Below are 56409 nucleotides of genomic sequence, written 5' to 3'. Positions count from 1 at the left end.
GCGGGATGATCAGCACGACGGCCGCGGCCGCCTACGGCCACTACGAATGGGTCGCCACCACCAGCCTGGTGGCCGTGCTCGGGACGATCGCCGGCGCGTTGTGGTTCGTCGTGGAGCATCGCCGCGTGGGCCGCATCGACGAGCAATGGCACTTCGTCCCCCGGACGGAGGGCGCCAGGGACTCGCGCGTCTAGTCGGCGCGGATCATAGGGCCAGCACCGGCCCGGCGATCGGGGATACGCCCAGGCCGAGGGCCACCACCATCAGCGTCAGCAGGAACCAGCCCGCGCCGTGCCATCCCCACCAGGTGCCGTGGGCCTTCCATACCCGGTAGGTGCGCAGGAACGCCCAGAGCGCCCCGGCCAGCAGAATCAGCGGACCGCCCAGCGCCAGCATCGTGCGCTGGGGCGTGCCACACGCCGCCGTGTCGACGCCCGTTCCGGGGCAGGTGCTGACCCACAACGCGGCAAGAACCAAGAAGCCCATGCCCGCGACCGCGGCCAGGGCGGCAAACCGGATGGCCGCGTGCACCTCGCGGTCCTCCTGCCCCAAGCGGTCACCCGGCGACCGCTGATCCGCCGTTTGCATAGTCGTCCCCCGTGTGCCGGTCCTGATTTCTTGGTTAATCGTTCGCTGCGCCGCATTAGTTACGCGCCACGATGATGCAGATCCGGATACCCTGCGACCTACCACGGTAAACCGCGCTCAGCCCCACGTCACGGCCGTCAAAGCGCCGCTCAGGGCGCAAACCAGCGCATCGATCTCCCCCCGGGTGACCGTCAGCGCGGGCCGGAACCGGACGCCGTCCTCCCCGCAGCGCAGCGCGATCACGCGGCGTTGCCACAGCTCGCCGATCACCGCCTCACGGGCGCCGGTGCTCGGCAGGCTGAACGCGCACATCAGGCCGCGGCCGCGGGGGTCGAAAACCAGGGCCGGGAAGTCGTGGGCCAGCTCGACCAGCCGGCCCAGCAGGTAGCGCCCCAGGTCGGCGGCGCGGTCGAACAACCCGTCGGCCTCGATCACCTCCAGGATGCGGCGGGCCCGCACCATGTCGGCCAGGCTGCCGCCCCAGGTCGAGCTGAGCCGGGAGGCGACCGCGAACACGTTGTCGGGAACCTCGTCGACCCGGCGGCCGGCCATCACCCCACACACCTGCGTCTTCTTTCCGAACGCCACCACATCGGGTTGCACGCCCAGTTGCTGATACGCCCACGGGGTCCCGGTCAGCCCGCAGCCGGTCTGGACCTCGTCGAAGATCAACAGGGCGTCGTGTTCGTCGCACAGCCGGCGCATCGCGGCGAAGAAGGCGGGACGGAAGTGGCGGTCGCCGCCCTCCCCCTGGATGGGCTCGGCCACGAAGCACGCGACGTCGTGCGGGTGCGCGTCGAACGCCGCCCGGGCCTGCCGCAGCGACTCGGCCTCGAGGGCGTCCATGTCGGTCGCCGGCCGGATATAGGGCGCGTCGATGCGCGGCCAGTCGAACTTCGGGAAGCGGGCCACGGTGACCGGCTTGGTGTTGGTCAGCGACATCGTGTAGCCGCTGCGACCGTGGAACGCGCCGCGCAAATGCAGGACCCGCGTGCCCAGCTCCGGGTCGATCCCGCGCGCCTCGTTGTGGCGGCTCTTCCAGTCGAACGCGACCTTGAGCGCGTTCTCCACCGCCAGCGCGCCGCCCTCGATGAAGAACAGGTGCGGCAGCGCGGGGTCGCCCAGCACCCGGACGAAGGTCTCGACGAAGCCGGCCATCGCCGCCGTGGCCACGTCGGGGTTGCTCGGCTTGTTCAGCGCGGCCGCCACGAGCTCGGCGCGGAACTCCTCGTCCTCGGCCAGCGCCGGGTGGTTCATGCCCAGCGCCGACGACGCGACGAACGTGAACATGTCGAGGTAGCGGCGGCCGTCCCGGGCGTCGACCAGGTAGGAGCCGGCCGACCGTGTCAGATCAAGCACCAGGTCGAAACCGTCGACCAGCATGCTGCGCGACAAAGTTTCGGGGGCCCGGTCGGTAACGGCGGCGGTCATGCCGCCCATCCTAGCGTGGTTCTTACGGTGTTATGGCATATTTACAGGAAATATTATGGTATGTATTGCCGATCACTGTAAAAAGTATTGAGGATGATGGTGCTTCGCGTCTGGACGTCGGCCGCCGTGCGGATCCGCTGCAGCAGGTCCTCGAGCGCCCGGGCGGACTCGACGCGGACCAGCAGGACATAGCTCTCCTCGCCGGCCACCGAGTGACACGACTCGATCTCCGCGATGTGTTCCAGGCGGGCGGGCGCATCATCGGGTTGAGAGGGATCCAAGGGAGTGATGGCCACGAACGCCGAGAGCAGGTGCCCGACCGCCTCCGGGTTGATCCGCGCGGAATACCCCGACACCACGCCGCGCGACTCCAGCCGGCGCACCCGGGACTGCACCGCTGAGACCGACAGGCCCGCCTTCGCGGCCAGCTCCGCCAGGGTCGCGCGACCGTTGGCGACCAGCTCGCGCACCAGGGTCCGGTCAATCTCGTCGAGCGCGTCACCCATGGGCGGAGATTATCGCAGCAAAGCCGAAATCGGCGGCGCGCCATGAGCCCCCGGCAGGGCGCGCTGGCGGCGTGGCAGCTGCGCGCTCGGTTCGCGGCCGGGCTGTCCGCCATGTACGCCGGGGAGGTTCCCGCCTACCGCACGCTGTTCGAGGTGAGCGGCCAGGTCAACGCCGACCACGTGGGGCGACATCCCGATGCCGAACGGCTTGGGTCGCTGGAGCGGGTCACCGCGGAGCGGCACGGCGCGATCCGGGTCGGCAGCCCGGCCGAACTGGCCGCCGTCGCCGACCTGTTCGCCGCCTTCGGCATGCACCCGGTGGGCTACTACGACCTGCGCCGCGCCGCCTCGCCGATTCCGGTGGTGTCCACGGCCTTTCGTCCCCTCGACGCGAATGAGTTGGCGCGCAACCCGTTTCGGGTGTTCACCTCGATGCTCGCCACGCGGGACGCGCGTTACTTTTCCCCCGAGCTGCGGGCCCGGGTGGAGACGTTCGTCGCGCGACGGCGGCTGTTCGACCCCGCATTGGTCGAGCGGGCGCGAACGATTGCGGCCGATGGCGGCTGCGCCGCCGACGAGGCGGGCGCGTTCGTCTCGGCGGCGGTGGCGGCGTTCGCGCTGTCACGCGAGCCGATCGACAAGGCCTGGTACGACGAGTTGTCGCGGGTGTCGGCGGTGGCCGCCGACATCGCCGGGGTGGGCTCCACCCACATCAACCACCTGACGCCGCGGGTGCTCGACATCGACGAGCTGTATCGGCGGATGACCGCGCGCGGCATCACCATGATCGACGCCATCCAGGGGCCGCCCCGCACCGACGGCCCCGCGGTCCTGTTGCGCCAGACCTCTTTTCGCGCGCTCGCCGAGCCCTGCCTGTTTCGCGGCCGGGACGGCCGCGTCACCGCGGGCAGCCTGCGGGTGCGCTTCGGCGAGGTCGAGGCTCGCGGTGTCGCGCTGACGCGCAAGGGCCGGGAACGCTACGACGCCGCGATGGGCGCGCCCGACCCCGCGTCGGTGTGGCGCCGGCACTTCCCGCCGACCGACGCGGACATGGCCGCCGAGGGGCTGGCCTACTATCGCGGCGGCGACCCGTCGGCGCCGGTCGTCTACGAAGACTTCCTGCCGGCGTCGGCGGCGGGCATCTTCCGCTCCAACCTGGACCGCGAAACCCGGGCGCGGGCGGCGGCCGACGACTCGGGCTATGACGCGCAGTGGCTGGCCGGGGCCATCGGCCGCGAGATCCGCGACCCGTACGCACTTTACGAGGAGGCAGCCCGATGAAGACCGAGCGTACCGAGGAGTTGCGGTCGCGGGTGCGCGCGGCCTATCAAGCGATGGGCGTCGGCGTCACGCTCGGCGACCCGGCGGGGCACGGGCTGCCGGCCAGCACGCCCATCACCGGCGAGGTGCTGTTCACCGTCGGCCACACCACGCCCGAGCAGGCTCGGGCGATCATCGCCGACGCCGCCGACGCGTTCTCGGCGTGGCGCGCCACGCCGGCCCCGGTGCGCGGCGCGCTGGTGGCCCGCCTCGGCGAGTTGCTCACCCGCCACAAGGACGACCTGGCGACGTTGGTGACCATCGAGGTGGGCAAGATCGGCTCCGAGGCGCTCGGCGAGGTGCAGGAGATGATCGACGTCTGCCAGTTCGCGGTGGGCCTGTCGCGCCAACTGTACGGCCGCACCATCGCCTCCGAGCGCCCCGGGCACCGCCTGCTGGAGACCTGGCACCCGCTCGGCGTGGTCGGGGTGATCACCGCGTTCAACTTCCCGGTCGCCGTGTGGGCGTGGAACGCCGCCGTGGCCCTGGTGTGCGGCGACACCGTCGTTTGGAAGCCGTCGGAGCTGACGCCGCTGACGGCGCTGGCCTGCCAGGCGCTGATCGGCCGCGCGGCCGCGGACGTCGGCGCCCCCGCGGCGGTCAGCGGCCTGGTCCTGGGCGAGCGCGACCTCGGCGAGCTGCTGGTGGACGACGAGCGGATCGCGTTGGTGTCCGCCACCGGTTCGGTGCGCATGGGCCAAGCCGTCGGCCCCCGGGTCGCCGCGCGCTTCGGGCGGGCCCTGCTCGAGCTGGGCGGCAACAACGCGGCCGTCGTGACGCCGTCGGCCGACCTGGACCTGGCCGTGCGGGCCATCGTGTTCGCCGCCGCCGGCACCGCCGGGCAGCGCTGCACCAGCCTGCGCCGGCTGATCGTGCACCGCAGCGTGGCCGACGAGGTGGTCGCCCGGGTCGTGGACGCGTGCGGGCGGCTGGCGATCGGCGACCCGTCGGCGCCGGGCACGCTCGTCGGCCCGCTCATCCACGAGACCGCCTACCGCGACATGGTCGGGGCCGTCGAGCAGGCGCGCGCCGACGGCGGCGAGGTCTTCGGCGGCGAGCGCTTCCATCTCGCCAGCCCTGACGGGCAAGAGGCCCACCCGAGCGCCTACTACGTCGCGCCGGCCGTCGTCCGCATGCCGGCACAGACCGACATCGTGGCCACCGAGACGTTCGCGCCGATCCTCTACGTGCTGACCTATGACGACCTGGGCGAGGCGATCGCGCTCAACAACGCCGTGCCGCAAGGACTTTCGTCGGCGATCTTCACCACCGACCTGCGCGAGGCCGAGCGCTTCCTGGACGAATCCGATTGCGGCATCGCCAATGTCAACATCGGCACGTCCGGCGCCGAGATCGGCGGCGCGTTCGGCGGCGAGAAGCAAACCGGCGGCGGGCGGGAGTCCGGCTCGGACGCGTGGAAGGGCTACATGCGCCGAAGTACCAATACCGTCAATTATTCCGACGCGTTACCGCTGGCCCAGGGCGTGACCTTTGGTTGAGCCAATGTGGCGGGCGTCTCATACCGAGTGAGTACTATCTGACACATGCCGACAGCCAGAAGGCGGTTATCCCCCGAGGATCGCCGCGCAGAGCTGCTCGCTTTGGGGGCAGAAGTCTTTGGGAAGCGACCCTATGACGAGGTCCGCATCGACGAGATAGCCGAACGAGCGGGCGTGTCCCGCGCGCTGATGTATCACTACTTCCCGGACAAGCGGGCGTTCTTCGCCGCGGTGGTCAAGGACGAGGCGGATCGGCTGTACGACGCCACCAACAACCCGCCCGAGCCCGGCATGACGATGTTCGAGGAGATCCGGACCGGCGTGCTGGCCTACATGGCCTATCACCAGTCGAACCCGGAGGCCGCCTGGGCGGCGTACGTCGGGCTGGGCCGGTCGGACCCGGTCCTGCTCGGCATCGACGACGAGGCCAAGAACCGCCAGATGGAACACATCATGTCGCGCATCGGCGAGGTCGTGAGCGGGATGCCGGACACCAGCGCGCTTGAACCGAACGTCGAGCGGGACCTGCGGGTGATCATCCAGGGCTGGCTCGCGTTCACCTTCGAGATCTGCCGGCAGCGGATCATGGACCCCACCACCGACGCCGACCGGCTCGCCGACGCCTGCGCGCACACGCTGCTCGACTCCATCGCCCGGGTGCCGGAGATCCCGTCGGAGCTGGCGCACGCGATGGCGACAGCGAGGCTGTGAGAAGGCGCTCGCCGACCAATTTGTCGGTGCCCGTTGGCACCATGGTTGGGTGAGCACTCGCACCGACCCCCGGTCGCCCGATCCGTTGGGCCGGTTCAGCGCGGCCACCCGCGAATGGTTCACCGGCACGTTCGCCGCCCCGACCACCGCGCAGGCGCACGCCTGGGAGGCCATCGCCGACGGCGACAACACCCTGGTGATCGCGCCGACCGGATCCGGCAAGACCCTCGCGGCGTTCCTGTGGGCCCTGGACTCCTTGGCTAACCTCGCCTCCCCCGCCGGGGCGGCCGGGCGGCCATCCGGCACCCGCGTGCTCTACGTGTCGCCACTCAAGGCGCTGGCGGTCGACGTCGAACGCAACCTGCGCACCCCGCTGGCCGGGCTCACCCGCATCGCCGAGCGGCACGGCCTGCCCCCGCCGGACATCAGCGTCGGGGTCCGCTCCGGCGATACCCCGCCCGCGGCCCGCCGGCAGCTCATCGCGCACCCGCCCGACGTCCTGATCACCACCCCGGAATCGCTGTTCCTGATGCTGACGTCGGCGGCCCGGGAAACGCTTGCCGGCGTTCAGACGGTGATCGTCGACGAGATCCACGCCATCGCCGGCGGCAAGCGCGGCGCCCACCTGGCCCTGTCCCTGGAACGCCTCGACGACCTGCGCTTCGCCTCGTCGCAAGCGCCGCCCGCGCAGCGCATCGGGCTGTCGGCCACCGTGCGCCCGCCCGAGGAGCTGGCGCGCTTCCTGTCGGGCGGCAGCCCCGCGACCCGGACACGCGTGGTCGCGCCGCCGTCGGCCAAGACCATCGAGCTCACCGTGCAGGTCCCGGTGCCCGACATGGCCAACCTCGCGAACAATTCCATCTGGCCCGACGTCGAGGCCCGGCTCGTGGACCTGATCGAATCGCACGGCTCGACCATCGTGTTCGCGAACTCGCGACGGCTGGCCGAGCGGCTCACCTCCCGGCTCAACGAGATCCACGCCGAACGCGCCGGGATCTCGCTGGACACCGACCCCAACCCGAAAGTCGCCGGCGGCGCCCCGGCACACCTGATGGGCAGCGGCCAGAGCTTCGGCGCGCCGCCGCTGCTGGCGCGCGCCCACCACGGCTCGGTCAGCAAGGAGCAGCGCGCCCTGGTCGAGGAGGACCTCAAGCGCGGGCTGCTCAAGGCGGTGGTGGCGACCTCGAGCCTGGAGCTGGGCATCGACATGGGCGCCGTCGACCTGGTGATCCAGGTGGAGGCGCCGCCGTCGGTGGCCAGCGGGCTGCAGCGGATCGGGCGGGCGGGCCACCAGGTCGGCGAGGTCTCGCGCGGCGTGCTGTTCCCCAAGCACCGCACCGACCTGATCGGGTGCGCGGTGACCGTGCAGCGCATGCTCGACGGGCAGATCGAGACGATGCGGGTACCCGCCAACCCGCTGGACATCCTGGCGCAGCAGACCGTCGCGGCCGCCGCGCTGGAGCCGCTGGACGCCGACCGGTGGTTCGACACCGTGCGGCGGGCCGCCCCCTTCGCGACGCTGCCCCGCAGCGTGTTCGAGGCCACCCTGGACCTGCTGGCCGGCAAGTACCCGTCCACCGAGTTCGCCGAGCTGCGCCCGCGCCTGGTCTACGACCGCGACACCGGCACGCTGACCGCGCGGCCCGGTGCGCAGCGGCTGGCCGTCACGTCCGGGGGCGCCATCCCGGACCGCGGGCTGTTCACCGTGTACCTGGCTTCCGAGGCCGAAAAGCCTTCGCGGGTCGGCGAACTCGACGAGGAGATGGTGTACGAGTCCCGACCGGGCGACGTGATCTCGCTGGGCGCCACCAGCTGGCGGATCACCGAGATCACCCACGACCGGGTGCTGGTGATCCCCGCGCCGGGACAGCCGGCCCGGCTGCCGTTCTGGCGCGGCGACGACGTGGGCCGCCCGGCCGAGCTGGGGGCCGCGCTCGGCGCGTTCACCGGGGAGCTGGCCGGCCTCGACCGCGAAGCCTTCGACAAGCGTTGCGCCGCTTTGGGTTTCGACGCATACGCGACCGACAACCTGTGGGGGCTGCTGGACGAGCAGCGGACCGCGGCCGGGGTGGTCCCCACCGACACCACCCTTCTGGTCGAGCGGTTCCGCGACGAGCTCGGCGATTGGCGGGTGATCCTGCACTCGCCGTACGGCCTGCGGGTGCACGGGCCGCTCGCGCTGGCGGTGGGCCGGCGACTGCGCGAGCGCTACGGCCTCGACGAGAAGCCGACCGCCTCCGACGACGGCATCGTGGTGCGCCTGCCCGATACTTTGGACGAAACCCCTCCCGGCGCAGAACTTTTCGTCTTCGACGCCGACGAGATCGATCCCGTCGTCACCGCCGAGGTGGGCGGCTCGGCGCTGTTCGCGTCGCGGTTCCGGGAGTGCGCGGCGCGCGCGCTGCTGCTGCCCCGCCGCCACCCCGGCCGCCGCTCGCCGCTGTGGCACCAGCGCCAGCGCGCGGCCCAGCTGCTGGACGTGGCGCGCAAGTACCCCGACTTCCCGGTGGTGCTCGAGGCCATCCGCGAATGCCTGCAGGACGTCTACGACGTCCCGGCGCTGACCGCGCTGATGGCCAACATCGCCCAGCGCAAGGTGCGGGTGCTCGAGACGGAAACCGCGCGACCGTCCCCGTTCGCGGCCTCCCTGTTGTTCGGCTACGTCGGCGCCTTCATGTACGAGGGCGACACCCCGCTCGCCGAGCGCCGGGCCGCCGCGCTGTCCCTGGACAGCACGCTGCTGGCCGAGCTGCTGGGCCGCGTGGAACTACGCGAGCTGCTCGACCCGGACGTCATCGCCGCGACGGGCCGGCAGCTGCAGCACCTGTCGGCCGACCGGGCCGCCCGCGACGCCGAGGGGGTCGCGGACCTGTTGCGGCTGCTGGGCCCGCTGGCCGAGGACGAGGTCTCCGCCCGGGCGGGCGGCGCCGACGTCGGGGGGTGGCTGGAGGGCCTGCGGGCCGCCAGGCGCGCGCTGACCGTGCCGTTCGCCGGCCGCAGCTGGTGGGTGGCCGTCGAGGACATCGGGCGGCTGCGCGACGGGGTAGGGGCGGCGGTCCCGCTGGGCGTCCCGGCAGCGTTCACCGAGGCGGTGGCCGACCCGCTGGGCGAGCTGCTGGGCCGCTACGCGCGCACGCACACCCCGTTCACCACGGCCGAGGCCGCCGGCAGGTTCGGCCTCGGACTGCGCGTCACGGCCGACGTGCTGGGCCGGCTGGCGGCCGACGGCCGGCTGGTGCGCGGCGAGTTCGTCGCCACCGAACCGCCCGGGGGCGCCGGCGGCGAGCAGTGGTGCGATGCCGACGTGTTGCGCATCCTGCGGCGGCGTTCGCTGGCGGCGCTGCGCGCGCAGGTGGAGCCGGTGAGCACCGCCGCGTACGGGCGGTTCCTGCCGGCCTGGCACCACGTGTCGTCGCCGCAGTCGGGTCTCGACGGCCTGGTCGCCGTGATCGATCAGCTGGCCGGCGTGCGGATGCCGGCCTCGGCAATCGAACCGCTCGTACTGGCCCCGCGGGTGCGCGACTACTCCCCCGCGATGCTCGACGAACTGCTCGCCGCCGGCGAGGTGACCTGGTCGGGCGCCGGGTCGATCTCGGCGGGCGACGGCTGGATCGCGCTGCACGCCAGCGATTCCGCTCCGCTGACGCTGGCCGGCCCCGCCGAGCTCGACTTCACCGACGCGCATCGGGCGATCCTGGACACGCTGGCCGGGGGCGGCGCCTACTTCTTCCGCCAGCTGGCCCAGGACCCGATCCCCGAGCCGGAGCTGAAAACCGCGCTGTGGGAGCTGATCTGGGCCGGCTGGGTCACCGGCGACACGTTCGCCCCGGTGCGCGCCCTGCTGACCGGCGCCGGGGCCCGCAAGCGATCCGTCCCCGCGCACCGCACCCGCCGCCCGCCGCGGCTGAGCCGCTACAGCGTCGCGCACGCCCAGCACCGCAGCACCGACCCGGCGGTGGCCGGGAGATGGTCGGCCCTGCCGGCGCCCGAGCCGGATTCCACGCTGCGGGCCCACTACCAGGCCGAGCTGCTGCTGGGCCGCCACGGCGTGCTGACCCGGGGCGCGGTGGCGGCCGAGGGCGTGCCGGGCGGGTTCGCGACCCTCTACAAGGTGCTGAGCACGTTCGAGGAGGCCGGCAGGTGCCAGCGCGGCTACTTCGTCGAGTCGCTGGGCGGCGCCCAGTTCGCCGTCGCGTCCACCGTCGACCGGCTGCGCAGCTACACCGACGACGTCGATCAGGAGCGCCCGGAGTACCGGGCGGTCGCGCTGGCCGCCGCCGATCCCGCCAACCCCTACGGCGCCGCCCTGCCCTGGCCCGCCTCGAGCGCCGAGGGCGCGCGCCCCGGCCGCAAGGCCGGTGCCCTCGTCGTGCTGGTCGACGGCAAGCTGGCCTGGTTCTTAGAGCGCGGCGGCCGATCGCTGCTGACGTTCACCGACGACCCCGCGGCCGACCATGCGGCGGCGGTCGCGCTGGCCGACCTGGTCGCCGCCCGGCGGGTCGTGTCGATCCTGGTCGAACGCATCGACGGCACGCCGGCGCTGCAACCCCACGCCGGGGGACCGAACCCGGCCGCCGAGGCGCTGGCCGAGGCCGGGTTCGCCCGCACCCCACGCGGCATGCGGCTGCGATAACCCATGCCCGAGGGCGACACCGTCTGGCACACCGCGGCCGTGCTGCGTGAGCACCTGGCCGGGCGCACGCTGACGCGCTGCGACGTGCGGGTGCCGCGGTTCGCCACCGTCGACCTGACCGGGGAGGCGGTCGACGAGGTGCTCAGCCGCGGCAAGCACCTGTTCATCCGGGTGGGGCGGGCCAGCATTCACTCGCACCTGAAGATGGACGGCAGTTGGCGGGTCGGCGGCCGCCCGGTGCGGGTGGATCACCGCGCCCGGATCATCTTGGAAGCCAATGACATTCGCGCGGTCGGCGTGGACCTGGGCGTGCTGGAGATCCTGGATCGGGACGCCGACCAGGACGCGGTCGCGCACCTGGGACCCGACCTGCTGGGCCAGGACTGGGACGCCGACCGCGCCGCCGCCAACCTGGCGGCGCAGCCGGACCGGCCGATCGCCGAGGCGCTGCTGGACCAGCGGGTGCTGGCCGGCATCGGCAATGTCTATTGCAACGAACTGTGTTTCGTCAGCGGGCAGGTGCCCACCGCGCCGGTCGCCGCCGTCGCCGACCCGCGCCGGCTCGTCTCCCGCGCTCGAGACATGCTGTGGGCCAACCGCTTCCGCTGGAACCGCTGCACCACCGGCGACACCCGGCCGGGCCGGCAGCTGTGGGTCTACGGGCGCGCCGGGCAACCCTGCCGTCGCTGCGGCACCCGCATCCGCTACGACGACGGCGGCGATCGGGTCAGGTATTGGTGCCCCTCCTGCCAGGTCGGCATGCAATGATCTCTGTGCACCGCGGGCCGGACGGGCCCCATCACTACCGGGCGGGAGGTCCCAGCGATGACGACCACCCGAACGCGCCTATCGGTCGGCCTCGCCCTGGCCATGCTCAGCCTCGCGGTGGCGGTCTCGCCGGCCGCGCGCGCCGACGCGGTCGACAACCTGTTCGTCACGGCGGTGAAGAACAAGGGCATCGAGTTCGCCACCCCACAGGCCGCGATCGTCGCCGGGCACGAGGTCTGTGACGAGCTCGATCTCGGTAAGCAGAAGTCCGACATCGCCTCCGAGGTGATGACGAACAGCAACCTGGACGGCTACCGCGCCGGCTTCTTCATCGGCGCGAGCGTCGCCGCGTACTGCCCCCGCTACCGCGGGTCATGATATGGCTCATGAGATGGCGTCGACCGCGGTCGACAACCGGGACTTGAACTCCTGCGGGATGGGGATGTACCCGTTGCCGGCGAGGCCGTCCTGGCCGGCGCCGATCGTGCTCTGCAGGAACGCCTTTACCGCCGCGCCGACCTGCGGGTCGGGATATTTCGAGCACACGATCTCATAGGTCGCCAGCACGATCGGGTACGCGCCGGGCTGGTTGGGCCGATAGAACGAGATGGTGTCGAGGGCAAGGTCGTTGCCCTTGGCGATGAAGAAGGCCGACGAGATGGTCTTGCCGACGGATTCCGCGCTGATCGTCACCGGGTCCGGGCCGGCCGACGTGAGGACCTTGGCCGTGTTCAGTTGTTGCGCCTGGGCGAACGACCACTCGACATAGGTGATCGCCCCCTCGGTGGTTTTCACGGCCGCCGCGGCGCCGTCGTTGCCCTTGGCGCCCTCGCCGACACCGCCGTTGAACGCCTTGCCGGCGCCCTTGCCCCACGCGCCGTTGGAGGCGCTGTCGAGGTACCGCTGGAAGTTGTCGGTGGTGCCCGACTCGTCGTTGCGGAACACGACGTGAATCGGCTCGGCCGGCAAGGCGATGCCGGGGTTGAGCGCCGCGATCGCGGGATCGTTCCAGCCGGTGATGCCGCCGCTGAAGATCCGGGCCGCGGTCGCGCCGTCCAGGTTCAGGGCGCTCACGCCGTTGACGTTGTAGCCGATGACGATCGGGCCGAACACCACCGGCAGGTTCCACGCCGGCGAGCCGCAGCGCTGCTGAGCTCGTGCGTACTCTTCCTTGCTCAGCGGCGAGTCCGAGCCGGCGAAATCCGTTTGATTGCCCACGAATTCGCCGATGCCGGCGCCGGAGCCGTTGGGCGTGTAATTGAGGGACTGGCCCCCGCAGGCCTGTTCGAAGGCCTTGACGAAACGGGTCATCGCGTTCGCCTGGGCGGTGGAGCCGCTGGCCCGCAGGGTCGGCTTGCCGCCGCAGGCCACCTTCGCCGGCGGGCTGCTCGTGCCGCTTGGACCGGCGGCGTGGTGGTCGCTGCCACACGCCGACAGGACCACCGCACCGGTGGCCAGGGCCGCCACCGCTGCACCAAATCGATTGAGTTTCAAAGGGATGCCCTCGTCACGGCCATGAGGCATACTAACCGCTTCCGCTAGTTCCGGCCGTGCGCGAGGAAAAACTGGGCGATGACTTCCGAGGCGTCCAGGGCGCGCGAGGTGCGCCCGATGATCGCCTGGGGCAGATACTGCTTGCCCCCCGGCCAGGTGTGCCCGCCGTTGTCGATCCGGTAGAAGATCACCTCGGTGGAAGCCGCGCAGGCCGCGGAATCGAAGCGGTGCACGACGGTGCCGTCGCCCACGCCGGGCAGCACCTGCGTCGACGGATCGCCCTGGCACCCATCGGCCGAACGCCAGGTGTCGACCATGCTGTTCGCCGAGATCGAATGGCTGACCCCGCCCCGTCCGCGCACGTCTCCGCCGTTGAACGGCACCAGCGGGTCGGCGGTGCCGTGGGCCGCCAGCACGGACACCGGACGCGACGGGTGGCAGACGACGCCGGCGCCCAGCGTCCCGGCCACCGGCGCGATCGCGGCGAACACGTCGGCGCGGTCACAACCGAGCCGGTTGGACATGAAGCCCCCGTTGGACATGCCCGTCGCGAAGACGTGCCCCGGCGCGATGTTGTAGTCGCTTTGCAGCTTGCCCGCCAGCGCGACCAGGAACCCGACGTCGTCGACGTGATGACGATCGGCCGGGGACGCCCCCCGCCCGTCGGCCCAGCTCTTGTCGTAACCATCGGGATAGGCCACCAGCAGGTTGTTGGCGTCGGCGACCGCGTCGAAGTCGGTCAGGCCCTGCTGGCCCGTTCCGGTGCCGCCGCCACCGTGCAGGCTGAGCACCAACGCGACGGGCTCGCCGGGCGGCACGTGCAACGTGTAGGTGCGGTCCATGCCGCCGGAACGCAAGGTGCCGGCCACATCCCGGGCGCTGGCCGCCGAGACGTGGCGCACGTCACAGCCCGCGCCGACGACCGCGCAGGCCGCCAGCACGACGAGCGAAAACCAGCGCGGGTACGGCCGGCGGGAACCATTGTTGCGTTGTTCGCAATATCCGCGATGATTAGATGATGGCGAGCTGTAACCTGCTTGCAACGTTGGCGGCCGAACCTTCAGTCGTCAAACAACGGAACTTCAGAACCTTGGGGGTATTAGAAATGACGAGTACCGGTACCCGCAAGCCTCGCCGGCTGCTCCCGCTGTTGGCTGCCGGCTTCATCCCGGCGGTCGCGCTGCTCGGTCCGGTGACGGCGGCCCCGCCGGCTTACGCCGACGGCACCGACGACGCGTTCATCACGGCGCTGCACAACCACGGCATCGAGCACGAGTCGCCCAAATCCGCGATCGCGGCCGGGCATTTGGTGTGCCACCAACTCGATATGGGCAAGACGCAGGAACAGATCGCGACCGACGTGATGAACAGCAGCGGCATCGACGGTGACGACGCCGGCTACTTCGTGGCCCTGGCCGAACGCGCGTACTGCCCGCAATACGCAGACGTGCCGTCGTAACGGCATAACGCCGGTTCAAATCGCAGAATCCGGCGGCCCGAACGCCTTTCGTGTCGCCCTGATTTCAATTCGGCGATCGCCGCACTGTGCAAAGCTGTATGTGCGAAATTCGCGGCTCGGGCAACGGCACGACTAGGAAGGGGGCGAAATGAGGCTCGCGCGCATCGTCAACCTGGTTGTGCTGGCCGTGTTCGCTCCCCTGGCGGCCACGGCCGCCATCGCCCGAGCCGACGCCGCCGACGACGCGTTCCTGGCGGCGGTGAGCGCAAAGGGCATCCACTTCGGATCGCCGGAAAAGGTTCTGATTGCCGGCCACGAGGTCTGCGATGAACTGGACAACGGCAAGACACCCGCGCAAGTCGCGTCCACCGTGCAGGCCAACAGCGACCTGGACGGCTACCACGCCGGTTTCTTTGTCGGCGCCAGCATCCGGGCGTACTGCCCCAAGTACGCGTCCTGACCTCACAGCGACGGTGCTTTTTTCTTAACGTGACGGCAACGCGCACGGTCGCTCTCACGAGACCTGCCGGCCCTACACTCCCGCTATCACCTACCAGCTCGGAGAACTGATTACGTGGTATCGAGAATTTTAGTTGGCGCCGCTGTCGCAGCCGGGATGGCGATTTCGATAGCGGCACCGGCCGGCGCCGACCCCAGCGTGTTCAACGATCTGTCCTGCAGCTGCCCCCAGACGGTCTCGAACGGCGGATCCTCCGTCGCCGACCAGATCAACCGGGGCATCCAGTCCGGCCTCGGCGGGAACGTCGCCCGCGCCCAGCAGTAGCGGCCTTCAGCCCGCGGCGCCGCGCCCGACGGCCTGCACCGCCGCGTGCTCGTGCAGCGCCTGTTCGGCTTCGGGGTGAACGGGTTTGAGGTCGAACACAACGTCCTTGACGGTCCCGGTGAACGCGTACGGCGCCCTGTCCTCGTAGTCGCGGTCCACGACGAGGCCGTTGTCGCGCCCGATGTCCATCCCCGCGTAGGACGTGAAGGCCAGCGGCACCGTGTTGGCCATCGAGCCCTCACCGATCAGCCGGTCGTCGGCCCAGAGCGTCACCCGCCCACCCGAACCCGGGACGGGTTGATCGGATTCGAAGAGCATGCGCACCGTCACGTCCCCGGTGGGAATCGGCTCGGTGGACACCTGCTTGTAGGTGTCCACGCCGAGGAACGAGTACGTGTGGCGCAGCCGCCGGCTCTCGTCGACCCATAGCGCGAACCCGCCGATGAAGTCGGCGTCGGCGACGATCACGCCCTGCGTGCCGTCGTCGGGAACGACCAGCCGCGCCTCGATCGCGTAGGAGCGCCCGAAGATCCGGGGCACCATGCCGCGCTGGATGTTCTGCACGTCGCCCTTGAAGGTGAACCGGGTGGTGGTCGGCAGCGGCGGCAGGCTGCCGAACATCACCGCGAGGCCACCCAGCAGCGGCAGCACCCGGTTTCGTTCGGCCTCCTGCCACCACAGCCGGGTGAGTTCGGCAACCTTGTCGGGATGCTCGGCGGCGACGTTGCGCGCCTGGGAGAAGTCGTCGGGCAGGTAGTACAGCTCCCAGACGTCGCTGTCCGGGTCGTACGTTCCGGGCGCGAACCGCGCCAGCGTCTCCGGTGAGAGGTCCCACGGCGCCTTGTCCAGCCGGGTGCACGCCCACCACCCGTCCTGGTAAATGGCGCGGCTGCCGAACATTTCGAAGTACTGCACCGTGTGGCGCTCTTCCGCCGCGGGGTCGTCGAAGGTGTGGACGAAACTGGTTCCGTCCATCGCTTCCTGCTCGAAGCCGTCGACGCTGACCGGCTGCGGTAAACCGATGGCCTCCAACACCGTTGGCGCGATGTCGATGCAGTGGGTGAACTGGCCGCGGATCGCGGCGTCGGGACGGATCCGGCTCGGCCAGGCGACCACCATCGGGTCGCGCGTGCCGCCGAGGTGGCTGGCCATCTGCTTGCCCCACTGGAACGGGGTGTTGTTGGCGTGCGCCCAGGCGCTCGCGAAATGCGGTGCGGTGAACTCGTTTCCGAGCGCCTCGATTCCCCCGTACTGTTCGATGAGCTCGAGTTGACGGTCGGCGTCGAGCAGCACCCCGTTCAGGAACGTCATCTCGTTGAACGAGCCGGTGACGGTGCCCTCCATGCTGGCGCCGTTGTCTCCCCAGATGTAGAAGACCAGCGTGTTGTCGGATTCGCCGAGATCCTCGATCGCGTCGAGCAGTCGGCCGACGTTGTAGTCCGCGTTCTCGGAGAACCCGGCGAACACCTCCATCTGGCGGGCGAAGAGCTTCTTCTGGTTGTCCGACAGGCCGTCCCACGCCGGGAACAAATCGGGCCGCTCGGTCAGCTCGGCGTCGGCTGGAATCACACCGAGCTGCTTTTGGCGTTCGAACGTCTTGCGCCGGTAGACATCCCAGCCCTCGTCGAACTGGCCGCGGTATTTGTCGGCCCATTCGGCGAACACGTGGTGCGGCGCGTGGGTGGCGCCGGTCGAGTAGTACATCAGCCAGGGCTTCTCGGCGTCCTGCGCCCGCACGGCGTGCAGCCATTCGACGGCCTTGTCGGTGAGGTCGTCGGGGAAGTAGTAGGGCCGGCCGTCCTTACCCTGGGGCACGCCGATGACGGAGTTGTCCTGGGTGATGATCGGGTCGTACTGGCCGGCTGCGCCGGACAGGAAGCCCCAGAAGTGGTCGAAGCCCCAGCCCACCGGCCAGTTGTCGAACGGGCCCGCCGCGCCCTGGACGTTGTCCGGGGTGAGGTGCCACTTGCCGAAACCGCCCGTCACGTAACCGTTGTCGCGCAGGATGCGGGGCAGCGCGGCGCAACTGCGCGGCCGGACCGAGGAATAGCCCGGGAAGGGCCCGGGGAACTCGGTGACCGAACCGAAGCCGACCCGGTGGTGGTTGCGCCCGGTCAGCAGCGCCGCGCGGGTCGGCGAGCAGACCGCGGTGACGTGAAAGCGGTTGTAGGTCAACCCGCTCTGCGCCACCCGGGTCAGGGTCGGGGTCCGGATGGCGCCGCCGAAGGTGTCCGGGCCGCCGAACCCGGCATCGTCGATGAGCACGATGAGCACGTTGGGTGCACCGTCGGGCGCCTTGGCCCCCGGGACGATCGTCCAGTCGCCGACCGAGTCGGCCATGGTGCGGCCGATGGTGCCGCCGAAAGCCCGCTGCGGCAACGGCAGCCGGGTGCGGTCGGGGTTGAACTTGCCCATCGCCTCTTCCAGCGCCGCGCCCAGGCTGCGCAGCGTCGAACGGCTCAGCTCCGCAACGGATTTCATTGGGGAGCCGGCGCACGCCTGCTCAACGCCCAGGCGGCCCTCCGCCGGCGTCACGGCGATGATCAGGCCGCTGCCCGCGGCCAGCGCCTGCCCGATCTTGTCGGCCAGCCCGCTCTTGATCCGGTGGTCGGCGAACGTGCCGGCCAGCGCCCCGGCGGCGGCACCGACCGCAGCGGTGGCCAGCAGGGCCGGCGAGAACAGGCCGACCGCCAGGCCGGCGCCCGCCCCCCACGCGGCGCCCCGGCGGCCCAGCCGGTTGCCCGTGTCGAGCAGCACGGGATTGCCGTCGGCGTCCTTGCCGACCAGGACGGCGCCCCGCAGCGGGACCTCCTTGGCCTTGGTTCGCTCGGTGAGCGTTTCGAAGTCGCGGCGAGCCGCATCGAGGTCCTGATAACCGGCGACAATGACCAGCGCTTGATCTTCGCTCATGAGCTCGGAGCGTAGTGGAAGCGCGCGGCGCGGCGGCGGATTCGGTGCTCGTCTCCGCGGGTGCGGTGCGGCTGCCCGTTGTGGTTCATCGGCTCGCTGTAGAACATCAGCTTGGCGAGCTCGACCAGGACCAGGTAGACGACGACGAAGCCGCCCAGCACGGCGAAGAACTGCCACGGCAACGGCGTGAAACCCAGGGTGTGGGCCAGCGGCGAGATGGTCAGCGCCACCCCGACGGCGACCACGGTGAGGCTGGTGATGGTCAGCGGGACGCTGGCCCGACTGCGGACGAACGGCACCTTGCGGGTGCGGATCGCAAAGATGATCAGCGTCTGCGTCGCAAGCGATTCCACGAACCAGCCGGTGCGGAATTCGACGGCGCCGGCGTGCAGCACGCCCAGCATCAACCCGAACGTCAGGAAGTCGAACAGGGAGCTGATCGGCCCGAAGATCAGCATGAACCGGCGGATGAAAGCGACGTTCCAGTGCGACGGCGCGTGCAGCTGTTCCTCGTCGACCCGGTCGGTGGGGATGGCGAGCTGGGAGCTGTCGTAGAGCAGGTTGTTGAGCAGGATCTGGCTGGGCAGCATCGGCAGGAACGGCAGCAGCGCCGACGCGGCGGCCGCGCTGAACATGTTGCCGAAGTTGCTCGAGGTGCCCATCAGCACGTACTTGATGGTGTTGGCGAATATCCGCCGGCCCTCGGCGACGCCGGTGGCCAGCACGCCGAGGTCCTTTTCCAGCAGCACCACGTCGGCCGCGTCCTTGGCGACGTCGGTGGCGCTGTCGACGGAGATCCCCACGTCGGCGGCATGCAGGGCCAGCGCGTCGTTGACACCGTCGCCGAGGAAGCCGACCGATCGCCCGTGGCGGCGCAGCGAGACGATCAGCCGCGCCTTCTGCTCGGGCGAGATTCGGGCGAAGATCGTGTTGTTGCGGGCGGCCTCGGCGAAGGCGTCGTCGTCGAGGGGCTCGAGGTCGGCCCCGGTGGCGGTGCCCTTGGACGCCAAATCGAGCTCGGCGCAAACCTTTTCGGCGACACGCGGATTGTCGCCGGTCGCGATCTTGAGTTCGATGCCCAGCGCGGCCAGCTGTGAAAGAGATTGGCGCGCAGCGGGTTTAGGTTCATCGGCGAAGACCAGAAAGCCGGCCAGCGCGAGGTCGGTTTCGTCGTCGGCGGTGACGGCGCTGAGCTCGTCCGCGGGCCGCAGCGCCACGGCCACCACCCGGCGCCCGGCGGCGAACAGGGCCGCGAGGGTCTCGTCGGCCGCCGGCGACGCCGCCCGGCATCGGGCCAGCACCTGCTCCGGCGCGCCCTTGACCACGAGGATGCGTTTCCCTCCGTCGTCGACCAGGACCGACGTCGCACGGCGCTCGTGGTCGAACGGCAGGATCGCGACGCGGCGCACCGCATCGCCCACCAAGTCCTGCGCCCCCGCGGACTCCCAGAGCGCGGCGTCGAGCGGATTGGCGCTGACGCCACCGGAATCCGGGTCGACGTCGGTGGCCAGCAACCCCAGCCGCCGGACCGGGTCGGCGTGCGCGCCGGCCGGGTCGATCGCGTCGACCAGGCGGATCTGGCCTTCCGTCAGGGTACCGGTCTTGTCGGTGATCAGGATGTCGATGTCGCCCAGGTCCTCGATGCACACCAGCCGTTTGACGAGCACCTTCGACTTGGCCAATTGCCGCGATCCCGTCGCGAGGCTGGTGCTGACCACCGCGGGCAGCAGCTGGGGCGTGATGCCCACCGCGATGGCCAGCGAGAACAGCACCGAATCGATGATCGGCTTGGACAGCAGCAGGTTGCTGGCCAGGATGATCACCATCAACGCGATCGCGACCTGCAGCAGCAGGTAGGAGAACTTGCGCAGCCCGACCTGGAAGGCCGTTTCCGGCTGACGCTGGTCCAAACCCGCTGCGATGCGCCCGAATTCGGCGTCTTTCCCTGTGGCGTACACCACGCCGACGCCCTCCCCGGCGCTGACGATGGTGCCCATGAAGGCCAGGTCGGCCGATTCCGCCAGCGCGGTGCCGGGCGGCGTCGGCAGGGGCGACTTCTCCGAGCCGGTCGACTCCCCGGTCAGGATGCTTTCGTTGCATTCCAGGCCGGTGACCTCGATCAGCCGGACATCGGCGGGCACGGCCTCGCCCAGCGAAAGCCGGATCACGTCGCCGGGCACCAGGTCGGTGACGCTGACCGTCACGAACTTCGAGTCGCGGCGCGCCAGGGCGTTGTGGTGCACCCGCCCGTGCAGGTCGGCGGCGGCCCGCTCGGCGCGATATTCGTTGACGAAGCCCAAACCGATGCTGGCGGCCAGAATGATGCCGATGATGACCGCCTGCATGCTGTCGCCCAGGAAGTACGACACCACCGCGGTGCCGGCCAACAGGATCAGCACCGCACTGCGCAGTTGGCGACCGAGCACCGCGAGCGCGTTGACGTGATGGGTCCGCACGGCGTTGGGGCCGTGCTGCGCCAGGCGGGCGGCCGCCTCGGCGCTGGACAGCCCGGCGGCCGAACTGCCCAGCCATTCCAGGACCGCCTCGACGGGGGCTTCAGCGACCCGCTTGGCGGTCAGCGGCGCCGCTTCGGCCGCAGTGGTGGCGGTCATCGCGTTGCATCCTCGGCGGGTAGCACGCCGGTGCGCATGAAGATGACGCGGCGGCCGATTTCCACGGCGTGGTCACCGAAGCGCTCGTAGAAGCGGCCCAGCAACGCCGCCTCCACGCCCACCGAGATGCTGTGGTTCCACTCGCGATCCAGCAGCACCGAGAACAACTGGCCGTACAGGTCGTCCATCGCCTGGTCTCGTTCGCGAAGCTGGGCGGCTTGCTGCGGGTCACGGGACATCAGCACCTGTTTTGCGCTGGCGCCCAAGGTGATTGCCACCTTGCCCATCTCGGCGAAGCAGCCGCGGACTTCGTCGGGGAGCACGTGCCTGGGGTGCTCGCGCCGGGCGATGTCGGCCACGTGCACGGCCAGCGCGCCCATTCGCTCGGTGTCGGCGATGATCTGTATCGAGCTGAAGATATCCCGCAGGTCGCCCGCCACCGGTTGCTGCAGGGCCAGCAGTCCGAACGCCTCCTTTTCGGCCGCCGTCCGCATCGACACGATCCGCTCCTGGCCGCGGATCACCTGCTCGGCGACGTCCAGGTCCGCCTCCAGCAGGGCCTGGGTCGCGCGCTTCATCGCCACCCCGGCCAGGCCGCACATCTCGCCCAGTTGTGCCGCCAGATTGTCGAGCTGCTCGTGGTAGGCGGTTCGCATGCGGTAATCATCACCAGGGCGGCGCGACTGCGACAGGGGCTTAAGTCGTCTTGGTCAACTTGTCGATCCCCAAACCGATTGGCGCTACCGGCCGTTCACGTCGGGTACACGCCGGGGTTACCTGCGGCGCTCGAGTCGCGGGTGGATCGCTTTGGTCGTACCTTGGTCGCGTGGAGCACGAGAATCGCTTGCAGCTCAAGCCCCATCGGTCCGCGTCGGAGCATCTCGACGGGGCCTGGTGGCCGCGGTCGACCCGGTTGGCCGACGAGCTGCCGGACTTGCTGGCGAAACTGTCCGACCGACTCGGCCACGTCGTGATGGTGGGCTACCGCCGCAACGGCTGGCACGAGACGCCGGATTTGGTCGAGATCGACGGCCACACAGTCGAATTGCTGGGCTTCACCAGCGACGAGCCGACCAGTGTGATCCTGTTCGGCGAGGACGGTCACCACCTCACGCTGCACGTCATCCGGCCCGACGCCGCCGAGGAGGCCGCCCGCCAGGAACTGCAGCAGGCCGGGGTGGCCGACCCCGACGCCGTGCCCGCCGGCACTTCCGCCGTCGCGCGGTCGGTGGCCGAGGTCGCCGACAAGCTGGCCCGCCACGAGGGGCGCGGCGACGAGCAGCGCACCGCGCAGATCAAAGAGTGGTGCGAGCAGGCCGCCCAGCAATTCGTCGACGCGCCCGTGCAGACCTTCGTTCCGATCCTCGTCGAACACATCGTCCGCAACCGCATGATCGAGTCCCGCGCGGGGGCGGCGACCGGCTAGGCCGGGCCGTCAGCCCGCTGAGGGCGGGCGGGTCATGAAGGTCCCCTTGATCTCCAGCCCGATTTCGAGGTCGTCGTAGTCGCGCCCCCCGCGCTTGCTCTTGTCGCGCGGCGCGACCGGCGGCATCATCGGCGGCGGCATGAAGGGGAACCCGGATTCGTCCGCGGCCAGCGGCGACGCCGCCGCCGCCAGCTGCACCGTCGATTTGGACGCGGACAACAGCCCGACCATCGCGGGCGGCGCCGTCAGCTTGCCGATCGAAACCCCGACGCCCACCGCGGCCGTCGGCGCCGATCCGGCGGCCCTGACCGCGTCGGCGAGGCCCGCCTCGACCCCGCCCAGCGCGGCCTCCCCCTCGGCCAGCCCCTGGCCCACGTCGCTGCCGACGCTCTGCAGCGTCTGGGCCGCGTTCAGCTGCGCCAGGTAGCTGAGCAGGTTGATCGGGATTCCGCCGGCGATGAACTGGTCGGCATACGTGTTGGCCAGGCCGAACCAGCCCTTCTGGGGGTTGAAGCCGAAGGGGGTGCTGAGGACGTTCGTCAAGAAATCCCCCAGCGGCGTCGATGCCGCCGGGGTGGCGGCGGCGGACGCGGCGGTGGCCTGCGCGGCCGCTGCCGCCGGGCTGACGATCGTGGGCGGCGACGAGAACTGCGGCAGCCGGATGGCCTGTGCCGAGGTCGCCGCGTAGCGGTTCATCGCCGCCGAATTGTTCACCCACATGCCCTCGTACTGGGCGTCGGTCTCGGCGATCGCGGCGAAGTTGGTCCCGAGCCAGTTGGTGGCGATCAGCTGCGCCAGCCGGGTCCGGTTGGCCGCGACCTGAACCGGGAAAACCACGGTCCGGCGGGTCAATTCGAATGCCGCGGCCACCGTCTCGATCGACGAGCCGACCTGCTCGCACTGCTGCGCGGTGGCGGCCAACCACGCGAGGAAGGGGTCGACGGCCTGAGCCATCGCGGCCTCGGACGGGCCGCCCCAGGCCTCACCCAGCGCCGAGAGCACTGCGCCGTAGCCGGGCAGGGAATCCTCCAGCTCGACGCCCAACCGCTCCCACGCGGCGGACGCCTCGATCAGAGAACCCGCACCCGGTCCGGAGTGGATCAGCGCCGCACTAATTTCTGGCGGCAGCGTCCCGAAGTCCATGACATCTCACCCCGGGAAGGTTTCGGCGTTGGCTTTCATCCGGCCGACGGCGGTGTGCGGATCACTTTGCCCTTGACTTCGGCGCCCACCTGGAGGTCTTCGAGCTTGTTCTGCTTCCGCTTGCGCCAGCCACTGCCCGCCGAGACCGGCGGGGGCATCAGCGGCGGCATCATGGGGAACCCGGCGTCGGCGCCGTCGAGCGGCGATGCCGCCGAGGCGAGTTGCACCGGCGTCTGCGAGGCGGGCAGCAGCCCCACCACGGCGGGCGGGGCGGTCAGCTTGCCCATCGACACGCCGACGGCCATCGCCCCGGTGGGCGCCGATCCGAGCGACTTCACCGCATTGGACAAGCTGGCCCCCGCCGCTCCCAGCGCCGACTCGCCCTCCGAGAGGCCCTGGCCGATGTCGCCGCCCACGCTCTGCAGCGCCTGGGCCGAGGTGCTCTGCGCGAGGTAGCTGAGCAGGTTGATCGGGAAACCGGACGAGATGAACTGGTTGGCGTAGGTGTTGGCCAGCCCGAACCAGCCCACGTTGGGGTCGAAGCCGAACGGGGTGCCGACGATCGACTCCAAGAAGTCCCCGATCGATTGCGCCGGCGTGGCGGCGGCGGCGGACGTGGCGGTGGCCTGCGCGGCCGTCCCGGCCGGGTCGGTGATCGCCGGCGGCGTCGTGAATTGCTGCAGGTCGAGCGCCTGCGTCGCGGCCGCCTGATAGCGCGTCAGCGCCGCGGAGTTGTTTGCCCAGAGGGTCTGGTACTGCTCTTCGGTCGCGGCGATGGCCGGCAGGTTGGCGCCGAACCGGTTGGTCGCTATCAGCTGCGCCAGCCGCGTCCGGTTGGCGGTCACCGTCGCGACCGGGACCACCGCCGACTGCGCCGAGTTGAACGCGGTCGCGGCGGCCTGCGTCGAGGAGGCCAGCTGGTCGGCCTGCTGGGCGGTGTCCCGCAGCCAGGTGATGTAGGGCTGGACGGCCTGAACCATCTTCGCGGCCGACGGGCCGTCCCACGCGTCCATCAGCGACGACAGCACCGACGTATAGGTGCTGACCGAGCTGTCCAACTCGTTGCCGATGCGCTGCCAGGCGGCGGACGCCTCGATCAGAGAGCCCGCCCCGGGACCGGCATGCACGAGCGCCGAGGTCACCTCGGGCGGCAGCGCTAAAAAGTCCATGACATCTCACATCCCTTATTCGGGAAACCATCCAGCAAAGTTGCGCTGACCGCGCCGCGACCAACGCGGAAACATTGCACGTCTACGCCCCTCGCGAGCACTGTTCCGTTCGCGAATCGCATGACATGAACATATACCGGACGTCCCTGGCCAGCGGAGAATTAGCAGCTGGGTGGCGGACCGCTCACAGGGTCACCGAGGCGCCGCGGTCCACTTGGATGACGCGGTCGCCCAGGCCGCGAAGCCGCATCTCGCCGATGAACTCGTCGAGCGGCGACGCAAACACGCTGTAGTCGTCGAAGTGCACCGGGATCGTTTTGGGCAGCGCCAGCAGCGCCACCAGCTCCGCGCCCTGGCGGCCGTCCATGGTCACCGTCAGACCGAACGGAAGCCGCCGGCCGGCGGGCAGCCGCGTCCCGCCCAGGTGCAGCACGCCGGCGTCGATCGAGTCGAAGCGCTTGGGGATCTCGTTGAGCTCCTCGACGAGCAGGGTGTCGCCGGAGACGTAGAGCCGACGCGCCGAGCGATCGGCGGCGACGAATTCGAGCATGGTGCCCATCACCGGCGGCAGCAGTCGTCGGCTCCACTGGGGGGCGTGCCGACCCGGCAGTGAGGTGATGTGAACGGTGTTGCCGCCCTTGGTGATCGTGTGTCGCTGCCACGTCGACAAACCCAGCGCGTGCCCGAAGCCACGATGGTGCAGCCGCTTGGCCGCGTGCGGGGTGGTGACGATCGGCAGCCCGTGGTCGAGGCCCCGCTGCGAGACCCGGTCCCAGTGATCGCCGTGCATGTGCGACAGCACCACCGCGTCGACCGCAGGCAGCTCGTCGACGTTCAACGCCGGTTCCCTGAGCCGCTTGGAGACCAACCCGTAACCCAGATAGGCATGCTGGCCCCGGTGCAGGAAATTCGGATCGGTCAACAGCGTCAGCCCGCCGGCGGTGATCAACGTGGTGGCATTGCCGACGAAGGTGACCGTGATTTCCATGACCGCGGGCTACCCGGTCCGGAAGCGTTCACGCGGTTAAAAGGTCGGGGGTGGTTTCCCCTCGGTGTTACGGGCCGCCGCCGTGGCCGCCGCGGGCGGGTCCCGGCCGCGCGGTCCCGACCTAGTCAGAGGTGCGGCAGCTCAGCGAGAACCACCGCCAAACGCGGATCGGTCACTTCAATTCTTCCGAAGTAAGCCAGGAGCAACTCGCCGGGTTCCACGTCGATCGGCTCGTCGTCGGCAGGCAGGGATCCGGACGATGCGACGAATTCGACAGTGTCGTCTTTCCCCAGATGCACGCGATGTCGGGTAGAGGTTTTGGCCTCAACCAGCCGATTCATCGACTCAGCGGGGCCACGAATTGCCATGGATGCCTCCGCGGCCGGTATCACCCACTCGTTCCCGGTTGCAACGGCGATGTCGTAGCCGTGGACAAGCAGCTCGCACAAGATCCATCGAGCCCCACCGCCGGCAGAGATTGTCGATCCTCCGTGGAAGGGATACAGACGGTCGAAGTCGACTTTGGGGTAGACGTGGTCGATCACCGCACGCAGATTTGCCTCGAGCCGGTCGGCGATATCGTTGATATCTCGGTCGGTGTACTCCGAGAGGCAGGTCGCATTCAGCTCGGCAACCCCGTCGTTTGTGGCGGCACGTCGGCGATCGCCAACCAGCCTGCCAAGCACGGTTACAACATGCGCCGCAGTCTCCACGGCCGTCCAGGCGAGCCCAGGCACCGGTCGCGCGGCGCGATCCGCATCGAGCCCCCGGACGATCGAGACAAACCGCTTCCCACTGTCATCTAGCGCGGCGAGGATGTCGGCTTTGGTCACCTCTTGCACTTGGCGAGCGTACGGCGGGCCGGGCGAATGGCGGCTTTTCGCCGTCGCCGCTTCCTAGAACGGCGGCGGTTCGTCGTCTGCGGCGGGTGGGGCGGGTCCAAAGTAGCTGGGCTGCTCGGCTTTTCGGGCTAGGCGGGCGGCGCGGTTGTGGCGGCGTTCGGTGGCCACCCGGGAGGCGCGGTCTTGGGCGCGGGTGCGCCGGCGTTTGGGCATCATCGCGACGCGCTGGTCGCAATAGTCGTGCGCCGGGTCGGCCTCGGCGCTGGGCATGCCGCCCACGGCGTAACACAGGCTGGGGAACAGCAGCGCGCTGCCCGGGGTGCTGACATAGGTGTGCCCGGCCGGGGACGTCAAAATCAGGGTGCCGTCGGCCAGTTGTTTTTCCGTCCAGCCCCAAAACGTCTTGATCAAACGATGGCATCGACTGGCTGAAGTACATTCTGAGCCCGGCGCATAAGGGCGGCGCAAAAAACTAGCCGTCCGAGTTGGGCCGATCCGTACCTTCTCCATCGATTGTCTCGACCGTTGACATTGGCGGTAGATCAGCGCCCAACAGCAGAGCGCGCCGGTATTCCTCGGCTGCGTGTTCCATCCTGTCCTCGGTCTCAAAGAATCGCGCTTTTGCCTGGCGGAACTTGCCAACGGCCCGAAGCATCTGTTTCCGGGAGCGTTGCCGGGCGGCCTCGGACCACTGCGCGAGGTTGGTGTCTTCCTCACCGTTCACAGCAACGCCCTTTTGCCTATCCAGGAGCATCTAATCACCGCCACTGGTCCTGTTATCGCGTATCTCTAGGCGAGGGTCAAGACCGGTCCTGTTGGGTATCCGAGACCCAAAAGGAGGCGCACTGTGGAAAGCGGCATCCACCAACTGCTTACCGAGTTGGAGTTCCTCGAACGAGTCATAAGTCGCGCAGAGGTCGCCGTGGACGGTGCCCATAAGGCGCGTCGAGCGGCCGAGAGTACCTGTCAAAAAGCGGCTGCACTGCGCAAGAATGCGCATCGAATGCGCGGGCCCTCGGTTTTCGCCCAGCGCGAGACCTAACTCCTGGCAGATCACCGGTCGTCGAACGTCTGCATCCGAGCTTGAGTGCGGCAATAACGCTTCGGGTTGGACGCGTGCGTGGCCCCGCCCTGGGCGTAGGGGATGGTGTGGTCGATATCGCAGACGAACCGCCGCCATGCCGATCGGGGCTTCTTTTTCGGCTCAAGACGAGCAACGCCAGCCTCACGAAAGATGCGTGCCAAGACGCCGTTGAAGGGATCTGTCCCAGGCCCATCGCGTGCATCTTCTCGTGCACACTGATCGGCCCGTGGTCCAGGCCGGAGGATTCCAGAGCGGCCCGCACTGCCACCGCCTGTTCCTTGACCTCATCGCTCAACTTCGACGGACTCGACATCGGTCGTCGAGTCCTGGGTTCGAGCACCGCGGCCGGCCCGTCGGTCCTGCTGCGTTTGCGCAATTCATAGAACGATTTGCGGGAGATGCCGTGCTCGGCGCAGAACGTCGAGACCGCCCCGCGAGGCGCGTCATCGGGCCACTGCGAGATCGCAAGACGGACGCGAGGATCGATGGGTTCATTGACAGCCACCACCGAAACCTTGGGGCAGAAGTGTCACCACCAAGACCACACGAACTGTCACCGATGTCCTGGTGCAGAACTGTCACCGATGTCTTGGGAGATGACACCCTGACAAGAGTCAGACAAGCCCGCTACGGCCAGGGCGCGCACAGCGGCGCGCAGGCGGGCCCGCGCGGCACGTGATCCCCCTCGACAATGTCGTTGTGCTGCGGGCTATCCGGGAATCCGGCCGCGGGATACCAATAGTCGTGGCAGACGTTCAAGTCCCACCCCTCGCGCTGCATGGCGGCGATCGGGCCGCCAGGCGACATGTGGTCGTTCGGATCCGGGTGGCCCGGGCACCAGGTGAAGTGGTTGAGCGGCGCCGGGGCGGGTTGGGCCACGGCCGCACCTCCGGCGAGACCGACGCCCGCCACCGCGAGGCCGCCCGAAAGGAGCGCCCCGGCAACGGCCTTCTTCAGTGTGTGCATGACGGCAGGCTAGCGAAGGGCGCATGCGAAATTCTTGCGCTTACGGGCCCTGCCGCCGGCTGACGAACTCGCGGCGCACACCGGAGCGTGGGTCGTCGAACTCGATGCGCTGCGCCAGCAACCGCAGCGGCGCGCTGAAGTCGTCGGGGGCCACGTCAATGATGTTGGGGTACAACGGATCACCCTCGATCGGCACGCCCAGCGAGCACATGTGCACCCGCAGCTGATGGGTGCGTCCGGTGCGCGGCGTCAGCCGATACACGCCATCGGCCAGCAGCTCCACCAACGTCTCCGCGTTCGGCACACCCGGCTCGCAGCAGGCCTGCAAAACGCCGCGGCGCTTGACGATTCGGCTGCGCACCACCCGCGGCAGCACCAACGAGGGGTCGACGGCAGCGCGCGCCAAATAAACCTTGCTGACCAAACCTCGGGAAAACATCGTCTGGTAGGCGCCGCGCACCTCGCGCCGGGTCGTAAAGACCAGCACTCCGGCCGTGAGCCGGTCGAGCCGATGCGCCGGGCTCAGCTCGGGCAACCCCAGTTCGCGGCGCAGCCGCACCAGCGCCGTCTGTGCCACGTGCCGGCCGCGAGGCATGGTGGCCAGAAAATGCGGCTTATCGACGACCACGATGTCGTCGTCTTGATGCAGCACCGGAATCTCGAAGGGCACCGGCACCTCGTCGCGCAGCTCGCGATAGAGGTAGACGAAAGAACCCGCCGGCAGCACCGTCGTCTCGTCAACCGGGGCGCCGTCGGCGTCGACAACCTCGCTGGCCGGCGCGCCGAACCGGGCGATCAGCTCGGCCAGCACCGGACCGCCGCGCAACCGCGCCCGTGCCGGGCCGAGCCCGTCGCGCACGGGAAGGGGCGCCGGCCTCAACGTCGCCTCAACTCAGCGGTACCGGCTCGAGGATCTCGGCGCGCGCCTCGGGCGCGCTGGCGCGCAATTCGTCCGCCGAGACGTCGTCGGGCTGGGCCTGCGACAGAATTTCGGCCTCCACCCGCGCGGTGTAGTTGGCGACCTCGCGGTCGACGTCCGCGGCAGACCACCCCAGCACGGGCGCCACCACGTCGGCCACTTCGCGGGCGCAGTCGACGCCGCGGTGCGAGTACTCGATGGAGATGCGCATCCGGCGCGCGAGGACGTCCTCCAGGTGCAGGGCCCCCTCGGCGGTGACGGCGTAGAGGGCTTCGACCCTCAGGTAGCCGGGCGCCTCCTTGATCGGGCTGAGCAGGTCGGGAGACTCGGCCGCCAGCTCCAGGACCTCGCCGATCAGCGACCCGTAGCGGTCCAGCAGGTGGCGCACCCGGTACGGGTGCAGGCCCTTCAGCGTGCCGACGTGTTCGACCTGGTTGACCAGCGCGAAATAGCCGTCGGCGCCGAGCAGGATGACCTTCTCGGTGATCGACGGGGCCACCCGGGCAGGGACGAACTGGGCCGCGGCGTCGATCGCGTCGGCGGCCATCACCCGGTAGGTGGTGTATTTGCCGCCGGCGATCGCGACCAGGCCGGGCGCGGGCACCGCCACGGCGTGCTCGCGGGACAGCTTGGACGTCTCCTCGCTCTCCCCGGCCAGCAGCGGCCGCAGCCCGGCGTACACGCCGTCGATGTCCTCGTGCGTCAGCGGCGTGGCCAGCACGGTGTTGACGGTCCCCAGGATGTAGTCGATGTCGGCCTTGGTCGCCGCGGGGTGGGCGAGGTCGAGATTCCAGTCGGTGTCGGTGGTTCCGATGATCCAGTGGCTGCCCCACGGTATGACGAACATCACCGATTTCTCGGTGCGCAGGATGATCGCGACGTCGCTGACGATCCGGTCGCGCGGCACCACGACGTGCACGCCCTTGGACGCGCGGACGTGAAACCGCCCGCGCTGCTTGGACAGCGCCTGAATCTCGTCGGTCCACACCCCGGTGGCGTTGACGACGACGTGGCCGCGGACCTCGGTGATCGAGCCGTCCTCGGAGTCGCGGACCCGCACGCCGGTCACCCGGTCGCCCTCGCGCAGCAGCGCGACCACCTGCGTGGAGGACCGCACCACCGCGCCGTAGTGGGCGGCGGTGCGCGCGACCGTCATGGTGTGGCGGGCGTCGTCGACGACGGTGTCGTAGTAGCGGATCCCGCCGATCAACGACGTGCGCTTGAGGCCCGGGCTCAGGCGCAATGCGCCGGCACGGGTCAAATGCTTTTGCGCCGGAACGGATTTCGCACCGCCCAAGCGGTCGTAGAGGAAGATGCCCGCGGCGGTGTAGGGACGTTCCCAGACCCGATGGGTCAGCGGGAACAGAAACGGCATCGGCTTGACCAGATGCGGCGCCAGCTTGGTCAGCGACAGCTCGCGCTCGTGCAGCGCCTCGCGGACGAGGCCGAACTCGAGCTGCTCGAGGTACCGCAGCCCACCGTGGAACATCTTCGACGACCGGCTCGACGTGCCCGAGGCGAAATCGCGCGCCTCGACCAGCGCCACCTTGAGCCCGCGCGTGGCGGCGTCCAGCGCGCACCCCGAGCCCACCACGCCTCCGCCGATGACCACCACGTCGAACTGCTCGGCGCCCAGCCGCTCCCAGGCGACGGTGCGGTGCTGCGGGCCCAGCGCGTCGATGGGGTCGGTCACTGCGGGGACTCCTGTCCGGTTACTCGTCGGTAGGCGTGCGGTTCCCAGGCTAGTGGCTAATCCAGATCGTCGTGGGCCATCAGCCGGCGCGCGGCCTCGGTGATCGAGCCGGACAGCGAGGGGTAAACGGCCAGCGTCTGCGCCAACTCGTTGACGGTGATGCGGTTGGTCACCGCCACGGCGATCGGCAGGATTAGTTCGGAGGCGATCGGCGCCACCACCACGCCGCCGATCACCACGCCGGTGGACCGCCGGCAGAAGACCTTGACGAAGCCCTGCCGCAGGCCCGACATCTTGGCCCGCGCGTTGGTCCGCAGCGGCAGCATGATGGTGCGCGCCGGCACAGAACCGTCGTCGATCATCGATTGCGGCACCCCGACCGCCGCGATCTCCGGCCGGGTGAACACCGTCGCGGCGACCGTGCGCAACCGGATCGGGGTGACGCCCTCCCCCAGCGCGTGATACATCGCGATCCGGCCCTGCATGGCGGCCACCGACGCCAGCAGCAACAGCCCGGTGCAGTCGCCCGCGGCGTAGATCCCCGGCACCGAGGTGCGCGAAACACGATCCACGGTCAGGTAGTTGCCCGCCCCGAGCTCGATGCCGACGCGCTCCAGGCCCAGGCCGCTGGTGTTGGGGACCGACCCGATGGTCATCAGCGCGTGGCTGCCCTCGACAGTGCGACCATCCGTCATCGTGACCAGCACCCCGGCGTCGGTGCGGGTGACCGACTCGGCGCGCGCGTTCTTGAACAGCTGCACCCCGCGTTCGGCGAACGACTCTTCGAGCACCAGCGCGGCGTCGGCGTCCTCGTAGGGCAGCACCCGGTCGCGGCTGGCCGCCACCGACACCCGCACGCCGAGCTCGGTGTAGGCGTGCACGAATTCGGCGCCGGTCACCCCGGAGCCCACCACGACCAGGTGCTCGGGCAGCGCCTCCAGGTCGTAGAGCTGCCGCCAGGTCAGGATCCGCTCGCCGTCGGGCTTCGCGGTCGGCAGGATCCGTGGGCTGGCGCCGGTGGCGATGAGCACGACGTCGGCCTCGTGCTCGCTGGAGGTGCCGTCTGAGGCGGTGGCCTTGATGCGGTGCTTGGCCAGGCCGGGCGTGGGGTCGACGAGCTCGCCGCGGCCCGCGACCACCTCGACTCCCACGGCGAGCAGCTGGGCGGTGATGTCCGCCGACTGCTCGGTGGCGAGCCGTTTGACCCGGGCGTGGATCTGCGGCAACGAGATCTTCGCGTCCTCGAAGTCGATGTCGAAGCCCAGTCGGGGCGCGCGGCGCAGTTCGGTGCGCAGCCCGGTGGAGGCGATGAACGTCTTGGACGGCACGCAGTCGTCGAGCACGGCCGCCCCGCCGACGCCGTCGGAGTCGATCACGGTGACGTGCGTCGTGTCCGGATGGGAGGTGGCGGCGACCAGCGCGGCTTCGTAACCGGCCGGCCCTCCCCCGAGGATGACAATGCGGGTCACCACGGTCCCTAACCTATCCGGGTGGGCGGGACCCCGCGAATCGCTCGGGTGAATACCGCGCGAGCATGCGACGTCTAAGATTTCCCCGTGCCGCTCTACGCCGCGTACGGGTCGAACATGGATCCCGAGCAGATGCTCAAGCGCGCGCCGCACTCGCCGATGGCCGGAACTGGCTGGCTGCACGGGTGGCGGTTGACGTTCGGCGGGGAGGACATCGGCTGGGAAGGGGCCCTGGCGACGATCGTCGAGGACCCGCAATCGAAGGTGTTCGTCGTTCTCTACGACATGACGCCGGCCGACGAGATCAACCTCGACCGCTGGGAGGGCTCGGAGTTCGGGGTCCACAAGAAGATCCGCTGCCGAGTGGAGCGCATCTCGTCGGACACCACCACCGACCCCGTGCTGGCGTGGCTGTACGTGCTGGACGCCTGGGAGGGCGGCCTGCCCTCGGCGCGTTACCTCGGCGTGATGGCCGACGCGGCCGAAATCGCCGGCGCACCAGAGGATTACGTGCACGATCTGCGGACCCGCCCCGCGCACAACATCGGCCCGGGGACCAGCGGCGCCTAGGGCTTTGTCCCGCGAGCGGCCGTGTCTGTACGCAGACACGGCGACGGGGCCGGCATTTTGCGGCCCGTCGATAGCGCGCTACGCGGCCCTTCGTAGGTGCGTTTCGAGCCGGCGGACAAGTTCGCCCGGCCGATATCTGACGTCCTCGGCGATGATGGGCACGACCAACCACCCCAGCTCCTGAAGGGCAGAGGAGCGTCGCCGGTCCCGCACAAATGCGTCCGGACCGCTGTGCCAGTCCACGCCATCGTATTCGGCGGCGACGCGGCGTTCGGGCCAAGCGAAATCGAGGCGCCAGATACGTCCCTGCAGATCCACGACCTCGTATTGCAGAACCGGCGGCGGTAACCCGCCGTCGATCATGACCAGTCGCGCCTCGCTTTCCATCGGTGACTCCGCCTTGGGGGTAGCCAACTCAAGCAGTTCGCGCACGGTGAAGATGCCGCGTCGGCCGCACTGGCGCACGGCCGCCTGCTCGAGACCGTACCGCCCACACGTCTCGCTTCGCAGTGCCGCATCCAGCGTTGCCAGTGCCCTGGGCCGCCGCAGACGACGGGCGACTTCAATCGCCGTCCAGGCCGGTGTCGTAGCCGGCCGATCGCCGACCATGCTCAACGGCGCGCCCTGGCGCCGGTAGACGACCAAGCCATCGGTCGAGCGGAGCCGCCGCCCGGCAGGGTTTAGCACGTGTAGATCCGGAGTCCGTTCCGTATCGAAGCCGTACGCCGCCGCGGCGGTACCCATGCACACCACGACCGTCGTCCCGGTCGCCAAGTCCAACCCGCGCAGACGCAACGCAGTATTCACCTCAGCGTGGCAGTAGATGCCGTGCCAAACCCGTTGTAGCTCACCGTTGTTCAGCGCTGCCTCGAGCCCGCGACGGGTCAGGAATGTCAGCGCCTGAGCAGAGGTCACCACTCCGCCTTGCGCGTCGAGCAATCGGCTGAACTCTGCGTTCATACGCGCCATCGTCTTGGCGTGAAGTGCCGTCGGCAATTCAGCCCTGTGCAGTCTGCCGAGAGTCCGCAAAATGCCGCTCCACACGGCGTGTCGGCGTACAGACACGCGCGCTCGCGGCGCCTAGAACAGGGCCGCCTGCTCGACGACGTTGACCATCACGCGCAGCCCGATCGCCAGGGCCCGCTCGTCGAGGTCGAAGGTCGGCTGGTGCAGGTCCAGCTGCAGTCCCTCGCCCGACCACACCCCCAGCCGGGCCATCGCGCCGGGAATCTCCTCCAGATACCAGGAGAAATCCTCACCGCCGCCGGACTGGCGGGTGTCGGCCAGCGCGTCGGGGCCGACGGCCTCGATCGCGTGGGTCAGGATCCGCGTGGAGATGTCCTCGTTGACCACCGGCGGCACGCCGCGGCGGTATTGCAGCGTGTGCTCGATCGCCAGCGGGGATAGCAGCGCGGACACGGTCTCGCGGATGACCTCCTCGAGCGCGATCCAGGTCTGGCGGCTCGCGGTGCGCACGGTTCCCGCGAGCACGCCGGTTTGCGGGATCGCGTTGGGGGCCACGCCTGCGTTCACCGCGCCCCACACCAACACCGTGCTGTTGCGCGGGTCGATGCGGCGCGACAGCACCCCCGGCAGCCCGGTGATCAGCGTGCCCAGGCCGTAGACCAGGTCGGCGGTCAGGTGCGGGCGCGACGTGTGCCCGCCGGGCGAATACAGCGTGATCTCCATCTGGTCGGCCGCCGAGGTGATCGGGCCCTGCCGGACCGCGACCCTGCCGACCTCGAGGCGGGGATCGCAATGCAGCGCGAAGATCCGCGACACCCCGGACAACGCCCCGGCGGCTATGGCGTCGATCGCCCCGCCCGGCATCAACTCCTCGGCGGCCTGGAAGATCAGTCGCACCCCGACGGGCAGCTCCGGCACGGAGCTCAGCGCCAGCGCCGTACCCAGCAGGATCGCGGTGTGTGCGTCGTGCCCGCAGGCGTGCGCGACGTTGGGCATCGTCGACGCGTACGGCGCCCCGGTCAGCTCGGCCATCGGCAGCGCGTCCATGTCGGCCCGCAGCGCGATCCTCGGCTCGTGCTCGGGACCCATGTCGCAGATCAGCCCGGTACCCGGCAGCAGCTTCGGCTTCAGCCCCGCATCGACCAGGCGCTCGGCGACGAACTGCGTGGTGGCGAACTCCTGCCGCCCCAACTCCGGGTAGCGATGGATGTGCCGCCGCCACTCCACCAGGTCCTGGTGGTGCGCGGCCAACCACGATTCGGCGGTGTCGACGAGGCTCATGCGCGCGCCCCGCCGGGTCTGCGCTCCAGCGCGGCCAGCACCCGATCGCGCTGTTCGGGGGCCTGGGCGAGCTGAACCACCGTGCGCGCCAACATGATCGCGCCGTCGACGACGGCGCGGTCGGCGCTGGGGCCGGCGGCCGCCGCCGCGAAGGCGCGCTGGTGCACGGTGGCGCCGCCGGCGTCCACCCCGACGACCGGATGGATGCCCGGGAGGAACTGCGTGACGTTGCCCATGTCGGTGCTGCCCATGGGCAACGCCGCCTCGTACTCGCGGGCCACCGGCTCGCGCCCGAGCCGGCGCATCTCCTCCCGGAAGACATCGGATAGCCACTCGTCGGGCTTGAGTTCGTCGTATGCGGGCGCCGGATTGTCGATTTCGTACTCGCAGCCGGTGGCAAGAGCGCCCGCCGCGAAGCACGCGTACATCCTGCCCTCCAGCTGTCTCAGCGAATCCGACTCGACCGCCCGCATCGCATACTGCAGCGCCGCGTGCCCGGGGATGACGTTGACCGCCTGCCCGCCGTCGGTGACGATCCCGTGCACCAGTTGGCCGGGCGCCAGTTGCTGCCGCAACAGCCCGACGGCCACCTGCGCGACGGTCACGGCGTCGGCGGCGTTGACCCCCTGATGCGGCGCGACGGCAGCATGGGATTCCTTGCCACGGTAGTGCACGGTCGCTTCGGAGAGCGCGAGCGAGCGGGCCGCCGCGATGTCGGCGGGCCCGGGATGCAGCATCGCCGCCGCCGCGACGTCGTCGAACACCCCGGCGCGCAGCAGCAGCGCCTTGCCGCCGCCGGCCTCCTCGGCGGGGGTGCCGATCAGGGCCACCCGCAGGCCCAGGTCGTCGGCCACCTCGGCCAGCGCCAGCGCGGTGCCCACCGCCGACGCCGCGATGATGTTGTGCCCGCACGCGTGCCCGATCTCGGGCAGCGCGTCGTACTCGGCGCACACCCCGACGGTCAGCGGTCCGCTGCCGAAGTCGGCGCGGAAGGCGGTGTCCAGGCCGCCCGCGGAAGCGGTGATCTCAAAACCGCGCTCGGCGACCAGCGCCTGGGCCTTGGCGCAGCTGCGGTGCTCGGCGAACGCAAGCTCCGGCTCGGCGTGGATGGCGTGGGACAACTCGACGAGGTCGGCGCCCCGTCGTCGCACGACGTCCTCGACGCTGTCCAACGGGTCGTCTAACGAGCGAGCGGGCATCTTCGCAGTATCTCACCGCCCCGAGCCGCGCCCACGAAACCAAACCGTTTCGCCACTTTTGGGCCTACAACTGGACTTAAAGTATGTAATTCTGCTATCTATATGACGTCCAGTCAGAAATGTGGCCGAAAGCAGAAGGAACCCACTGATGAGTTTTTTGGTGTTGCCCCCCGAGATCAACTCGTTGCGGATGTTCGTCGGAGCGGGGTCGGCACCCATGCTAGAGGCCGCGGCCGCCTGGGACGGCCTGGCCTCCGAGCTCGCGTCGGCGGCGTCGTCGTTCGCGTCCGTGACCTCCGAGCTGACCGGGCAGGCGTGGCAGGGCCCGGCGGCGGCGGCGATGATGGCGGCGGCCACCCCCTACGCCGGCATCCTGAGCGCGGCCGCCACCCAGGCGCAGAACGCGTCGGCGCAGGCCCAGGCCGTCGCCGCTGTGTTCGAGTCCTCGCTGGCGGCGACGGTGCACCCCGTGATGGTCGCGTCCAACCGCAGCGACCTGGTGTCCCTGGTGATGTCGAACCTGTTCGGCCAGAACGCCCCCGCGATCGCGGCCACCGAGGCCGAGTACGAGCAGATGTGGGCCCAGGACGTGGCCGCAATGGTCGACTATCACGCCGGCGCGTCCGCCGCGGCGACCCAGCTGGCGGCGTCCGGCCCGCTGGAGTTCATCGAACAAAACATCTTCAAGCCGCTGGAAGCCCTGCCGGGTATCAATTTCGCGGGCATCGGCAACTCGCACCTGATCACCCTGGGCATCGGGAACTCGCAGTCCTGGAACCTGGGCAGCGGCAACCTGGGTGAGCTGAACCTCGGCAGCGGCAACATCGGCAACGTCAACCTGGGCAGCGGCAACTTCGGCCACTGGGACCTGGGCAGCGGCAACATCGGCAGCTTCAACTTCGGCAGCGGCAACACCGGCGGCTTCAACCTGGGCTTCGGCAACAACGGCGGCTACAACCTGGGCTTCGGCAACCTCGGCAGCAACAACTTCGGCCTCGGCAACCTGGGCTCGGGGAACTTCGGCTTCGGCAACACGGGCACCGGCAACATCGGCATCGGGCTCACCGGCGACCATCAGATCGGGTTCGGCGGCCTGAACTCCGGCCTCGGCAACATCGGGTTCGGCAACTCGGGCACCAACAACATCGGCTTCTTCAACTCCGGCACCGGCAACATCGGCATCGGCAACTCGGGCCAATTCAACTGGGGCGTGGGCAATTCGGGAGCCCTGACCGCGGGGCTGTTCAACTCGGGATCGAGCGACACCGGATTCTTCAACTCCGGTGACTACTGCACCGGCGCCTTCAACGCGGGCAACTACAACACCGGCATCTTCAACGCGGGCAGCACCAACACGGGCCTGTTCAATTCCGGCGACCTGAACACCGGCGCGGGCAACCTGTTCACCGGGAGCGGCGCCAGTTCGGGTTTCGGCAACCTCGGCACCGGGAGCTCGGGCTTCAACAACGCCGGTGACTTCGCCTCCGGGGTCGGCAACACCGGCGATTACGTCTCGGGCTTCTTCAACGCGGGGATCAACGGCGCCGTGACCGGGACGCCGTCGGCCTTCGCCTCGGGCGTCAACGCGCTGCGCAGCCTCCTGGGCCTGTAGCGGCTACACCAGCCCGGCGATGAACCCCGCCGCCTGGCCGGGGTACGGCGGCGCTTCGTACACGTGGTGCGCGTCGCGGTCGCGACCGCCGACGACGCAGACCGGATCGCCGTCGCTGCACAGGTCGATGGCGCGACCGGCCCACGCGCCGGTCGACGACAGCGGCGTGTTGAAGCGGTTGCCGGGATTGCCGAACACCGCGACCGCCCGCACCTTGTCGGCCAGGGCGGGATCCAGCGCCGGAGCCGATCCGAAGTTGCCGATGCGCTGCCCGAGGGGCGGCACCCCCGCCAGCATGGACACCGCGGCGGCGCCCTGCGAGAAGCCCCCGAGCACCAGCCGCGTCGCCGGGCACTGCTCGACCATCTGCGCGATGTGATCGCGCGCGTCGTTGGCGCCGTCGGCCGTCGTCAGGAAGTTGTAGCTGGCCGGATAGTTCACCGGATACGCGTCGACGTGGCGCGCCCCGAGGGCAGGCTGCAGCGCGGCGAACAGCGCGTCGCCCACCGCCCCCAGGCCGGGCGGCTCGGCGGTGCCGCGGGCGAAGATGAGCTGGACATCGGGACACGGGTCGGCCGCCGCCGCCGGCGCCCGGCCGCACGCGATCACGACCGCCGACACCGCAACGGCAACCACCAGAGGAAAATTCGACCACCCACGACGACGCATACGGCAGATCCTCACATACGCCGGGATAAGCTCGCCGACTGTGGCCGAACCCCTGCCCGATCCCGACGAGCTCGCACGGCGCGCGGCGCGGGCCATCGCCGAGCGCACCGGGGTTGCCCAGCACGACGTCGCCATCGTCCTCGGCTCGGGATGGCGGCCGGCGGTTGCCGCGCTCGGCCCCCCGATCGTCTCGCTGGCCCAGGCCGACCTGCCCGGGTTCGCGCCGCCGACCGCCGTCGGGCACACCGGTGAGCTGTTGTCGGTGCGCATCGGCGCGCATCGGGTGCTGGTGCTGGTCGGTCGCGTCCACGCCTACGAGGGGCACGACCTGTGCCACGTCGTGCACGCGGTGCGGGCGGCCTGCGCGGCGGGCGTGCACACCGTGGTGCTCACCAACGCGGCCGGCGCGCTGCGCCCCGACCTGGAGGTCGGCCGGCCGGTGCTGATCAGCGACCAGCTGAACCTCACGGCGCGCTCACCGCTGGTCGGCCCGCAGTTCGTGGACATGACCGACGCCTACGCGCCGCGGTTGCGCGAGCTCGCCCGCGCCGCCGACCCGGAGCTGACCGAAGGCGTCTACGCCGGCCTGCCCGGGCCGAACTACGAGACGCCCGCGGAGATCCGGATGCTGCGGGTGCTGGGCGCCGACCTGGTCGGCATGTCGACGGTGCACGAGACCATCGCGGCCCGCGCGGCCGGCGCGGAGGTGCTGGGGGTGTCGCTGGTGACCAACATGGCCGCGGGGATCTCCGGAGAACCGTTGAGCCACAACGAGGTGCTGGCCGCCGGGACCGCCTCGGCCAGCCGGATGGGCGCGCTGCTGGCCGACGTGGTGGCCCGGCTGTGACGACGTGACGCCGGAGGAGTGGATCGCCCACGATCCCGACCCGACGACGGCCGCCGAACTCGCCGCCCTGGATCCCGACGAGCTGGCCGCGCGGTTCGCCCACCCGCTCGCCTTCGGCACCGCGGGGCTGCGCGGGCCGGTGCGCGGCGGGCCCGACGCGATGAACGTCGCGGTGGTCTCGCGCGCGACGTGGGCCGTCGCGCAGGTGCTGGCCGGTCGGGGCCCGGTGATCGTCGGCCGCGACGCCCGGCACGGCTCGGCGGTGTTCGCCACCGTGACCGCCGAAGTTCTTGCCGCCGAAGGCTTTTCGGTGCTGCTGCTGCCGGGACCGGTGCCGACGCCGGTGGTCGCGTTCGCGGTCCGCCGCACCGGCGCGGCCGCCGGCGTGCAGATCACGGCGTCGCACAACCCGCCGGCCGACAACGGCTACAAGGTGTACTTCGAGGGCGGCATCCAGATCGTCTCCCCCACCGACCGCCGGATCGAGGCTGCGATGGCCGCGGCTCCCCCGGCCGACCAGATCGCCAGGCGCGCCGTGGAACCCGCCCACACCGATCTCGTCGAGCGGTACCTCGAGCGGGCGGCCGCGGTGCGCCGCGGCGCCGGGTCGGTGCGGGTCGCGCTGACACCGCTGCACGGCGTGGGCGGCGCGGTGGCGGTGGAGGCGTTGCGCCGCGCGGGATTCGCCCAGGTGCACACCGTCGGGGCCCAGTTCGCGCCGGACCCCGACTTTCCCACCGTCGCCTTCCCCAACCCCGAGGAGCCCGGCGCCACCGACGCGCTGCTCGCGCTGGCCGACGACACCCGCGCCGACGTGGCGATCGCGCTGGACCCCGACGCCGACCGCTGCGCCGTCGGCATCCCGACGGTATCGGGGTGGCGGATGCTGTCCGGCGACGAAACCGGTTGGCTACTAGGCGATTACATCTTGTCCCACCAAGGGCCCGGCACGCCCGTGGTGGCCAGCACCGTGGTGTCGTCGCGGATGCTCGCGGCGATCGCCGCCGAACACGGCGCCACCCACGTCGAGACCCCTACCGGCTTCAAGTGGCTGGCGCGCGCCGATTCCGGCGTCAAGGGCGGCAGGCTGGTCTACGCCTACGAGGAGGCGATCGGCCACTGCGTCGACCCGGATGCCGTGCGCGACAAGGACGGCATCAGCGCGGCGGTGCTGGTGTGCGACCTGGTGGCCGCGCTGAAGGACCGGGGCCGCTCGGTGTCCGACGCGCTCGACGACCTCGCCCGCCGCCACGGCGTGCACGACGTCGCCGCGGTGTCGCGCCGCGTCGCCGACGCCGGCGAGGCCGCCGAGCTGATGCGGCGGCTGCGGGCGGCGCCGCCGGCCCGGCTGGCCGGCTTCCCCGCCACACTCACCGACCTCACCGACGCGCTGATCTTCACCGGCGGCGACGGGCAAACCTCGGCGCGGGTGGTGGTGCGCCCGTCGGGCACCGAACCGAAGCTGAAGTGCTACGCGGAGATTCGCTGCGCGCCGACGGACGACCTGGCCCCGGCCCGCGCCCGGGCCCGGGCGCTGCGCGACGAGCTGGTCTCGGACGTGCGCAACTGGTAGCCAGCTAGCGCGGCCCGAATTGGCGGTCGCCCGCGTCGCCGAGGCCCGGCACGATGTAGGCGATCTCGTTGAGGCGGTCGTCGACGGCCACCGTGAAGAGCCGCGCGTTCGGCGCCGCTTTCTCAAGCGCCGCAACGCCTTCCGGCGCGGCCACCGCGCACAGCGCGGTGATGTCCGACGCGCCGCGCCGATGCAGCGCCCCGATCGTGTGGCACATCGACCCGCCGGTGGCCAGCATCGGGTCCAACACGATCACGGGCGCGCCGGTCAGGTCGTCGGGCAACGACTCGAGATATCCCGTCGCGCAATGGGTTTCCTCGTCGCGGGCCACGCCGACGAAGCCCACCCGCGCTTCGGGAAGCAGCTCCAGCGCGCGCTCGAGCATGCCTAGGCCCGCGCGCAGCACCGGCACCAGCAGGGGCGGGTCGGCCAGCCGCACCCCGACCGTCTCGGCCAGCGGCGTGCGGATGGGAAAGGTCTCGCGGGCGGCGTCGCGGGTGGCCTCGTAGACCAGCATTGCGGTCAGCTCCCGCAACCCGGCCCGGAAGTGCGCGTTGTCGGTGCGTTCGTCGCGCAGCGTCGTCAGCCGGGACAGGGCCAGCGGATGATCAATGACGCGCACGTCCATGGGGTTTGACCCTATATAACGATTGCGCGTAGCAACGCCGAAAGCCCGCGTCGGCGCCGTCGGGCGGGCCCTTCCGCCCATATACTCCCGGCGTGCTGAGCGCAATCAAAGGCCTGGCCGGCGCCGCGGCGTTGGTGGGCCTGGCGATCGTCCCGTCGGCGCCGCGGGTGGAGCTCGCGGCGGCCGCGCTGCCGCAGCCGGCGCACGTGGTGATCGTGGTGGAAGAGAACCGCGCGGCGACCACCATCATCGGCAACAAGTCGGCGCCGTTCATCAACGCGCTGGCCGCGGGCGGGGCGAACATGGTGCAGTCGTTCGCCGAGGCGCATCCCAGCGAGCCCAACTACCTGGCGCTGTTCGCCGGCAGCACCCTTGGGGTGACCAAGGACTCGTGCCCGGTCGACGGCGGCGCCACCCCCAACCTGGGGTCCGAACTGCTGGCCGCCGGGTACAGCTTCGTCGGTTACGCCGAGGGCCTGCCCGCGCCGGGCTCGCCGGTGTGCAGCGCCGGCAAATATGCGCGAAAGCACGTGCCGTGGGCCAACTTCAGCAATGTGCCGGCCGCCAACTCGCTGCCGTTCTCGGCCTTCCCGATGGGCAACTACGCCGCGCTGCCGACGGTGTCGTTCGTCATTCCCAACAACGACGACAACATGCACGACGGCTCGATCGCGCAGGCCGACGCGTGGCTGAGCCGCGAGCTGTCGGGCTACGCCAACTGGGCGGTGGCCAACAACAGCCTGCTGATCGTGACGTGGGACGAGGACGACGGCGGCCCCCGCAACCAGATCCCGACCGTGATCTACGGCGCCCACGTGCAGCCGGGCAACTACACCGAGCAGATCAACCACTACAGCGTGCTGTCCACGCTGGAGCAGATGTACGGGCTGCCGAAGACCGGCTACGCGGCCGGCGCCGCGCCGATCGCGACGATCTGGGCCTAGATCGATTGCCCGGGGCCGGGTGGCCGCGCCGCCCGTCGCTATTGTGTGCCGCATGGCTGCTGACCTCGTGCCGATCCGCCTGAGCCTGTCCGCCGGTGACCGCTACACCGTGTGGGCGCCCCGCTGGCGCGACGCCGGAGACGAGTGGGAGGCGTTCCTGGGCAAGGACGAGGACCTGTACGCGTTCTCCTCCGTCGCCGACCTGGTCGCGTTCGTGCGCTCGGGCGCCGACAACGACCTGACGGATCACCCGGGGTGGGCGGACCTGACGTCGGCGCACGCGCACACCTTCGAGCCCGGCGAGGACCGGCAGTTCGATCTGGTCGCCGTCGAGGAACTGGTGTCGGAGAAGCCGACCGAGGAGTCGGTGAACGCGCTCGCGGGCGTGCTGGCGATCGTGTCGTCGATCGGATCGGTGTGCGAGCTGGCGCCGGTGTCGAAGTTCTTCAACGGCAACCCCAATCTCGGCACGGTGGCCGGCGGCATCGACACCTTCACCGGCAAGGCGGGCCAGAAGCGCTGGAACGCGATCGCCGAGGTGATCGGCCGCAGCTGGGACGACGTGCTCGCCTCGATCGAGGAGATCATCAGCACGCCCGAGGTCGACGAGGACGCGTCGGCCAAGGCCGCCGAGGAACTGGCCGAGGAGCGCGAAGAGCCCGAAGAGGAGGCCGAGGCCGACGAAGAGGAAGCCGTCCAGGACGGGGACACGGACCTGGACGAAGACGAAGCCGAAGACGAAGAGGTCGAAGAGGAAAAGCCAGAAGAGGCCGAGGAGGAGAACCGCGCGCCCGGCGACACCGTCGTGCTGGGCGGCGACGAGGACTTCTGGGTGCAGGTCGGCATCGACCCGATCCGCATCATCACCAGCTCAGGCACGTTCTACACGCTGCGCTGCTACCTGGACGACCGGCCGATCTTCTTGGGCCGCAACGGGCGGATCAGCGTGTTCGGCTCGGAGCGGGCGCTGGCCCGCTACCTGGCCGACGAGCACGACCACGACCTGGCCGACCTGAGCACCTACGACGACATCCGCACGGCCGCCACGGACGGCTCACTGGCGGTGGACATCACCGACGAAAACATCTACGTGCTGAGCGGGCTGGCCGACGACTTCGCCGAGGGGCCCGACGCCGTGGACCGCGACCAGCTCGACCTGGCCGTCGAGCTGCTCCGCGACATCGGCGACTACTCCGAGGAGAGCACGGTGGACAAGGCGCTGGACACCGCCCGCCCGCTGGGCAAGCTGGTGGGCCACGTGCTGGAGCCCGACTCGGTCGCCAAGCCGACACCCCCGTACGCGGCCGCCGTGCGCGAGTGGGAGAAGTTGGAGCAGTTCGTCGACGGGCGGCTCCGGCGGGAGTAGGCCGGGAACAGGGCGCGAGACGCGCCGCGTTTGACGGGCCACCGAGACTGCTCTTTACTGGCGCAGGTGTCGCTTCCCGGCATCGGCCCCCTGCCCCTGTACGGATTCCAGCGTCCGGGCCTGCTGCTCTTCGCTCTGATCCCGCTGGCGCTGCTGGCCGTCTATGTCGTGGTGCAGGCCCGTCGCCGGCAGCGGCTGCGCCGCTTCACCGAGGCCGAGGTGCCGCAGTCGTGGTGGCGGCACGTTCCCATCGCGGTTGCGCTGCTGTCGCTGTTCCTGTTGACCGTCGCCCTGGCCACGCCCACGCACGACATGCGCATCCCGCGCAACCGCGCCTGCGTCGTGCTGATCATCGACATGTCGAACTCGATGCGCGCGACGGACGTCGAACCCAACCGGCTCAAGGCGGCCGAGCAGGCGGCCAGCCAGTTCGCCAGCCAGCTGACGCCGGGCATCAACCTGGGACTGGTCGGCTTCGCGGGCACGCCCTATCTCCTGGTGCCGCCGACCCCGCAGCACGAGGCCACCCTCGAGGCGCTGAAGAAGCTCGAGTTCGCCGACGGGACGGCGACCGGGGAGGCGATCTTCACCGCGCTGCACGCGGTCGGCGCCGCGGCCATCACCGGCGGGGACACGCCGCCGCCGGCGCGGATCGTGCTGCTGTCCGACGGCGGCGAGAACAAGCCGACCGACCCCAGCGACCCGCACGACGGCGCGTTCACTGCCGCGCGGCTGGCCAAGGACCAGGGCGTGCCCATCTCGACGATCTCGTTCGGCACCAAGGGCGGGGAGATCGAGATGAACGGGCAGCGCGTCGCCGTCCCGGTGTCGACCGACCAGATGCGCAAGATCGCCCAGCTCTCCGGCGGGCAGTCCTACACCGCCACCAACATCGGCGAGCTGAACAAGAGCTACAACGCCATCGAGAACGACATCGGGTTCCGCACGGTGCCCGGCCCCGGCAGCGCCGGCTGGCTGCGCCTGGGCGTCGTCGTCGCGCTGATCGCAGCGGCGCTGGGCCTGCTGATCAACCGGCGCCTGCCGATCTGAGCGATCAGGCGGGCAGCCGCCGGTTGAGGAACAGGCCGGCCAGGACGGCGCCCGCCAGCAGCACCGCGCCCAGCATCATCCAGGCCAGGCTGGCGTCGCCCTTGACGGTCTGGTAGCCGATCTGGCGCTGCAGCGTCGAATAGACGCTCTCCAGCGACTCCAGGCTGTCCGCGTGGAACGCCTGGCCGTCGGTGATCTTGGTGATCTCCTGCAGCGTCTGGTCGTCGACGGGGACCGGGATGGTGGCGCCCTCGTACTCCACGGTGCCGTAGGGCGTGCCGAAGGAGATCGTCGAGATCTGCACCTCCTCGGCCTTGGCCGCCCGCGCCGCGGTGAACGCGCCCTGCGGCGCGTTGGGGTCCAGCGGCACGTTTTCGGCGCCGTCGGATTCCAGCACGATCCGCGCGGGCGGCGGCCCTTCGCCGCCGCCCATCACCGAGCCGACCGTGGCGATCGCCTGCAGCGCCGTGAAGATGCCCTCCCCCGTCGCGGTTTTCGGCGCCGGCTTCAACCCGTCGATCGCCGCCTTCACCGCGGCGCGGTTCGTCGTCGGCGACACCAGCAGCGAGGCGTTGGCGGCGAATTCGACCAGGCCCAGGTTGATGGCCGGCGTCAGCTCATCGGCGAATTTCTTGCCGGCCTCCTGCGCGGCGGCCAGCCGGTTGGGGGCGACGTCGGTGGACGCCATCGATTCCGAGACGTCGATGACCAGCACCACGACCGCGCGGTTGAGCGGTATCCGGATGTCCGACGTCGGCCCGGCCATGGCAGTGGTCAACAGCACGAGCGACGCGGCGAGCAGGATCGTCGGCACGTGCCGCCACCGGCCGGAGCGCAGCGGCGCGACCCGCTCCAGCACCTCCATGTTCGCGAACCGCAGCACCCGACGCCGACGGGCGAACTGCACCACGACGTAGATCCCGGTCAGCAGCGCCACGGCCAGCAGGAACAGGAAGAACCAGGCGTTCTGGAAGCCCGTCAGCGACACGGGTCCCAGCAGCGGCAGCTTCATGTCCAGCCACCCTATTCGTCAAACGACGGGGCTGCATCGAGGCCGCGTGGACTCTAGCCGGCGACCAGATCCCGGCGCTGGGTGAACTTGATGTCCAGGCTGCGCAGGTGGGTCTGCAGCCCGGCGTCCTGGATGGGGATCAGGTGGGCGGGCGTGTCCGTCTCGTTGTAGTGGGCGTGCCACATGCCCGGCGGGGTGGTGAAGGCGCCGCCGGCCTGCCACTCCACCCGGATCGGGTCGACGATGTCGCCGCGCTCGTCGAGGCGGGTGCCCAGCAGCGTGTAGCAGCCGCTCGGGGGCGCGTCGAGGATCAGGTCCAGCGCGACCGACTGGTGCCGGTGTGGGCGCTGCTCCTGCTGCGGGGGCAGCACGCCGAACATCGCCCACAGCACGTGGGTGATGGTCATCGTCTGCTCCTGGTTGGCGTTGGCCAGCAGCACGCTGACCCGGCTCTTCTCGTTGGCGCCCGGCCGGGCGGCGATCTCCTCCAGCTTGGCCACCGCGTCGGATCGGCAGAACTTGGTGGGACGGAACCGCGGCTGGGTGGCCGTCACGCCGAGGTAGCGCAGCAGGGGCTCGTCGTGGACCCAGTACATGACGGTCTCGGCGTCGGCGTAGAACACCGAATCGTTGCCGGCGGGCAGGGTCAGGAAGTCACCCTTCTCCCACTTGACGAGCCGGCCGTTGATCGCCGCGAAGCCCCGCCCGTACAGCACGTAGTACAGCTGCGAGGTGGCGTTCGGGCAGGCGTCGATCTGCTCGCCGGCGCGGATGCGGACGAAGTTGGCCAGCAGGGCGGGGCTGGTCGCCGGCCCGGTGTCGATGCCGAGCTGCCCCGACAGGTCGAGCGGGAAAACGCCCGTCGGCCGGTCGAGGTAGATCTCCGGACCGAAGCGGGTAATCGGAACCTGCGGGGCATGTCCGGACCCGATCGGGTTGGCGGCCTTCGAGTACTCGAAATAACAGGCGTCGTCGGCCCAGTCTTCGAACCGGCCCTCGAAGCCGAATTCGGCGACGTTGGTCATGGGCGCGGGGACGGTCGGGTCCAGGTTTGGGACCACCGATTGGTCTGTTCCCAAGGTCGACATGGCAGGAATCCTTCGGCTAAGGTGCGTCTTGTACCTCTAACGTATCTTTCTTGTATCTCAGTGGTCAAGCGAGGGCCCGCCGGTGTTCGTTTGGTGTACCTTCATGGGACACATCTGGGATACGACTTAGCTCCAAGAAAGGCCTCAAGGAAGGCATGGTGGCTGTCACCAACCCGCGCGCCGGCACGGCCAAGGACCGCGCCCTGGAGTACGTCAAGGCGCAAGTGCTCACCGGCCGGTTTCCGGGCGGGGAGTTGATCAGCGAAGGCGACGTCGCCGCCGCGCTGGGCATGTCGCGGACCCCGGTCCGCGAGGCGTTCCTCCGGCTGGAGGCCGAGGGCCTGCTGCGGTTGTTCCCGCAGCGCGGCGCCCTCGTCGTCCCGGTGTCCCCCGACGAGGCCCGTTCCGTCATCGAGGCGCGGCTGATCCTGGAACAGTTCGCGACGACGAAGGTGGTGGCGCGCGGCCCCGCCGCCCGCGCCGCGGTGTACGAACGGCTGTCGGGCGAGCTGAAGCGGCAACGCGACGCCGCCACGGCCGGCGACTGGCGCGAATTCCTGGACGCCGACCGCGCCTTTCACACGGTGACGCTGGAGGAATCCGGCAACGCCATCTTGGCCGGGTTCTACTCGTCGCTGCGCGACCGCCAGATGCGGATGATCGGCGAATCGGCGTTCGGCGACCCGGGCCGGATGACGACGATCATGGACGAACACCGCGTCATCGCCGAGGCGCTGCGCGACGGCGACCTGCCGGGCGCGCTGAGCGCCGTCCAGACCCACCTGGCCAGCACCGTGCGGGCGATCGGCATCACCGTCGATCCGCTGTCGGTGTAGCCCTACAGCGTCAGGACGCCGTCGCCGGCGGCGATCTGGTCGCGCGCTTCGGCTCGGGCGCGCCGCACGGCGTACCAGGAGCCCTGGCTCAGCAACAGCGCGTCGGTGCCGTCGTTCGGGACGGCTATCAGCCGGTGGCGCCGCGCGCCGAGCAGGCTGGCCAGCAGGGAGATCGGGGAGAGCGCGACGGCGACGCATCCCTCCAGCAACCACGCGACGGCGGCCCACACCCTCCACAGGAACCAGTTCCACAGCAGGTCGAAGAGGAATTCCAACACGAAGTCGAGCACACCGTCGCCGGACCCGCCGGACGTGTCGTCCGAGCGCCAGTCGTGCCATTGCGGCGTCCAGAACAGGAACAGGTTCGGCTGGATCTTCATGGTGTACCTGGTCGGCGGCCGATCGCCCGGCGCGGGCCCGGGTGGCGAACCCCCGGGACCCCCGACCTGCCGCGCGACCGAGTCGAGGAACGCGTCGACCTCGTCCTGGTTGTATCCGCGCTTTCCGATGGGCGGCTTGGAGAAGGTGACGTTGCGGATCTGCTCGGGCGTGGGCGCTCCCCGGCCCGGGTCCCGCAACGCCGCCTCCAGCCAGTCGAGAAACGCGTCGACCTGGTCCTCGTTGTAACCGCGTTTACCCATGGGTGGCGGACCGAAGGCGACGTTGCGCACCTGCTCGTGATCCATGAGCAGAGTTTGTACCGCATCGAATTGTGTTACAAGCCGGGTGGTTCGGGGAACCCGCATTCCATGACGGTGCCCGCAAGGGGCGCCGTAAAGACAACAGGAGCTGCAATGATCGGATCAATCATCCTGGCCATCATCGTGGGCGCGGTCATCGGTTTGGTGGCGCGCCTGGTTATGCCGGGCAAACAGAACATCGGCATGATCATGACGGTCGTCCTCGGCGCCGTCGGTGGTCTGATCGGCTCGGCCGTGGCCGCGCAGTTCGGATACCACAACGCCAACGGCGGGATCGCCTGGATTCCGTTCTTCGTCGGCGTCGCCGCAGCCGTCGTGCTGATCGCGATCTGGGAGGCCGTGACGGGCCGTCGCCACCGCACCGGGTTGCCGCGCTAGGCGGCGCTAGCCGATCAACACCGCGTACCGCGGTTTGATCACCTCGTCGATGATCGCCAGCCGCTCGTCGAAGGGGATGAACGCGGACTTCATCGCGTTGATGGTGAACCGCTCCAGATCACTCCACCCATAACCGAAAGCCTCGATGAGCCTCGACATTTCGAGGCTCATCGTGGTATCGCTCATCAGTCGGTTGTCGGTGTTGACGGTAACCCGGAAGCGGGTGCGGGCCAGCAGATCGAACGGGTGCTCGGCGATGCTCTTGACGGCGCCCGTCTGCACGTTCGAGCTGGGGCACAGTTCCAGCGGAATTCGCTTGTCCCGCAGGATGGATGCCTGCTGACCCAGCCGGACGCGGCCGTCGTCGAGCACCTCGATGTCGTCGACGATGCGCACCCCATGGCCGAGCCGGTCGGCGCCGCAGAACGCGATCGCCTCGTGGATGGACGGCAGCCCGAATGCCTCCCCGGCGTGAATGGTGAAGCGCGCGTTGTGGTCTCGCATGTACTCGAAGGCGTCCAGGTGCCGGGTCGGCGGGTTGCCCGCCTCGGCGCCGGCGATGTCGAACCCCACCACGCCCTTGTCCCGGAACCGGATTGCCAGCTCGGCGATCTCGCGGGACACCGCGGCGTGGCGCATCGCGGTGACCAGCAACCGCACCTTGATCTGCCGGCCCGCCGCCGCGCAGGCCTTCTCGCCGGCGGCGAAGCCCTCCAGCACGGCGTCGACGATCTCGTCGAAGGACAGCCCACGGTCGATGTGCAGTTCGGGGGCGAAGCGCACCTCGGCGTAGACGACGGAGTCCTCGGCAAGGTCCTCCACGCATTCGTAGGCGACGCGGTACAGGGCATCGGGGGTCTGCATCACCGCCACGGTGTGCGAGAACGGTTCCAGGTAGCGCTCCAGCGAGCCGCTGTGCGACCGGGTGCGAAACCACTTCGCCAGCTCGTCGACGTCGGTGGCGGGCAGCCCGTCGTACCCGGTCTGGCCGGCGATGTCGATCACGGTCGACGGCCGCAGCCCGCCGTCGAGGTGGTCGTGCAGCAGGGCCTTGGGCGCCTTCTTGATCTGGTTCAGTTCGATCACTGGGCGATCCGATCGATGATCAGCGGCCGGGAAACCGGCGGCGTGTCCTCGACGCTGTAGCCGCCGGCCAGCTCGGCCAGCGCGGCGTCGAAGCGTTCGGGGGTGTCGGTGTAGAGGGTGAACAGCGTCTCGCCGGCCGCGACGGGCTCCCGGGGGCGGCGGTGGATCCTGATGCCCGCCCCCAACTGCACCGGATGGCCCGGACGGGACCTGCCCGCGCCGAGCCGCCAACTTGCCAGCCCCACCGCCATCGCGTCGATATCGCCCATTGTGCCGCCCCGGTGCGCGGTCACGGTCTCGGAACACGAACCGATCGGCAACGGTACCGACAAGTCGCCGCCCTGGGCCGCGACGAGCCGGCGAAAGCGGTCCATCGCGGTGCCGTCGCGCAGCGTGCGGGCGGGATCGCGGTCGCCGAGGCCGGCGAGGTCGAGCATCTCGGCGGCCAGCCGCAGCGTCAGCTCCACCACGTCGGGGGGGCCGCCGCCGGCCAGCACCTCCAGCGACTCGGCGACCTCGAGCGCGTTGCCGACCGTCGAGCCCAGCGGGCGGTTCATGTCCGTCAGCAGCGCGCGGGTGGCCACCCCGTGCGCCGCGCCCAGCTCGACCATGGTGTGCGCCAACTCGCGGCTGGCCGCCTCCGAGCTCATCAGCGCCCCGGATCCGACCTTCACGTCGAGCACCAGCGCGCCCGCGCCCTCGGCCAGTTTCTTGCTCATCACCGAGCTGGCGATCAGCGGCAGCGACTCGACGGTGCCGGTGACGTCGCGCAGCGCGTAGAGCTTGGCGTCGGCCGGGGCCAGCTCGCCGGCGGCGAAGATCGCGGCGCCGACGTCGCGGAGCTGTTCTGCGATCCGCCGGGTGGACAGCTGGGCGGTGAACCCGGCGATGGATTCCAGCTTGTCCAGGGTGCCGCCGGTGTGCCCGAGCCCGCGTCCCGATGCCTGGGGCACGGCCGCCCCGCAGGCGGCGACGACGGGCACCAACGGCAGGGTGATCTTGTCCCCGACGCCGCCGGTCGAGTGCTTGTCGACGGTCGGGAGGCCCAGGTCGCCGAAGTCCAGCCGCGCGCCGGAGGCCAGCATGGCCGCCGTCCACCTGGCGATCTCGCCGCGGTCCATGCCGCGCCACACGATCGCCATCAGCAGCGCCGACATCTGCTCGTCGGCGACGCGGCCGTGTGTGTACGCGTCGATCACCCAATCGATGGCGGCGTCGGACAGCCGCCCGCCGTCGCGTTTGGTCCGGATCACCGTCGGCGCGTCGAAGGCTCCGTCAAAGTCGAAGTGGCTCAAGGCAGTTCCCGCGGCAGGTCGGCGGTGAAGGCGTCGGGCAACAACTCGCCGAGGCGGCGCGGCCCGGCGGGATGGTCGATCAGTAACTCCGGCCCGCCGTGCTCGAGCAGCAGCTGACGGCATCGCCCGCACGGCATCAGGGCGGCCCCCCGGGCGTCCAGGCACGCCAGCGCGACCAGCCGGCCGCCACCGGTGGCGTGCAGGGCGCTCACCACACCGCACTCGGCACAGAGACCAAGGCCATATGAGATGTTCTCCACATTGCACCCGGTGATCACCCGGCCGTCGTCGACCAGCGCGGCCGCGCCCACGGGGAAGCGCGAGTAGGGCGCGTAGGCCCCCGCCGCGGCCCGGATCGCCTTGTCGCGCAGCGCTTTCCAATCGACATCAGGCATACCCACTCCGCTCGCCCACGGGCCGATACAAGACAGCCAGACTAACCCTGACACGACACTTCGCTCGGGGGCTGTACGGCCCGGCCTGCCAGCTGGCAGGGTTAGGCTGACTTGTCCGGCTAACTGTTCTATTAAGGCGGTGGGGACTTGGTGAGCACTGCCGCCGCGCGCAAGCGGCGACCACCCCGGACCCTGTATCGGGGCGACCCCGGCATGTGGGCGTGGGTGCTGCACCGCATTAGCGGCGCGACGATCTTCTTCTTCTTGTTCGTCCACGTGCTGGACGCCGCGATGCTGCGGGTGAGCCCGCAGACCTACAACGCGGTGGTCGGCGACTACAAGACCCCGATCGTCGGCCTGATGGAGTACGGCCTGATCGCCGCGGTGCTGTTCCACGGGCTGAACGGCATCCGGGTCATCCTGATCGACTTCTGGTCGCAGGGGCCCCGTTACCAGCGGCTGATGTTCCTGATCGTCATCGTCGTCTTTTTGCTGCTGATGGTGCCGGCCGGCGTGGTGACCGGCATCCACATCGCGGAGCACCTGCGATGAGCAGCCCCGACCTTCAGCTCGGGCGCGGCCAGACGGCGCCGGTCAAGCAGCGCTTCTACGACCGTCCCGCCAGCCTGGACAATCCCCGCTCCCCGCGGCGGCGCGCCGGCATCCCCAACTTCGAGAAGTTCGCGTGGCTGTTCATGCGGTTCTCCGGGATCGCGCTGGCGTTCCTGGCGATCGGGCACCTGTTCATCATGCTGATGTGGGACGACGGCGTGTACCGCATCGACTTCAACTACGTGGCCCAGCGGTGGCATTCGCCGTTTTGGCAGATGTGGGACATGGCGCTGTTGTGGCTGGCGCAGCTGCACGGCGGCAACGGGCTGCGCACCATCATCGACGACTACAGCCGCAAGAACTCCACCCGGTTCTGGCTCAACAGCCTGCTGCTCTTGTCGATGGGGTTCACCTTGGTGCTGGGCACCTACGTGCTGGTGACATTCGACCCGAACATCTCCTGAAAGTCCTGAAAGGAGAGCCTTGATCCAGCAACACCGATACGACGTGGTGATCGTCGGCGCGGGCGGTGCCGGGATGCGCGCCGCCGTCGAGGCGGGGCCGCGGGTGCGGACCGCGGTGCTGACCAAGCTCTACCCGACCCGCAGCCACACCGGCGCCGCCCAGGGCGGCATGTGCGCGGCGCTGGCCAACGTCGAGGACGACAACTGGGAGTGGCACACGTTCGACACCGTCAAGGGCGGCGACTACCTCGCCGACCAGGACGCCGTGGAGATCATGTGCAAGGAAGCCATCGACGCGGTGCTCGACCTGGAGAAGATGGGGATGCCGTTCAACCGGACCCCCGAGGGCCGCATCGACCAGCGCCGCTTCGGCGGGCACACCCGCGACCACGGCAAGGCGCCGGTCCGCCGGGCCTGCTACGCCGCCGACCGCACCGGCCACATGATCCTGCAGACGCTGTATCAGAACTGCGTCAAGCACGACGTGCAGTTCTTCAACGAGTTCTACGCGCTGGACCTGGTGCTCACCCAGACCCCGACCGGGCCGGTGGCCACGGGCGTGGTCGCCTACGAGCTCGCGACGGGCGAGATCCACGTCTTCCACGCCAAGGCCGTCGTCATCGCCACCGGCGGGTCGGGGCGCATGTACAAGACGACCTCCAACGCGCACACGCTGACCGGCGACGGCATCGGCATCGTCTTCCGCAAGGGACTTCCCTTGGAGGACATGGAATTTCACCAGTTCCACCCGACCGGGCTGGCCGGGCTGGGGATCCTGATCTCCGAGGCCGTCCGCGGCGAGGGCGGCCGGCTGCTCAACGGCGAGGGCGAGCGCTTCATGGAGCGCTACGCGCCGACGATCGTCGACCTGGCGCCGCGCGACATCGTCGCCCGCTCGATGGTGCTGGAGGTCCTGGAGGGCCGCGGTGCCGGCCCGCACAAGGACTACGTGTACATCGACGTCCGCCACCTGGGCGAGGACGTGCTGGAGTCCAAGCTGCCCGACATCACCGAGTTCGCCCGGACCTATCTGGGCGTGGACCCGGTGCACGAGCTGGTGCCGGTCTACCCGACGTGTCACTACGTGATGGGTGGCATCCCGACGACCGTCACGGGACAGGTGTTGCGGGACAACACCTCCACCGTCCCGGGGCTGTACGCGGCCGGCGAGTGCGCGTGCGTGTCGGTGCACGGCGCCAACCGGCTGGGCACCAATTCGCTGCTCGACATCAACGTGTTCGGCCGCCGGGCCGGGATCGCCGCCGCGGGCTACGCGCGGGGGCACGACTTCGTCGACATGCCGCCCGAGCCGGAGGCGATGGTCGTCGGGTGGGTGGGCGACATCCTCTCCGAGCACGGCAACGAGCGCGTCGCCGACATCCGCGCCGCGCTGCAGCAGTCGATGGACAACAACGCCGCGGTGTTCCGCACCGAGGAGACGCTCAAGCAGGCGCTCACCGACATCCACGCGCTGAAGGAGCGCTACTCGCGAATAACCGTGCACGACAAGGGAAAGCGTTACAACAGCGACCTGCTGGAGGCCATCGAGCTCGGCTTCCTGCTGGAGCTGGCCGAGGTCACCGTGGTCGGCGCGCTGAATCGCAAGGAGTCCCGCGGCGGCCACGCCCGCGAGGACTACCCGAACCGAGACGACGTCAACTACATGCGCCACACGATGGCCTACAAACAGGGCACCGACCTGCTCAGCGACATCGCGCTGGATTTCAAGCCCGTGGTGCAGACCCGCTACGAACCCAAGGAACGGAAGTACTGATGACGGCCGAAACAGAGGTCGAAACGTTGGAGCCGCCCCTGCCGCCGGTTCCCGAGGGCGCGGTGATGGTGACCGTGAAGATCGCCCGGTTCAACCCCGACCAGCCCGATGCCTTCGCGAAAACCGGTGGCTGGCAAAGCTTTCGGGTGCCCTGCCTGCCCAGCGACCGGATGCTCAACCTGCTGATCTACATCAAGAGCTACCTCGACGGCACGCTGACCTTCCGGCGGTCCTGCGCGCACGGCGTGTGCGGCTCCGACGCCATGCGCATCAACGGCGTCAACCGGCTGGCCTGCAAGGTGCTGATGCGCGACCTGCTGCCCGACAAACCGGGGAAATCCCTGACCATCACGGTCGAACCGATCCGCGGGCTGCCGGTGGAAAAGGACCTGGTCGTCGACATGGAGCCGTTCTTCGACGCCTACCGTGCCGTGAAGCCGTACCTGATCACCACCGGCAACCCCCCGACGCGGGAACGCATCCAGAGCCCGACCGACCGCGCCCGCTACGACGACACCACCAAGTGCATCCTGTGCGCATGCTGCACCACCAGCTGCCCGGTGTTCTGGCACGAGGGCAGCTACTACGGGCCGGCGGCCATCGTCAACGCGCACCGCTTCATCTTCGACAGCCGCGACGAGGCCGCCGCCGAGCGCCTCGACATCCTGAACGAGGTCGACGGCGTGTGGCGCTGCCGGACCACGTTCAACTGCACCGAATCCTGCCCACGGGGCATCGAGGTGACCAAGGCGATCCAGGAGGTCAAACGCGCGACGATGTTCTCGCGCTGAGACCCCGGGCGCGCAGCGGACGTAGTGTTGCCGACATGATCACAGGCGCTCATGTCATCGTCTACAGCCGTGACGCCGACGCCGACCGCGCGTTCTTCCGCGACACGCTCGGCTACCCGCATCTCGACGCGGGTAGCGGCTGGCTGATCTTCAAACTGCCCCCCGCTGAGGTGGCGGTGCACCCCTCCGCTGCGGGGCAGTCACACGAGCTCTATTTGATGTGCGACGACCTGAACGCCACCGTCGACTCACTGAACGCCAAGGGTGTCCAGTGCGCTCCTCCGACAACGGAACGCTGGGGCAGACTCACGACGATCTCGCTTCCCGGCGGCGGGCAGCTGGGCCTCTACGAACCACGGCATCCGCGCGCCACGGACCTGTAAAGCTCGGCGTGAAGTCGGCGCCAGAGGTCAGGGTTTGTCTTCGCCGCGGCCGGTGCCCGCCACGTGCGCCGGCCCGACGCGGTCGTCGTCGCGGTCGGATTCCGGCATTTCCGAGGCGGGCTGCTCGTCCGCCGGCGACTGCGTCGCGCCGCCGGGCGTATCCGACGGGCTGGCCGACTTGTAATCCGGATTCGCCGTGGGGCCCGCCGCGCCGCCGGCGCCCTGGGCGTCGACCGCGGCGCCCTGTTGACGTCCCTCGTAGGGCGGGACGGCACTGCCGGTGTCCTGCGGGGGCAACTCACCGGTGCCGCTGTAGGTGTCCGACGCGCTCGGATCGCTCATCGGCGGGTTCGCGTCTTCGTCTACGGTTCCGACCGGACGGTCCCCGGTGCCCTGCTCCGGGGTATCCGAACCTGTGTCGCGCGCACCGCTGCCCAATTCGGGATCGTCGAAGTGCTCCAGCCGGGTGTTTTCTGATTCCTGATCATTTTGAGAGGTCATCACTGTCTCCTCACCCTCTCGAACCCTGCCGCAC

At 69.9% G+C, this 56409-nt stretch carries 53 protein-coding genes and 2 pseudogenes (1 of these 55 cut by a window edge); 25 read left to right on the top strand and 30 right to left on the bottom strand.

Annotated elements, in window-relative coordinates; translation table 11 throughout:
* Positions 1-194 carry the 3' portion of a protein UsfY gene (gene usfY / locus AC5Y4S_RS01950; RefSeq protein ID WP_500029395.1) on the top strand. 118 nt of this gene lie to the left of the window's left edge, so 194 of the gene's 312 nt are visible here — the last part of the coding sequence; its start codon lies off the left edge, out of view; the stop codon is at positions 192-194.
* 10 nt (positions 195-204) lie between these two features.
* On the opposite strand, the gene AC5Y4S_RS01945 is transcribed toward usfY, so the two are convergent.
* The 3 genes from AC5Y4S_RS01945 to AC5Y4S_RS01935 form a co-directional block, all read right to left on the bottom strand.
* Positions 205-588, bottom strand: coding sequence for a hypothetical protein (locus AC5Y4S_RS01945; protein WP_068136407.1), 384 nt, complete (start codon positions 586-588; stop codon positions 205-207).
* Between the two features lie 117 nt (positions 589-705).
* Positions 706-2028, bottom strand: coding sequence for an L-lysine 6-transaminase (gene lat / locus AC5Y4S_RS01940; protein WP_500029394.1), 1323 nt, complete (start codon positions 2026-2028; stop codon positions 706-708).
* A gap of 44 nt (positions 2029-2072) precedes the next feature.
* The gene (locus tag AC5Y4S_RS01935) at positions 2073-2525 is read right to left on the bottom strand and encodes an Lrp/AsnC family transcriptional regulator (RefSeq protein WP_068136400.1); all 453 of its coding nucleotides are present in this window, start codon (positions 2523-2525) and stop codon (positions 2073-2075) included.
* Between the two features lie 42 nt (positions 2526-2567).
* On the opposite strand from AC5Y4S_RS01935, the gene hglS reads away from it, so the two are divergent.
* Genes hglS through AC5Y4S_RS01905 form a run of 6 tightly spaced genes read left to right on the top strand, consistent with a single transcriptional unit; the run spans position 2568 to position 11834 of the window.
* Complete coding sequence (gene hglS, locus AC5Y4S_RS01930) at positions 2568-3806, top strand: 2-oxoadipate dioxygenase/decarboxylase (RefSeq protein ID WP_500029393.1); 1239 nt, start codon at positions 2568-2570, stop codon at positions 3804-3806.
* Positions 3803-5344 carry an L-piperidine-6-carboxylate dehydrogenase gene (gene amaB / locus AC5Y4S_RS01925; RefSeq protein WP_500029392.1) on the top strand — a complete coding sequence of 514 codons (1542 nt, stop codon included), beginning with the start codon at positions 3803-3805 and terminating at the stop codon, positions 5342-5344. Before hglS ends, amaB begins: the two co-directional genes overlap by 4 nt.
* Before the next feature lie 45 nt (positions 5345-5389).
* On the top strand, positions 5390-6055 hold the full coding sequence (locus tag AC5Y4S_RS01920) for a TetR/AcrR family transcriptional regulator (protein WP_500029391.1): 666 nt from the start codon (positions 5390-5392) through the stop codon (positions 6053-6055).
* 49 nt (positions 6056-6104) lie between these two features.
* Complete coding sequence (locus AC5Y4S_RS01915) at positions 6105-10688, top strand: ATP-dependent helicase (RefSeq protein WP_500029390.1); 4584 nt, start codon at positions 6105-6107, stop codon at positions 10686-10688.
* A 3-nt stretch (positions 10689-10691) separates the two neighbouring features.
* Positions 10692-11456, top strand: a complete 765-nt coding sequence (nei2, locus tag AC5Y4S_RS01910) for an endonuclease VIII Nei2 (protein ID WP_500029389.1) — start codon at positions 10692-10694, stop codon at positions 11454-11456.
* Between the two features lie 57 nt (positions 11457-11513).
* Positions 11514-11834 (top strand): DUF732 domain-containing protein, encoded by a 321-nt coding sequence (locus tag AC5Y4S_RS01905; RefSeq protein WP_085188130.1) that lies wholly within the window; start codon positions 11514-11516, stop codon positions 11832-11834.
* A 6-nt stretch (positions 11835-11840) separates the two neighbouring features.
* Here AC5Y4S_RS01905 and pstS read toward each other — a convergent pair whose 3' ends face one another.
* Positions 11841-12950, bottom strand: coding sequence for a phosphate ABC transporter substrate-binding protein PstS (gene pstS / locus AC5Y4S_RS01900; protein WP_500029388.1), 1110 nt, complete (start codon positions 12948-12950; stop codon positions 11841-11843).
* A 44-nt stretch (positions 12951-12994) separates the two neighbouring features.
* On the bottom strand, positions 12995-13891 hold the full coding sequence (locus AC5Y4S_RS01895; protein ID WP_500029387.1) for an extracellular catalytic domain type 1 short-chain-length polyhydroxyalkanoate depolymerase: 897 nt from the start codon (positions 13889-13891) through the stop codon (positions 12995-12997).
* Positions 13892-14055: 164 nt separating this feature from the next.
* Here AC5Y4S_RS01895 and AC5Y4S_RS01890 point away from each other — a divergent pair, with 164 nt between their 5' ends.
* The 3 genes from AC5Y4S_RS01890 to AC5Y4S_RS01880 all read left to right on the top strand — a co-directional run bounded on the left by AC5Y4S_RS01890 (position 14056) and on the right by AC5Y4S_RS01880 (position 15193).
* On the top strand, positions 14056-14409 hold the full coding sequence (locus tag AC5Y4S_RS01890; RefSeq protein ID WP_068112563.1) for a DUF732 domain-containing protein: 354 nt from the start codon (positions 14056-14058) through the stop codon (positions 14407-14409).
* A gap of 148 nt (positions 14410-14557) precedes the next feature.
* A complete protein-coding gene (locus AC5Y4S_RS01885; RefSeq protein ID WP_500029386.1) occupies positions 14558-14869 on the top strand; it encodes a DUF732 domain-containing protein in 312 nt (103 codons plus the stop codon).
* 156 nt (positions 14870-15025) lie between these two features.
* Entirely contained in the window at positions 15026-15193 is a 168-nt protein-coding gene (locus tag AC5Y4S_RS01880) for a hypothetical protein (protein WP_500029385.1), read from the top strand.
* Between the two features lie 6 nt (positions 15194-15199).
* Here the strand turns inward: AC5Y4S_RS01880 and AC5Y4S_RS01875 are convergent, their stop codons facing one another.
* Genes AC5Y4S_RS01875 through phoU form a run of 3 tightly spaced genes read right to left on the bottom strand, consistent with a single transcriptional unit; the run spans position 15200 to position 21371 of the window.
* Positions 15200-18103, bottom strand: a complete 2904-nt coding sequence (locus AC5Y4S_RS01875) for an arylsulfatase (protein WP_500029384.1) — start codon at positions 18101-18103, stop codon at positions 15200-15202.
* The gene (gene mgtA, locus AC5Y4S_RS01870; RefSeq protein ID WP_500029383.1) at positions 18100-20715 is read right to left on the bottom strand and encodes a magnesium-translocating P-type ATPase; all 2616 of its coding nucleotides are present in this window, start codon (positions 20713-20715) and stop codon (positions 18100-18102) included. The genes AC5Y4S_RS01875 and mgtA overlap by 4 nt, the downstream gene beginning before the upstream one ends.
* Positions 20712-21371: a phosphate signaling complex protein PhoU gene (gene phoU / locus AC5Y4S_RS01865; RefSeq protein WP_500029382.1), complete on the bottom strand. Its 660-nt coding sequence runs from the start codon at positions 21369-21371 to the stop codon at positions 20712-20714. Before phoU ends, mgtA begins: the two co-directional genes overlap by 4 nt.
* 170 nt (positions 21372-21541) lie before the next feature.
* Here phoU and AC5Y4S_RS01860 point away from each other — a divergent pair, with 170 nt between their 5' ends.
* On the top strand, positions 21542-22141 hold the full coding sequence (locus AC5Y4S_RS01860; protein ID WP_500029381.1) for a DUF5994 family protein: 600 nt from the start codon (positions 21542-21544) through the stop codon (positions 22139-22141).
* A gap of 9 nt (positions 22142-22150) precedes the next feature.
* Here the strand turns inward: AC5Y4S_RS01860 and AC5Y4S_RS01855 are convergent, their stop codons facing one another.
* The 10 genes and pseudogenes from AC5Y4S_RS01855 to AC5Y4S_RS01810 all read right to left on the bottom strand — a co-directional run bounded on the left by AC5Y4S_RS01855 (position 22151) and on the right by AC5Y4S_RS01810 (position 32417).
* Positions 22151-23284, bottom strand: a complete 1134-nt coding sequence (locus AC5Y4S_RS01855) for a PPE family protein (RefSeq protein WP_500029380.1) — start codon at positions 23282-23284, stop codon at positions 22151-22153.
* 35 nt (positions 23285-23319) lie between these two features.
* Entirely contained in the window at positions 23320-24453 is a 1134-nt protein-coding gene (locus AC5Y4S_RS01850) for a PPE family protein (protein ID WP_500029379.1), read from the bottom strand.
* 184 nt (positions 24454-24637) lie between these two features.
* On the bottom strand, positions 24638-25441 hold the full coding sequence (locus AC5Y4S_RS01845) for an MBL fold metallo-hydrolase (protein ID WP_500029378.1): 804 nt from the start codon (positions 25439-25441) through the stop codon (positions 24638-24640).
* Between the two features lie 125 nt (positions 25442-25566).
* Positions 25567-26283 carry a maleylpyruvate isomerase mycothiol-dependent enzyme family protein gene (locus AC5Y4S_RS01840; RefSeq protein ID WP_500029377.1) on the bottom strand — a complete coding sequence of 239 codons (717 nt, stop codon included), beginning with the start codon at positions 26281-26283 and terminating at the stop codon, positions 25567-25569.
* 54 nt (positions 26284-26337) lie between these two features.
* Positions 26338-26742 (bottom strand): annotated as a pseudogene (locus AC5Y4S_RS01835) (hypothetical protein); the annotation flags it as partial.
* Positions 26743-27447: 705 nt separating this feature from the next.
* Positions 27448-27875, bottom strand: a pseudogene (locus tag AC5Y4S_RS01830) (IS481 family transposase); the annotation flags it as partial.
* Between the two features lie 119 nt (positions 27876-27994).
* Positions 27995-28333 (bottom strand): hypothetical protein, encoded by a 339-nt coding sequence (locus AC5Y4S_RS01825; protein WP_068187726.1) that lies wholly within the window; start codon positions 28331-28333, stop codon positions 27995-27997.
* 40 nt (positions 28334-28373) lie between these two features.
* The gene (locus AC5Y4S_RS01820; protein ID WP_500029376.1) at positions 28374-29213 is read right to left on the bottom strand and encodes a pseudouridine synthase; all 840 of its coding nucleotides are present in this window, start codon (positions 29211-29213) and stop codon (positions 28374-28376) included.
* 7 nt (positions 29214-29220) lie between these two features.
* Positions 29221-30945 carry a glycerol-3-phosphate dehydrogenase/oxidase gene (locus tag AC5Y4S_RS01815; protein ID WP_500029375.1) on the bottom strand — a complete coding sequence of 575 codons (1725 nt, stop codon included), beginning with the start codon at positions 30943-30945 and terminating at the stop codon, positions 29221-29223.
* A 56-nt stretch (positions 30946-31001) separates the two neighbouring features.
* Entirely contained in the window at positions 31002-32417 is a 1416-nt protein-coding gene (locus AC5Y4S_RS01810; protein WP_500029374.1) for an NAD(P)H-quinone dehydrogenase, read from the bottom strand.
* An 84-nt stretch (positions 32418-32501) separates the two neighbouring features.
* Here AC5Y4S_RS01810 and AC5Y4S_RS01805 point away from each other — a divergent pair, with 84 nt between their 5' ends.
* Positions 32502-32984 carry a gamma-glutamylcyclotransferase family protein gene (locus tag AC5Y4S_RS01805; protein WP_068187722.1) on the top strand — a complete coding sequence of 161 codons (483 nt, stop codon included), beginning with the start codon at positions 32502-32504 and terminating at the stop codon, positions 32982-32984.
* A 78-nt stretch (positions 32985-33062) separates the two neighbouring features.
* On the opposite strand, the gene AC5Y4S_RS01800 is transcribed toward AC5Y4S_RS01805, so the two are convergent.
* The 3 genes from AC5Y4S_RS01800 to AC5Y4S_RS01790 all read right to left on the bottom strand — a co-directional run bounded on the left by AC5Y4S_RS01800 (position 33063) and on the right by AC5Y4S_RS01790 (position 36430).
* Positions 33063-33944, bottom strand: a complete 882-nt coding sequence (locus AC5Y4S_RS01800) for a type IV toxin-antitoxin system AbiEi family antitoxin (RefSeq protein ID WP_500032047.1) — start codon at positions 33942-33944, stop codon at positions 33063-33065.
* 120 nt (positions 33945-34064) lie between these two features.
* Entirely contained in the window at positions 34065-35231 is a 1167-nt protein-coding gene (locus tag AC5Y4S_RS01795; protein WP_500029373.1) for a M20 family metallopeptidase, read from the bottom strand.
* A complete protein-coding gene (locus tag AC5Y4S_RS01790) occupies positions 35228-36430 on the bottom strand; it encodes a M20 family metallopeptidase (RefSeq protein ID WP_500029372.1) in 1203 nt (400 codons plus the stop codon). Before AC5Y4S_RS01790 ends, AC5Y4S_RS01795 begins: the two co-directional genes overlap by 4 nt.
* 148 nt (positions 36431-36578) lie before the next feature.
* Between AC5Y4S_RS01790 and AC5Y4S_RS01785 the strand changes: the two genes are divergently transcribed.
* Positions 36579-38042 carry a PPE domain-containing protein gene (locus tag AC5Y4S_RS01785; protein WP_500029371.1) on the top strand — a complete coding sequence of 488 codons (1464 nt, stop codon included), beginning with the start codon at positions 36579-36581 and terminating at the stop codon, positions 38040-38042.
* A gap of 3 nt (positions 38043-38045) precedes the next feature.
* Here AC5Y4S_RS01785 and AC5Y4S_RS01780 read toward each other — a convergent pair whose 3' ends face one another.
* Entirely contained in the window at positions 38046-38663 is a 618-nt protein-coding gene (locus AC5Y4S_RS01780; protein WP_197519531.1) for a cutinase family protein, read from the bottom strand.
* A gap of 88 nt (positions 38664-38751) precedes the next feature.
* Here AC5Y4S_RS01780 and AC5Y4S_RS01775 point away from each other — a divergent pair, with 88 nt between their 5' ends.
* Both AC5Y4S_RS01775 and AC5Y4S_RS01770 read left to right on the top strand, forming a co-directional pair.
* The gene (locus AC5Y4S_RS01775; RefSeq protein WP_500029370.1) at positions 38752-39558 is read left to right on the top strand and encodes a purine-nucleoside phosphorylase; all 807 of its coding nucleotides are present in this window, start codon (positions 38752-38754) and stop codon (positions 39556-39558) included.
* A gap of 4 nt (positions 39559-39562) precedes the next feature.
* On the top strand, positions 39563-41131 hold the full coding sequence (locus AC5Y4S_RS01770; protein WP_500029369.1) for a phospho-sugar mutase: 1569 nt from the start codon (positions 39563-39565) through the stop codon (positions 41129-41131).
* A gap of 4 nt (positions 41132-41135) precedes the next feature.
* On the opposite strand, the gene upp is transcribed toward AC5Y4S_RS01770, so the two are convergent.
* On the bottom strand, positions 41136-41759 hold the full coding sequence (upp, locus tag AC5Y4S_RS01765) for a uracil phosphoribosyltransferase (protein ID WP_500029368.1): 624 nt from the start codon (positions 41757-41759) through the stop codon (positions 41136-41138).
* Positions 41760-41863: 104 nt separating this feature from the next.
* On the opposite strand from upp, the gene AC5Y4S_RS01760 reads away from it, so the two are divergent.
* The 3 genes from AC5Y4S_RS01760 (at position 41864) to AC5Y4S_RS01750 (ending at position 45119) form a co-directional block, all read left to right on the top strand.
* A complete protein-coding gene (locus AC5Y4S_RS01760; RefSeq protein ID WP_500032044.1) occupies positions 41864-42703 on the top strand; it encodes an alkaline phosphatase family protein in 840 nt (279 codons plus the stop codon).
* A gap of 52 nt (positions 42704-42755) precedes the next feature.
* Positions 42756-44069, top strand: coding sequence for a protein export chaperone SatS (satS, locus tag AC5Y4S_RS01755; RefSeq protein WP_500029367.1), 1314 nt, complete (start codon positions 42756-42758; stop codon positions 44067-44069).
* 66 nt (positions 44070-44135) lie between these two features.
* Entirely contained in the window at positions 44136-45119 is a 984-nt protein-coding gene (locus tag AC5Y4S_RS01750; RefSeq protein ID WP_500029366.1) for a VWA domain-containing protein, read from the top strand.
* A 4-nt stretch (positions 45120-45123) separates the two neighbouring features.
* Here the strand turns inward: AC5Y4S_RS01750 and AC5Y4S_RS01745 are convergent, their stop codons facing one another.
* Positions 45124-46131: a VWA domain-containing protein gene (locus AC5Y4S_RS01745; protein ID WP_085186390.1), complete on the bottom strand. Its 1008-nt coding sequence runs from the start codon at positions 46129-46131 to the stop codon at positions 45124-45126.
* Positions 46132-46184: 53 nt separating this feature from the next.
* Positions 46185-47219, bottom strand: coding sequence for a cupin (locus AC5Y4S_RS01740; protein WP_500029365.1), 1035 nt, complete (start codon positions 47217-47219; stop codon positions 46185-46187).
* 158 nt (positions 47220-47377) lie between these two features.
* On the opposite strand from AC5Y4S_RS01740, the gene AC5Y4S_RS01735 reads away from it, so the two are divergent.
* Positions 47378-48055: a GntR family transcriptional regulator gene (locus AC5Y4S_RS01735; protein ID WP_500029364.1), complete on the top strand. Its 678-nt coding sequence runs from the start codon at positions 47378-47380 to the stop codon at positions 48053-48055.
* Positions 48056-48057: 2 nt separating this feature from the next.
* Here AC5Y4S_RS01735 and AC5Y4S_RS01730 read toward each other — a convergent pair whose 3' ends face one another.
* Positions 48058-48741: a DivIVA domain-containing protein gene (locus AC5Y4S_RS01730; RefSeq protein ID WP_500029363.1), complete on the bottom strand. Its 684-nt coding sequence runs from the start codon at positions 48739-48741 to the stop codon at positions 48058-48060.
* A gap of 108 nt (positions 48742-48849) precedes the next feature.
* Here AC5Y4S_RS01730 and AC5Y4S_RS01725 point away from each other — a divergent pair, with 108 nt between their 5' ends.
* A complete protein-coding gene (locus AC5Y4S_RS01725) occupies positions 48850-49134 on the top strand; it encodes a GlsB/YeaQ/YmgE family stress response membrane protein (RefSeq protein ID WP_067157083.1) in 285 nt (94 codons plus the stop codon).
* 6 nt (positions 49135-49140) lie between these two features.
* Here the strand turns inward: AC5Y4S_RS01725 and AC5Y4S_RS01720 are convergent, their stop codons facing one another.
* From AC5Y4S_RS01720 to AC5Y4S_RS01710, 3 genes are read right to left on the bottom strand one after another with little or no spacing between them, the layout of a single operon-like run.
* A complete protein-coding gene (locus AC5Y4S_RS01720) occupies positions 49141-50220 on the bottom strand; it encodes an adenosine deaminase (protein ID WP_500029362.1) in 1080 nt (359 codons plus the stop codon).
* Positions 50217-51515: a thymidine phosphorylase gene (locus AC5Y4S_RS01715; RefSeq protein ID WP_500029361.1), complete on the bottom strand. Its 1299-nt coding sequence runs from the start codon at positions 51513-51515 to the stop codon at positions 50217-50219. Before AC5Y4S_RS01715 ends, AC5Y4S_RS01720 begins: the two co-directional genes overlap by 4 nt.
* The gene (locus AC5Y4S_RS01710; protein ID WP_500029360.1) at positions 51512-51910 is read right to left on the bottom strand and encodes a cytidine deaminase; all 399 of its coding nucleotides are present in this window, start codon (positions 51908-51910) and stop codon (positions 51512-51514) included. The genes AC5Y4S_RS01715 and AC5Y4S_RS01710 overlap by 4 nt, the downstream gene beginning before the upstream one ends.
* A gap of 213 nt (positions 51911-52123) precedes the next feature.
* Between AC5Y4S_RS01710 and sdhC the strand changes: the two genes are divergently transcribed.
* From sdhC to AC5Y4S_RS01685, 5 genes are read left to right on the top strand one after another with little or no spacing between them, the layout of a single operon-like run.
* Entirely contained in the window at positions 52124-52462 is a 339-nt protein-coding gene (gene sdhC, locus AC5Y4S_RS01705; RefSeq protein ID WP_068106765.1) for a succinate dehydrogenase, cytochrome b556 subunit, read from the top strand.
* A complete protein-coding gene (locus tag AC5Y4S_RS01700) occupies positions 52459-52926 on the top strand; it encodes a succinate dehydrogenase hydrophobic membrane anchor subunit (RefSeq protein ID WP_500029359.1) in 468 nt (155 codons plus the stop codon). Before sdhC ends, AC5Y4S_RS01700 begins: the two co-directional genes overlap by 4 nt.
* Before the next feature lie 19 nt (positions 52927-52945).
* Positions 52946-54700, top strand: coding sequence for a succinate dehydrogenase flavoprotein subunit (gene sdhA / locus AC5Y4S_RS01695; protein ID WP_500029358.1), 1755 nt, complete (start codon positions 52946-52948; stop codon positions 54698-54700).
* Positions 54700-55491, top strand: coding sequence for a succinate dehydrogenase iron-sulfur subunit (locus AC5Y4S_RS01690; protein WP_068106758.1), 792 nt, complete (start codon positions 54700-54702; stop codon positions 55489-55491). Before sdhA ends, AC5Y4S_RS01690 begins: the two co-directional genes overlap by 1 nt.
* A 35-nt stretch (positions 55492-55526) precedes the next feature.
* Positions 55527-55874: a VOC family protein gene (locus AC5Y4S_RS01685; protein WP_500029357.1), complete on the top strand. Its 348-nt coding sequence runs from the start codon at positions 55527-55529 to the stop codon at positions 55872-55874.
* A gap of 27 nt (positions 55875-55901) precedes the next feature.
* On the opposite strand, the gene AC5Y4S_RS01680 is transcribed toward AC5Y4S_RS01685, so the two are convergent.
* Positions 55902-56375 (bottom strand): hypothetical protein, encoded by a 474-nt coding sequence (locus AC5Y4S_RS01680; protein WP_500029356.1) that lies wholly within the window; start codon positions 56373-56375, stop codon positions 55902-55904.
* Between the last annotated feature and the right edge of the window lie 34 nt (positions 56376-56409).

Source organism: Mycobacterium sp. NGS64, assembly GCF_059812245.1.
The sequence above is the reverse complement of the archived record's forward strand: the minus strand, read 5'-3'. Positions and strand labels throughout refer to the sequence as shown.

Bases quoted from the DNA above. Each gene is read 5' to 3' on its own strand.
- AC5Y4S_RS01945 (WP_068136407.1), bottom strand. From the start codon at position 588: ATGCAAACGGCGGATCAGCGGTCGCCGGGTGACCGCTTGGGGCAGGAG.
- lat (WP_500029394.1), bottom strand. From the start codon at position 2,028: ATGGGCGGCATGACCGCCGCCGTTACCGACCGGGCCCCCGAAACTTTG.
- AC5Y4S_RS01935 (WP_068136400.1), bottom strand. From the start codon at position 2,525: ATGGGTGACGCGCTCGACGAGATTGACCGGACCCTGGTGCGCGAGCTG.
- hglS (WP_500029393.1), top strand. From the start codon at position 2,568: ATGAGCCCCCGGCAGGGCGCGCTGGCGGCGTGGCAGCTGCGCGCTCGG.
- amaB (WP_500029392.1), top strand. From the start codon at position 3,803: ATGAAGACCGAGCGTACCGAGGAGTTGCGGTCGCGGGTGCGCGCGGCC.
- AC5Y4S_RS01920 (WP_500029391.1), top strand. From the start codon at position 5,390: ATGCCGACAGCCAGAAGGCGGTTATCCCCCGAGGATCGCCGCGCAGAG.
- nei2 (WP_500029389.1), top strand. From the start codon at position 10,692: ATGCCCGAGGGCGACACCGTCTGGCACACCGCGGCCGTGCTGCGTGAG.
- AC5Y4S_RS01905 (WP_085188130.1), top strand. From the start codon at position 11,514: ATGACGACCACCCGAACGCGCCTATCGGTCGGCCTCGCCCTGGCCATG.
- AC5Y4S_RS01890 (WP_068112563.1), top strand. From the start codon at position 14,056: ATGACGAGTACCGGTACCCGCAAGCCTCGCCGGCTGCTCCCGCTGTTG.
- AC5Y4S_RS01885 (WP_500029386.1), top strand. From the start codon at position 14,558: ATGAGGCTCGCGCGCATCGTCAACCTGGTTGTGCTGGCCGTGTTCGCT.
- AC5Y4S_RS01880 (WP_500029385.1), top strand. From the start codon at position 15,026: ATGGCGATTTCGATAGCGGCACCGGCCGGCGCCGACCCCAGCGTGTTC.
- AC5Y4S_RS01875 (WP_500029384.1), bottom strand. From the start codon at position 18,103: ATGAGCGAAGATCAAGCGCTGGTCATTGTCGCCGGTTATCAGGACCTC.
- mgtA (WP_500029383.1), bottom strand. From the start codon at position 20,715: ATGACCGCCACCACTGCGGCCGAAGCGGCGCCGCTGACCGCCAAGCGG.
- phoU (WP_500029382.1), bottom strand. From the start codon at position 21,371: ATGCGAACCGCCTACCACGAGCAGCTCGACAATCTGGCGGCACAACTG.
- AC5Y4S_RS01855 (WP_500029380.1), bottom strand. From the start codon at position 23,284: ATGGACTTCGGGACGCTGCCGCCAGAAATTAGTGCGGCGCTGATCCAC.
- AC5Y4S_RS01850 (WP_500029379.1), bottom strand. From the start codon at position 24,453: ATGGACTTTTTAGCGCTGCCGCCCGAGGTGACCTCGGCGCTCGTGCAT.
- AC5Y4S_RS01845 (WP_500029378.1), bottom strand. From the start codon at position 25,441: ATGGAAATCACGGTCACCTTCGTCGGCAATGCCACCACGTTGATCACC.
- AC5Y4S_RS01825 (WP_068187726.1), bottom strand. From the start codon at position 28,333: ATGCACACACTGAAGAAGGCCGTTGCCGGGGCGCTCCTTTCGGGCGGC.
- AC5Y4S_RS01800 (WP_500032047.1), bottom strand. From the start codon at position 33,944: ATGAACGCAGAGTTCAGCCGATTGCTCGACGCGCAAGGCGGAGTGGTG.
- AC5Y4S_RS01795 (WP_500029373.1), bottom strand. From the start codon at position 35,231: ATGAGCCTCGTCGACACCGCCGAATCGTGGTTGGCCGCGCACCACCAG.
- AC5Y4S_RS01790 (WP_500029372.1), bottom strand. From the start codon at position 36,430: ATGCCCGCTCGCTCGTTAGACGACCCGTTGGACAGCGTCGAGGACGTC.
- AC5Y4S_RS01785 (WP_500029371.1), top strand. From the start codon at position 36,579: ATGAGTTTTTTGGTGTTGCCCCCCGAGATCAACTCGTTGCGGATGTTC.
- upp (WP_500029368.1), bottom strand. From the start codon at position 41,759: ATGGACGTGCGCGTCATTGATCATCCGCTGGCCCTGTCCCGGCTGACG.
- satS (WP_500029367.1), top strand. From the start codon at position 42,756: ATGGCTGCTGACCTCGTGCCGATCCGCCTGAGCCTGTCCGCCGGTGAC.
- AC5Y4S_RS01745 (WP_085186390.1), bottom strand. From the start codon at position 46,131: ATGAAGCTGCCGCTGCTGGGACCCGTGTCGCTGACGGGCTTCCAGAAC.
- AC5Y4S_RS01740 (WP_500029365.1), bottom strand. From the start codon at position 47,219: ATGTCGACCTTGGGAACAGACCAATCGGTGGTCCCAAACCTGGACCCG.
- AC5Y4S_RS01730 (WP_500029363.1), bottom strand. From the start codon at position 48,741: ATGGATCACGAGCAGGTGCGCAACGTCGCCTTCGGTCCGCCACCCATG.
- AC5Y4S_RS01725 (WP_067157083.1), top strand. From the start codon at position 48,850: ATGATCGGATCAATCATCCTGGCCATCATCGTGGGCGCGGTCATCGGT.
- AC5Y4S_RS01710 (WP_500029360.1), bottom strand. From the start codon at position 51,910: ATGCCTGATGTCGATTGGAAAGCGCTGCGCGACAAGGCGATCCGGGCC.
- sdhC (WP_068106765.1), top strand. From the start codon at position 52,124: ATGTGGGCGTGGGTGCTGCACCGCATTAGCGGCGCGACGATCTTCTTC.
- AC5Y4S_RS01700 (WP_500029359.1), top strand. From the start codon at position 52,459: ATGAGCAGCCCCGACCTTCAGCTCGGGCGCGGCCAGACGGCGCCGGTC.
- AC5Y4S_RS01690 (WP_068106758.1), top strand. From the start codon at position 54,700: ATGACGGCCGAAACAGAGGTCGAAACGTTGGAGCCGCCCCTGCCGCCG.
- AC5Y4S_RS01685 (WP_500029357.1), top strand. From the start codon at position 55,527: ATGATCACAGGCGCTCATGTCATCGTCTACAGCCGTGACGCCGACGCC.
- AC5Y4S_RS01680 (WP_500029356.1), bottom strand. From the start codon at position 56,375: ATGACCTCTCAAAATGATCAGGAATCAGAAAACACCCGGCTGGAGCAC.